Raw genomic sequence first — 55,594 nt, 5'->3', positions numbered from 1 at the left:
GCCTTGGGACTCCCTTTGCTGGCAGATTGCGCTGTGATTCAGGCAGGTCAGATGTCATGATTCATGGACAAGTTGATTGTTGAGGCAAGCAGGTGTTTGCCTGTTGATGATTGGAGGCCTGAGTCTCGGCAGAAGTCTTGGTTTTCGAAAAGCAGTTTGATGTTGTGGTTTGGCTGAGCCTGTCGTAATGCTCATGCACTGGGACTGCATTCCGCCGCAATGACTCGCGTGATGATTGGCATCTTTCGGATGTTTTAATTCCATCGAATTTCGGTCTTTTTTGGAGAGTTTTCAGACAATTCGTATGAGCGAATTGGTCATTGTACTGGAGGTGAAATGTGGTTTCAGATTTATGACCTAGGTCTATGTCTTTGTAATATCAAGGGATCTCGCAAGCCCATCTGCTTGTTTTTTATGATTTTGCAGATAGGCCAGGAAAATGGCTTTGTATTGCTTATGTTAGCCGTCGGCATTCGCTAATGCTTGGATAATTTGCTGTGAATCAAGGGACCTTTGTGATCCGTTAATAGTATGACCTATTGCTTAGATTTCCTATGGTGTTGAAAATGATGCCTCGCTAGAATGGAAGCATCATTCTGCAGCTTTATGGTGTGGATTGAATTGCGATTCAACTCAAATTTCTGAAGTCAATTGACGAAGAGAAATTATTGTCATGGATCCATCGCTGCATGGTTTAATTGGCATATTTATGCCGTAAATCGATTCCACTGAAATGCTTCTAGTATCTGAATTTGTTCTGCGTTGATTCCCTTGCTGCTGATGCATGTTTCGATTAATTCAGCTGTGATGGCGGCGAGCAGCACTCCATTACGGTGATGTCCAGTTGCCAGCCAGAGGCCATCAACGGATGAGCGGCCAAGTAGTGGTCCTCCGTCAGGTGTGCAAGGTCGGAACCCCCACCAGCGCTCCATCGGTGGCCATTGGTTTGCCTGCGGTAGCAGTGAAGCAATGCCTGCTTGCAGTTGTCGTTGGCCAAAAGGGGTGAGGCCTTCTGTAAAGCCGGCATCTGGTTCGCTGGTGGCTCCCACCACGAGTAGCCCATCTTCACGAGGTACGAGGTAAGTGCCTGGGCCAAACACAATTCGTGTTAAGGCATTTCGTGGCCCTTGGAGCGAAAGCATTTGGCCTTTTACCGGGTAAATAGATAGCTCTGGGAGCAGTTGGGCGCTCCAGGCACCGCAGCAGAGCACAGCTTCTTTACTAGTAAGTGTGTGTAGCTCTCCTTCAGCGTTGCGTACGCGCACTCCCTTAAAGGTATTGCCATCTTGAAGGAGTTCTTGCACGTTCACCCCTTCCTGGAAGCGAACTCCAAGGCTCACGCAGGCTGTCTCCAGGGCCCGCATTAATTGCCTTCGGTTGTCAATTTGGCCATCTTGGCTGAAGAGCAAGCCGGCCTGCCAGTTAGGTCCAATGCCTGGTACTTCTCGCTCCAGGCCTGAACGATCGAGGGTCTCACCTAAGTAGGCGGTGGGATAGAGATCTCGCTGCGTAGCTGTGGCGAAGGGCACCACAATCCCGCATTGGCGCAGACCGCAACAGAGGCCGCTGTCGGTTTCGATTTGGTTCACCCAGGCTGGGATGAGATCCAGGCTTAATTGGCCTAGCCGTAGTTGCTCTCCGCTGAGGCCTTCAGCATGGGGTGCAAGCATGCCGGCCGCAACGAAGCCAGCGGCCTCATTGCGGCGTCTGCTGAGGACTTCTACTGCGCTGCCGCGCCGTGCCAATTTGTGGGCTAAAGCTAGGCCCATCAAGCCGCCTCCCAGGATCAGTACTGATTCAGTACGCATTGCTGCCATCGTCAATGCAAAGAACAGTCCAGATCAGTTCAGTGTTTCAGCCTGTTGACCCAACTGCGGCCATGTGAGGGAACCTTTCCATAGGATCAAGAACATATTTAGTGATTGGAGATCGGCAATGACATTGGCCACCAGCTCGGCTAACGGCGCATGGGAAGCCGTGATCGGTCTGGAGACCCACGTGCAGCTAGGCACCAATAGCAAAATCTTCACATGCGCTTCCACGACCTTTGGCGACGATCCCAACACCCACATCGACCCTGTTGTGTGTGGCCTGCCTGGCACGTTGCCGGTGCTGAATCAGATGGTGTTGGAGTACGCGGTCAAGGCGGCGATGGCACTCAACCTCAACATTGCTGAGCACAGCAAGTTTGATCGCAAACAGTATTTCTATCCCGATCTACCGAAGAACTATCAGATCTCTCAATTTGATGAGCCGATTGCAGAAGAAGGTTGGATTGAGGTGGAAGTTGCGGAGAAGGGGAAGGACACTTATCTCAAGCGTATTGGCATCGAGCGTCTCCATATGGAGGAGGATGCCGGCAAGCTCGTTCATGCTGGTAGCGATCGGCTCGCTGGCTCCACCCACTCCCTGGTGGATTACAACCGGGCTGGCGTTGCGTTAGCCGAAATTGTTAGCAAGCCTGATCTGCGCACTGGGCGTGAGGCGGCGGAATATGCCTCGGAGATTCGCAGGATCATGCGTTATCTAGGGGTATCTGATGGAAACATGCAGGAAGGTTCTTTGCGTTGTGATGTCAATATCTCCGTGCGCCAAGGAGCCGATGCTCCCTTTGGCACCAAGGTTGAGATCAAAAACATGAACTCGTTTTCGGCAATCCAGAAAGCTTGTGAGTACGAGATTCAGCGCCAGATCAAGGTCTATGAGGCCGGTGAAGCAGTGGTGCAGGAAACCCGCCTTTGGGATGAGGGCAAGCAACTCACCAAGAGCATGCGTTCGAAGGAAGGCAGCAGCGATTACCGCTATTTTCCGGACCCTGATCTAGGTCCGATTGAGGTGATGGCATCGGTACGTGAGGGTTGGCGAGATGAACTACCCGAGTTACCGGCAGCGAAGCGTCATCGCTATGCCGAAGAGTTTGGTTTGTCGGTGTATGACGCCAGGGTGCTTACTGATGAGTATCCGATGGCGGAATACTTCGAGGCGGCAGTGGCGGCAGGTGCCGAGGCGAAGGGAGTGGCGAATTGGATCCAAGGCGATCTTGCTGCTTACGTGAATGCCAATCGTATTTCTTATTCCACGTTGCCCTTTCGACCGGAGCAGTTGGCAGAGATGGTGCAACTGATCGACGGCGGCAAAATCAGCGGCAAGATCGCCAAGGAAATCTTGCCTGAGTTGCTGGAGAAGGGCGGCTCACCCGAGGCGATTGTTGATCAGCGTGGGCTTGGGATGATCAGTGATCCGGCGGCTATCACAACGATTGTGGAGGAATTGTTGGCCGTTCATCCTCAGGAAGTAGAGGCCTTCCGCGGCGGAAAGACCAAGCTGCAGAGTTTCTTTGTTGGTCAACTGATGAAAAAGACTGGCGGTAAAGCCGATCCCAAGCTCGCCAATCAGATTCTCAGCAAGAAGTTGAAGGGTTGATTCCCTTGGCAGCTTAATCAAAAGCTAGCAATAGTTCTTTTGTTAATGCGGTAGATCGAACTCATATAACTTGTTTGACTGATGAGAAATATATGCTATATGCAAATTTATGATTTGCATATCTATTATAAGCATCCGTTGATTGGTTCCTCTCAAGACTTTCTTAAAAGAAGTTGCTCGAAATAGTAAGAGGTCTCCTGATGGTATTGCTGGACGCCTAAAAACTTAAAGCAGTTTGACAAATCCCGAAGCTATCCAGTTGTTGAGCGATCTTGTATTCTTGCTGGCTTTGCTCAATGGATTGAATCTTTCACTCTAGAGTGCCTAAGAGTGATGAATTGCAAGCCTTTGCTTTAACGCTGCAAAGCTAAGAACAAGTACTGCAGTGAAATGATGATTAGCTGATTTAATGCTTTTAGGGAAATGGATTAGGGGGCGTCGTGAGATTGCGTACACCCCCCCCAAAAAAAAAATAAGGATAATAAGAGATTGGTAAATCTAATCAGTACCTCCATTCTGAGCAAAGATATCATCACAAACTTGCCCATTATTGGTCACGTTTTTATTGATACTCGCCTTGCAATCTTTCATTATGCGTTCGTTTACTATCTTTGCAGAATTGGTCGGATGTTTTTTCAGATACATATTCGTGATGTAGTGAGGGCTAACGTAATGCAGAGTATCACTATTATCATTGCGTGTATCATAGAAATCCCAGAGAATTGTTGATACTGTTGATTCGCTACCATTAAGACCTGACACATACGCACGTTGCGCTGCTGTCAATCCGAGATCATCTGCCCATTTACCTGAGTGCGACCCTGAGACACCTGTACAGTCTCTTCCATCAGTATCAAAGTTTATTGAATCAATCCAAGTATTTGCAATGTCTGGCCTGAAAGTATTCCTATATTTAGAAGAACCTCTGCTTCCCAGAGCTCGGGCCATTTCATAATTTGCCCACCCTTCTCTAATAATCATGCCCCTACCTTGCTTCCATCCTGTGGTCGTTAGATTTGGAGGGTAACAACCATAGAAACTATGAGAGCCTCCTAGACCAGCTGGACGCGGGATTCCTGCATCTAGGGTGTATTTGTTATCAACTTGATGAGCCAGTTCATGGCTCATGACGCCATGCCTAGTTGCATGCTCCGGGGCAATCCGAATTGGGCCACTAGAGCCGGCACAACTCCATGCTGGCCCAGGTTTGCATTCATCCGCCTCTGATGGAAATTTAACTCTGATTCGGTTGTTCCCGGTTCTAGCAGGATCTATGCCAGCATCCGTCATGCTGGTTTGGAAGGCCATTGCTTCATACCAAATATCAAAGACACCATCGTGTCTTACTGGTTGTTCCGTGACCCTTGCATTAGGGATGGTGTTGCGGGCTGCACTTTCCCAAATGTATAACTCACTATCCAATTGTCGGCCAATCTTGAGAAATGAGTTCTTTGGGAAGTAGCAAATTTTGTAGGATCTATTTGTATTTATCCTAAACTCAAAATTGCCATTACCATCTGCAGTAGTACTTGCAAGTGGAGGATTATGGGTGCAAGATTGATTAGCTTTAACGGCTTTGACCCCAACACCAACGGCCGGTAAATAAATATCGCTGTCATCATTTGTTCGAAAGACAAAGCGACCCTTATAGATTGCGTTTGCGGCTACTGCTTTAGGGGTAAATATTGTCAGGATTTGATCCAGTGCTTTTCCTAAATAGACCTGTGGATTCCCTATATTGGGTATCCAATTGATCAAACGTTGATTGTTCAAGGTTTCACTTGTTGGTCTATTTAAGGGGCTTCCTGGCCTCAGTCCTGGTGATTGACCTGGAGAGCTAGGCCGGCTAGAAGATCGACCACCTCCTTTGATGGCGTTACTGGCTTTACCAAAGGTGCGCCCTCCTTTAAGGAATCGCTTATAGCCCCTTACTCCTTTTTGGATGCGTGTATTGCTTGGCACTGCAATGGCGGCGGAACCTGGATCACCGAGGCCAAAGTCACCAGCCTTTACAGGCCTAAATTGACCATTCTTAACTTCAATGTTGACTAGCCCAGTCGAAACACCACCCATAGAGCTTGAATAAACAACACCTACGGCTGAAAACCCATTTCTCGCCTGAATCGACCCATTAATGGTAATGGATTTTTTTGTACCAGCTGTAAGCCTTATTTTCTGTGGTAAGGGTGTATTTGTAAGACGAATCGCTCTGGCTAAGGTGAGTGTAACGTCATACTTGGTATTGTTGTCAAATGTGATTCTACCTTCAAATCTCTTCTGAGAACCTGATTTTGGCAGACGAATCGAGATTAGTGGAGCTTCACTGTCTAGGTGGCTTACATGCTGTATTTCAGGATGCGTGGCTTTCTGATGTGCATTTGCTGGCTCTATTGGTAAGACTAATCCTGTGGTAGTTCCTATGGATGCTATTCCTATCGCTAAGAGCCTATGAAACCCTTTGCGTGAGAAGTTTGGCAATGTTTTTGGTGTGTACATGGGAGTTGAAAATTGGATGTTAAAGGATGTATTATCCTTCAATAATATTGTCAACTTGGATTGGCTACGTCTTGTTGGCTTTGCTCACACTGGTCTGTGAAGTTAATCACAAAAAACCTATTGATGAACCACGAACAGTTTTCCCTCGCAGGAAGTCTTGTGCTGAATTAGATAGTCCGTGGCCTCTCAGGCCTTGTTTGCCAAAACACTCAACCCTGCTTGCAACAAACGAATCAAAGCTTGTTGAGCTAACGGCGACTTGTTCTCCCATCTCTAGTATGTATAGAATTTAATGTATTTCTCAATGAGACGGATTGAGGGTACGTTGACTTCAAATAGCCATAGAAATTGTTTTCTATTATGAGATCAAGTTATTTTGTACTACCTTCTATTAAATCGGCAAAACCCTGACCAAGAAGATTTACAAGGTGAGCGCCAAGGGCGTCGCCTAGCTCTTTGACGGAACTAGATTCTGACTCGTCAGCATACTCTTGCTCTTCTTCCCAATTATGATTTCCAGTATTGTCATCAACATACTGATCTTCATGCCAGTTATCTTCTGCCAACTCACTTGCTAGTTCGTCCTGAGGACTTGTCTCGTTATCGAATGGGTCTTCACTGTTGACATCGAGGCTTCCTTCATGATTGATGTCGTCGCCATGAGCAGCTGGTAAACAGCTAATTTTGGAGTTAGTTAGATCTATGGCACTACGTGCCACGAGTTCATTGGACTCACGATCAAAGCAATCCCATGCAATTGATAATGCTTCGGCACTGAGCACATCACCAAGAGCAATCATGGAGGAGCTCAGTGTAAGAATGGTAATCAAAGGAAGGGTATTCGTCATGATTTTAGTGATGAATAGATTGTTGATATCGGCTTGTATCCAACTTCCTAGAATTCTTGCCAGTTCCTTGTGACCATGATGCAAGTTTGGCAGTGAGCTTGATCACACTGATATGCCAAGTAAAACTTTGTTTTTTGATAGGTGGTTTGGTTAGCAGATGGATGAGATCTGATCTCGCCATGCTCTAGGTGCCCCACTGTTATCGATCACTAAATCCGCTAAAGGCCGTTTCTGCTCCAGGGGCCATTGAGTGCTGATCCGTTGCTCTGCTTGTTTCAGCGTTAGGCCATCGCGAGCGATCAGCCTTTGGCATTGCTGGGCTGGGCTGCAGTCCACCAACCACACATCACTGCAAAGACCGCTGAGCTTCGCTTCAAATAACAGCGGAATCATTAGCACCACCACCGGCTCTGCTGACAGATCAGCCAAGGCCACATCAAAGCGCTTTGCAACGATGGGATGAATGAGCTGCTCTAACCACCGGCGCTCTTGCGCATCACTAAAAATAATGCTGGCCAGGGCTATGCGATCAATGCTTATCGGATTGAGTTGACCTGCTTCAGCTACAGCGTTTCCATATCGTTGCAGTACGGCCATTGTGGCAGCACTACCAGCGACTAGAGCGTCTCGGGCGTAGATATCGGCATCTAGCAGAGGAAGGGCATGTTGCTCTGAAAGGTAGAGCCCAACACTGCTTTTACCACTAGCGATGCCGCCGGTAACACCGATGCGTCGTTGCGGCCCATGCCAGCGTGCCTGTGGCACCGTAGTTGGGGGCTCGGTGGTCATGGCGTTGGTGGAGGATGTGTTTAGTTTGTCTCCTAAGGCCGTGAGCTCTGCGCTTGCTTCCCTTTGGCGCCCCATCCAAGGTGGTGTATCGGCACCTTTGGGTTTTCAGGCTGCAGGGATAACGGCTGGATTGAAGGACTCTGGTAAGCCGGATCTGGCGTTGCTGCTAGCTCCAGAAGGTGCTGTTTGTGCAGGGATGTTCACCACGTCATTGGTGCGTGCAGCTTGTGTTGATCTTTGTGTGGATCATTTGCAGGCTTGTGGTGGTAAGGCACGGGCTGTGTTGATTAATTCTGGCCAGGCGAATGCTTGCACCGGTGAACGCGGTTGGCTCGATAGTCTTCGAGCAAGCCAGGCATTAGCCGGTCGACTTGAGCTACCAGTTGAGCAGGTTTTGATTTGTTCAACCGGTGTGATTGGTGTACCTATCCCCATGGATACCTTGCTTGCAGGGTTGGATCCCCTTGTGGAAGCACTCAGCGATGAGGGTGGTGCTGAGGCGGCCGGCGCAATTCTGACGACCGATTTAGTCGAGAAGCAGTTTGCGCTCGAAGCTGAATTAGGTGGTCGTTCTGTTCGCATCGGCGGCATGGCCAAGGGATCTGGGATGATCCATCCTGATATGGCAACGATGCTGGGCTATTTAAGTTGTGATGTCGGTGTTGAAGTAGACGCATGGCAAGCGATGCTGAAGCGGGTTGTTGATTGCTCCTTTAATGCGATGACTGTGGATGGTGATACCAGCACCAATGACTCTTGTCTGGCTTTTGCTGCTGGGGAACTTCTAGAGCAAGAACATCTGCAGGCTTTAGAGGCTGGCCTTTTAGTGGCTGCCCAGCAGCTCGCCAAGGCCATCGCTCGTGATGGTGAAGGTGCAACCTGTTTACTTGAGGTTCAGGTAGAGGGTGTTGTTGGCGATGTTGAGGCTCGCCGTATTGCACGTACTGTTTGCGGCTCCTCTTTAGTGAAAACGGCCGTCCATGGTCGTGATCCCAACTGGGGGCGAATCGTTGCAGCTGCAGGGTGTGCTGGTGTGCCTTTTGATCCTGCAGCAGTAGCCCTTTGGTTGGGCCCTCATCAGTTAATGGAATTCGGCGAACCCTTGCCTTTTGATCGGCTAGCTGCATCTCGCTATATGCAAGAGCGGGTTGATGGGAGTTATTTATGTGATGACACAGTTCAGATTCGTTTGGTTGTGGGTGATGGATCGGGCGATGGCATGGCTTGGGGCTGCGACCTCTCAGATCAATACGTGCGCATCAATGCCGATTACACTACGTAGTATAAAAAGCTAGTGCTAGCAGTAGATTGCAGCGATCACTTTCTTCTGTTAGCGCAATGTTAGCACTTGTAAAAGACGTAGTGCTCATTGGTTCCTTTGCTCTGGTGGGCACGACTCAACGCACCTTGTTTGCTCTAACAGATCACGTCTCAAAGAAATAGCCGTGCGTTGCAGAGGGACTATGGGGACAATGAGGCCCGTTTCCGATCGTTAAATGGCGTGAAAGATTTGTGTGATTTTTCTCTCTGTCTCCTGCTGACTGCTAAATATAAAAAATAAACCTAAAATTAAATGTCAGAAGAACAACTCAAAGCATTCATTGCCAAGGTTCAAGCCGACAGCTCACTGCAGGAACAACTCAAAGCAGAAGGAGCTGATGTTGTTGCTATTGCAAAGGCTGCAGGGTTTTCGATCACCACAGAAGATTGGGACCAGAGACCCGTAAGAACCTTGTCAGACGAGGAGCTGGAGGGCGCAGCCGGAGGGTGCTGCATCACCGGGGAGTCACCAGGAAGTGCACCAACTAACGACTACAAGTGCACCAAAGGCCGGGGACCAGGAGGCTGCTACTGACTACTGAAGTAGTTGCCGAGCCTACACACCCGCGAAAGCCCCTGCATTGACAGGGGTTTTTTATTGCTTCAATGGTCTGACTGACCCCATAAATCAGCATTCAATACCTGGCACCATCACCAACTAAACACTCAAGACTTTCACCCGCCAAGTCGCCTAATTAATCCATAAAAAATGCAAGGCAGAACAAATAAAGCCTCAGCATTCTGTTGTCCTACTTCTACCCTTATTCCCTCAACCAAGCTGCCAAAACCTTCGCTCCCTATCACCATCACGGATGCCATTCGCCCGTCTAAATCTCACCGCAACCTGATGCCACTCCTCTGGGATTTGATTGAGCCGAACATCAAACGCAAATGGGAGTTGCTGCTGTCCTGGCGAGACCCGTTTCTTCTTGCTTCTGTTGCTCCTGCTGCGAGGTAGTGCTGGGAAATCCTTGGCGATGGAAGTGGTGGCTATGGGCGTGGCTGGAGCAACAACCTTCTTCGCCCAAGTCTGACAAGGCTGCTTGGAGGAGGGACAATGAAATGAACAAAGCCCTTTCTCTCTGATGTCAGAAGAACAACTCAAAGCATTCATCGCCAAGGTTCAGGCCGATCCTTCACTGCAGGAACAGCTCAAGGCTGAGGGTGCTGACACTGTTGCTATTGCCAAAGCTGCAGGCTTCTCGATCACCACAGAAGACTTAAAAGAGCATCGCCAAACCCTGTCTGATGATGAGCTGGAGAGTGTAGCCGGGGGCGGGAATGATACTGTTATTACGAAAGAATACAGTTGTTATGTAACCTCGGACAAGGGCTGTTGTTAAACTTTTCTACCACGCTTGCACAGGCATTAGCAGGGGCTTTGATTTCTTCAACGACTTCACTATTCGCTTAAAACGGCATCCGACAATTGCCAACCTATACTTACAAATAACAATCAATTTCTAAACCAAATGTCAGAAGAGCAACTCAAGGCATTCCTTGAAAAAGTCAAAGCTGACACCAGCCTTAAGGAGAAACTAAAAGCAGCAAAGTCACCTGAAGATGTTGTAGGCATTGCTAAAGAACATGGTCATGAATTCACTGCTGATAAGATTAGCCAGCTCAGTGAAGAGGAGCTGGAAGGAGTGGCGGGCGGCATGCAAGCTGGCAGCTGTAACTGGATATGCTTTGTGAATGGAGTATATATTAATGATGGGCGAATGGCTAACAAAGCAATATAAGACAGAAAGATTAGAGAAACGAATCTGCCTGATAAGGCTACATACTCAACCCCTTGCAATGGCAGGGATGTTTATTTCTTTAACCACCTCAATATTGGCTTAAAACGGCATCCGATACCTGGCACTTTAAACTTACAAACAACAACCAATCTCTAAACTAATGAGCGAAGAACAACTCAAGGCATTCCTTGCCAAGGTTCAGGCAGACGCCTCTTTGCAGGAACAGCTCAAAGCAGAAGGTGCTGATGTTGTTGCTATTGCAAAGGCTGCTGGGTTCTCGATTACAACAGAAGACCTAAACTCTCATCGCCAAATTGAAATGACTGATGATGAGCTGGAAGGTGTGGCTGGTGGGGGGTGTGGGCTGGGTGCGAGAAGAGAGACGGCTCAGTGTTGGTTGAGCCATTAGCCAGGTGCCATACTACTGCTAAAAGCCTACACACTCAAAGCCCTCAGGGGGCTTTTTATTTCTTCAACGACTTCCATATTCACTTAAAACGGCATCCGATACCTGGCACCATTGACTATTAGACACTAAGTTGATATCAAACTGTATCTCGAACCATTTAATATCGCCTTGCCTCTTCACATCTCTAAGTTATATTGATAACAATAGTCGCTAACAAAGGGCGATGATATAATCATAAAAGCCACTAAAAACAAGTGTCAGAAGAACAGCTCAAGGCATTCATTGCCAAAGTTCAAGGCGATACTTCACTGCAGGAACAGCTCAAAGCAGAAGGAGCTGATGTTGTTGCTATTGCAAAGGCTGCTGGGTTCGCAATTACAGAGGCCGAGGTCAAGGCTTATCAAACTAGGAATCTAAGTGATGAAGAGCTTGACGAGGTGGCTGGTGGTGCGCCATGCCGGCCATTCACTGATCCTATATACTGTTGGAGAAAAGGTGAACAAACTATAATTGGTCGTGGTCGTTCGTGCCTATACCCTGAATAGTAGTAAAGCCTTGAACCCTAAAAAAAAAGCCTACACACTCAAAGCCCTCAAGGGGCTTTTTATTTCTTCAATGACTTCTATATTCGCTTAAAACGGCATCCGATACTGGCACAAACTTGATCAATTGAAACTAACCAATCCTTACATTATTCAACCAGTCCAACATCTCCTGCTTTTGCTTTTTAAGTTCAGCTGAAGAAGACTTATCAGGTTTAGATGCTGGTTTAGCTGTAGGCTTTGCTGTTGGTTTCTTGTAAGGTGCTTCTAAGCGGTTAGGCTTGGGTGAAGCTTTAACAGCTTTCTTAATGTTCTGCCTTGGTATCTGATCAATTGGTTTATTGATGCTTAGCTTCTGTACGGCTTGAAGCTCCTTTTGCTGTAGCTGTTCTATTTCAGGTATGAGTAGTTGTTGAACTTTGAGTTGTTGTCTTGCGTTGGGTTGGGCTTGCTTGGGGCGTAATGATTGAGTAGGCATGTATTGATCAGTTTAAGCAGTTAAGGAAGTTGTATTAAAGATGGAGGTTCACTCGCTCGCTTTGCTCGCTCGTTCACCGCACGATCAGCAATAGGGAGCTAAAGAGCGGTTGTTTCTTGCGTAAATAGTGTGTGGTCCTTATGAGCAGAGCAACCTCTCAAGCCTGTTCATTAGATGAGTGTGATGTAGGTAGAGGTGCTTGATTGTCTCTGTGTCTTTCTCTTCTTGTGCTTCTAACAGCATCTTCTCGTAGATGCCGACTTTGCTGAGCATGGAGCGGCAAAGCTTTTCTTTGGCTGTCGTGAGTGTGGTCATGGTGTTGGTATGTCTATGTTTTCTTTCCTCTTAGAGTAGGGGGGTAGGTGTCTTTTTCTAGTGCTTGCAAGGGTTTTCAGTCAAGAGCATCAAAGAAGCGCCTGATGATTAGCTCTTCTGGTGTGAGGCTCTCTCGAGGTTGTTGAGGAATCAGCTGTACGGGAGTAGTCGTTGGTTGATTTGCTTTGTCTTGAGTCTCTTCTCTAATCCCCTTGAGCCATTCATCGAGCATCTCATCTGTCATTTCAGGTTCTAAGGCTTCTGCTTGTTTTCGTTGTTGCTCTTGTTGCCAGATCTCAGTTGCGAGCTGCTCATCCCAAATCTGGTAAGAGATCATGATTCGGAAGATCTCCTCTTCTTTTTGATCTAGAGCTTCTGTGTCTTTGAAGTCATTGATGATCTGATCGATGAGTTCGTCTGCTTCTCGCTGCAGCATGGCGTCGATGGTTGTGAGCTGTGCTTGATTGCCAAGCTGCTGCATCATCAAACCTCGTTGCTCATAGAGCTGCTTGTCTTTTTCTTGGCCCAATGCTTCTGCTTTTTGGTAAGCAGCCTTGGCTGATGCTTTGAGCTTTGTGAGCTTGGATGGCTCGCCTTTGTGGGTTTGGCTCCATTGCTTAGCCAATGAATCTTGAGAGAGTTTGGGAGTGTCTTGCAGCTTGGTGATGGTTTCATCTTTGATGGCTTTAGCTAGCCAGATGATTGCAAGCCTGAGGATTTCTTTGTCTGTGAGTTCGAGTTGATCGGCCAAGCAGATTGCATGATGCTTTTCTGCTTTAGGAAGACTCACCCAGAGAGGCCTAGAGCGACCTGTATGGCCCTTGTTTGTTGTTGATGCTCTAGCGTATCTAGAGGCGCTTTGCAGGGCCCTAAAGCCGCTTCTGGAAGCCTCATGCAAGGCGATGCGAATGGCTTCCCTTTGATTGCATTGAAGAGAATTAGTAAGACCTTCTAGCATTTGCTCTTCTTGCGCAGATAGCATCGTTGTCATGCGTGCTGCACACTTTTGAGTGGATTGAATGATTGGATGCTTTGAAGAATCAAAGCGATGCTGCTTGATGGGAAAGAAGGACTTGGACTTTGATGTTGTATTGAACTTATTTTGCTTGCTTTGACCCATGAGTTCGTGTTGGTGATACGTGTTTTATTGTTTGATCTAACCAATCCAATGGAGGTGATTTTCTGCAGCTTTAATTGTCTTTCTGCCTTTGCTAAGTAGATCTGTTGCTTCATCGGCTCGGTAGTGGAAGTAATGGTCTTCTATGTATTTCATGCTGGTGTCGGTGTTAGCTGCAATCACAGGAACTGGTACACCGGCTTTAAGACGCATGCTGATGTGAGTGTGTCGAAAGCTGTACCAGGTGAGGTTCTTGCCGGAGTGGATGTTGATGCGCCTTTGGTTGTTGCTGTCATCATCGGCCCAATCGGCGAGTCGTGCCTCTACTAATGCCTCAGCGAAAGCGTCTTTCCAGATGCGTTCACTAAAGGCTTGCCCTGTCCGTTGATTGACAAAAAGCAAGTCGTCGGGCTTTTTGAATCTGGTGATATCTCTGAGGGCCTCAAGGTGACGAGCGATGGGAGCAGAGATGCGGTAATAGCGCGCTGTTTTGGTGTTCTCTGGCGGTACCTCAACAATGATCCATGTCTTCCTTTCTGCTTTGGGGATAGCAGTGTTCTCTGAGATGTGCTTCCACTTGATCTTGCGTAGGGAGCCAGGACGGATGCCGCTATCCATTGAGATGCGCATCGCGAAGTAGATGAGTTGCCGATGGATGAGCTGTGCTGCAGAGCGGGGCGAAAGGCCATCAACGCTGACGGTTGTGATGTACTTGCCGCTGGAATCTTTGAGTAGCTGACCTTGTTCATCGAAAGTGCGTTGCAAGCCTTTGCTCCACCAGAGCCGGCTGCTTTTTTCAAGCTCTAACCACTCTTTGTCTGAGAAGTCATCACGGCGGTGCTTTTGGTCTTTCGGCAGCTTGATGCGTGGGATCTCAGGAAGGCTCTCTCGCGTGACAAAACCATGGGCGACGCCGACTTCCTCAAAGGCACGTTTAAGGGTAGACATCTCTTGGAGGATGGTGGTTTGCACTGGGATCTTTTTGCCGATTTGTATGGCTCGTTCTTTGCGCCATGTCTCGTAGTTCAAAAAGGCCGAGCGCCGAAACTTGTGAATGGGCTTTTTGTCATCTCCGACGTAGTCCCTGAGCCAGCGCATCTGATTGGCAAGTAGCCTGTAGCGAGCAGCTGTAATCCCTTGGAGTGGGACAGAGCTGATCTTCTTTTGTTCTTTGGCTAGGAACTGTTGAGCCATCTCAGCGAATGAAATCGAACGGATGGCTTCTCCGCGATCAGCTTTTGCTTTTAGATCAATGAAAGTAGCGACACCGAGCATCCAGGCATCGTCTTGACCAGAGATATCTGGTTTTGGATATGTCCCATTGCCGTCTTTTAAGACCCGTAGATGTCTACCGCCTGACTCACGCTCGTAGAAATAGAGGTACCACCGACCATCACGACTGCCATTCCTAAACACAAAAGCGTTTGGATCGGAAGGAATTGCCTTCTTATCTAGGGCCCAAGACTCCGCCATTGTTTGAGGATGAAAGGAGGCGCTTGTTAGCGCGTTGTCAGCAGTGTCATGACAAAGGCTGAGCTGCAAGGAGCTCTTTGCCTTTGTTAGCACCATGTTAGCGCAAGTTGCATCACGTATAATCCCTTGCAACAACTAGGTTGTGACTATTAGGTGCGCATCAACGCCGATTACACCACCTAACCTGAGAGCTACTGAGCAGAAAGGCACTTGAGCTGATTGGATATCACTGGTAACGCAGTGGTAACAGTTGTAAAAGACGTAGTGCTCATTGGTTCCTTTGCTCTGGTGGGCATGACTCAACGCACCTTGCTTGTCCTAACAGATCACGTCTCCAAGAAATAGCTGTGCGTTGCAGAGGGGCTATGGGGTAAATACACTCCTTCTACCTACGATAAGAACCTTCGGATATTTATTTGATTTTTTTGGTCAAAAACTCTAATAACGATTAGACTACATAGAGAGTATTTATACCTAATGGCCAAACCAAAGAAACCGGAAGACGGTGTGAAACCTGAGGAAGGGAAGGTAGAGCTCTCTAACGAAGACTTGGAGGGTGTTGATGGTGGCGTTGGTGGTGAGGAAGAACTCTTTTCTAATTTACAAAATAACGAACTCATCATCAAACCTACTTACGGATTATGACTGACCCTAAAGAGAATGAACAAGTCAACGAGGAACTCTCAACTGACGAGTTGAAAAGTGTTAGTGGTGGAATAATGGTTCCTGGCGAAGGGACTAATTTGAGAGGGGATGGTCCAGAAGGTTCTGGTTCTGGTGAGACACTCAAAGATTGGAAGAAGAGGAATAGTTTGAAAGACGTCATCATCACTAGTTATTCCTAATGACTAAACCCAACGAAGAAGTAAACGAAGAACTATCAACTGATGAGTTGAAGAGTGTTAGTGGAGGTAGTCCCTGGGATTACAGTGGGGGACTTTATCCTACAGGAAAAAACCTTTTGAAAAGGAATGGTCCAGAAGGTTCTGGTTATGGAGGGACAAGAAGAGATTGGGAGAAGAGTCAGACTTTTGTTGATGGTGGTGAAGGACACGACCTTCAGTGACTACAGTTATGAACCATTCCAACAACTCAAACACAAACTAATGACTGACCCAACTGAAAACGAACAAGTCAACGAGGAACTCTCAACTGATGAGTTGAAAGGTGTTAGTGGTGGTTTTGGTTTAGAAGAAAACCACTACTTTACTGGTTCAAAACCAGAAGGTTCAGGTTATGGAGGGACAAGAGAGGATTGGAAGAAGAGTAAGACTATTGTTAAATCGACTTTGGGTGATGGTGATGGAGAACACGAATAAGTGACTACATTTATGAAACCAACTATGTGGTAGTGGGCAAAGTGAGGATGTTCCGGCCGAAGACTAATAAAGGTTAGCTATTTGATATCTAGGAGGTTTTTCCAATATTCCAGTGCGTCTTGTTTAAGAGCAGCTAACTTGTGCTGGTCAGATTTAGTTTGTTAATTCTCCACTAAATAGCACAGTGATAACACCTACAAGTATCGCGGCTAAACTGCAGCTCCATACCACGCCACGCCTTCGTTAGTCCATTCTGCAGAAGAGTTGAGGATAGCTTGTTCTTGTGTATTAGTTGAATAAAGATGCGAACCTGTGTAATTATTAAAATACCGCACTACAGCAAGGCCATCTGGCTCGGTAGTACCTTCCTGAGGATTGTATACAGTAAATGACACCTTCATAATAGTAATTTTGCGTAGCGGGATTCCTCGTGGTTATTTCTATAACTTCAGAATCAAATGCTGTATAGAAATGCCTATCCTCCACTGTAACTGAGAATGGTTGTGCTGAAAGGATTTTGAGGGGATTTCAAATAGGAGCTTACGCAATGCTTACGCTGAATACGGACATAGGCCGATAGGCTATTTGTTGTCTACTAGTAATGACTCAACGCACCTTGCTTGTCCTAACGGATCACGTCTCATGGAAATAGACGTGCGTTGAAAAGGGGCTATGGGGACAATGAGGCCCGCTTCCGATCGTTAAATGGCGTGAAAGATTTGTTTGATTTTTCTCTCTGTCTCCTGCTGACTGCTAAATATAAAACGTAAACCTAAAACCAAATGTCAGAAGAACAACTGAAGGCATTCATCGCCAAAGTTCAAGCCGATACTTCACTGCAGGAACAGCTCAAAGCAGAAGGTGCTGATGTTGTTGCTATTGCAAAGGCTGCAGGATTTGCGATCTCCACAGAAGACTTAAACAATCATCGCCAAAACCTGTCTGATGATGAGCTGGAAGGTGTGGCTGGTGGTGGGATTTGTGTGTACGTGAACTGCGTTTTGAGCATTCGAGAGACCCCTAGTGTGATATAGCACCTTGAGCTGGTAACGGCTGGTTGAACAGCCTACACACTCAAAGCCCTCATGGGGCTTTTTGTTTCTTCAATGACTTCCATATTCGCTTAAAACGGCATCCGATACCTGGCACCTTAAACTTATAAACAAGAACTAATTTCTAATCCAATGTCAGAAGAACAACTCAAGGCATTCATCGCCAAGGTTCAAGCAGACACTTCACTGCAGGAACAGCTCAAAGCAGAAGGAGCTGATGTTGTTGCTATTGCTAAGGCTGCTGGGTTCTCGATTGCCACTGAAGACTTAAAAACTCATCGCCAAACCCTGTCTGATGATGATCTGGAAGGTGTGGCTGGGGGCGCTGGTTGTTATCCGATCTGTGACTGGACGTCGCCGACGCGGAGCTAATTAAGGGGCTTTTTATTTCTTCAATTACCTCCCTATTCGCTTAAAACGGCATCCGATACCTGGCACCTTAAACTTATAAACAACACCCAATTTCTAATCCAATGTCAGAAGAGCAACTGAAGGCATTCCTCACCAAAGTTCAAGCCGATACTTCACTACAGGAACAGTTAAAGATAGAAGGAGCTGATGTTGTAGCCATTGCCAAAGCTGCAGGCTTCTCGATTACCACAGAAGACCTAAACTCTCATCGCCAAAATCTGTCTGATGATGAGCTGGAAGGTGTGGCTGGGGGAGCGGCCTGTCATAACCATGCTCCATCTATGCCTCCATCCTATTGGGAGGGTGAGTGCTAAAAGCCTACACACTCAAAGCCCTGTGGGGGCTTTTTATTTCTTCAATGACTTCCCTATTCGCTTAAAACGGCATCCGATACCTGGCAAGTTAAACTTACAAACATCAACCATTTTCCAAGCCAATGTCAGAAGAACAACTCAAAGCATTCATCGCCAAGGTTCAGGCCGATCCTTCACTGCAGGAACAGCTCAAAGCAGAAGGAGCTGATGTTGTTGCTATTGCAAAGGCTGCTGGGTTCACGATTACCACAGAAGATCTAAAGACTGCTCGCCAAACCCTGTCTGATGATGATCTGGAAGGCGTGGCTGGTGGGTATGAGGATGGGGATTATACAAAAAGCATTTCAATCGTCGTGGCTTGCTGTCGATTTTGATTACCGCAATATTGTTGCTGATTGCGGGGGCTCAAGAGCCTAAACACAGAAAGCCCCTTTTATTGCAGGGGCTTTTTATTTCTTCAATGACTTCCATATTCGCTTAAAACGGCATCCAATACCTGGCACCTTAAACTTACAACCAACAACTAATTTCTAAACCAAATGTCAGAAGAACAACTGAAGGCATTCATCGCCAAAGTTCAGGCAGATAGCTCACTGCAGGAACAGCTCAAAGCAGAAGGTGCTGACCCTGTTTCTATTGCAAAGGCTGCTGGGTTCACGATTACCACAGAAGATCTAAACTCTCATCGCCAAAACCTGTCTGATGAGGAGCTAGAAGGGGCGGCTGGTGGGGCTGGTGGAACAATTCCTTCCCTTATGACTGGATGTGGATGGTTGACTGGGTTGTGTGTGAGGTGACTACCTTTGGAGCAAGAGGTAAATGGCATCCGATACCTGGCACCTTAAACTTATAAACAAGAACTAATTTCTAATCCAATGTCAGAAGAACAACTCAAAGCCTTCATCGCCAAGGTTCAAGCCGATACTTCACTGCAGGAACAGCTCAAAGCAGAAGGTGCTGATGTTGTTGCTATTGCCAAAGCTGCTGGGTTCGCGATTACAAAAGAAGACCTAAACTCTCATCGCCAAACCCTGTCTGAGGATGAGCTTGAAAGTGTGGCTGGCGGCGGGAGGATTGATACCTGTCCGGCTGGCGGCGGGACGAGTGAACAGACCGGTACCTGTTGCTAGTGACTTGCTAGCATCGCAGGAGCTACCCTAGCCTACACACACAAAGCCCTCAGTGGGCTTTTGATTTCATCAACGACTTCCATATTCGCTGAAAATGGCATCCAATACCTGGCACGATTTTAAAGATTAGAAGCTAGGTAATCTCAGGTAGGTTCTTCCAATATTCTAGTTCTGGTAATTCATAATAGGACCTGTGATCAAGATCACAACTAGCAATGATTGGGATCAATGACGTAGTAGAGAAATTGGAAGATGATGTGTTCATCCGAGGGATAGATCTCTCACAACCATTCAAACCAATGACAAACAACGAGCTCACAATTGAACAGCTGCAAGCCATCAACGGTGGTGGTGTATTTGCGAAGTTGGACGGCTTTGGTTCAACAACTGCACGATCAAATCAACGGAGAGTGGTTATCCATCCAGACCTCATTGTTGATCCTGGTCATAAAGTTGGATTTGATGTAGGACCTGTAGGAGCGATTCGTAATCCAAAAACTGTGGAAATTGTAGGAGTCTTAATAGGTCTGTAGGTGAGAACAGTTATCGGAGAGTTTAAGTGATCAGGTAATCTCCTGCAGGTTCTTCTAACATTCTAGTTCTGGTAATTCCTCTAATAGTTAGCTATACTAACTATTAGAGTATTTGAACCTATGACTGACCCTAAAGAAAGAACAGAAAAATATTGGGATAAGAGAAATGAATCATAGAGAGGATTGGGTAAATGAAAAACGAGACAGGATTATTGAAAGTAGTAAAGGGATGGAATTCGATGAGTGTTCAATCTCTGTTGGCGTAAGAAGTCTCATTGGTAATCTTCGTTTCTTGTTTCTTGTTCTTGATGAGTGTAGTTACATCAAAATCAAGATAAGAGATAAACTGATGACGGTAACTGTAACTATTCCTGATTACAATATTGTCATCAATCCCTATCTTGAGACGGACGAATGTTTAAACCAATCACAGGAGAAGGAAGATTGGATTACTTATGAATGGTTGAAGGAATATGGATTGGTTGAGTTGATGGATAAGGAATGTAGGAGGACTAATGAGGAGAAGGAAAAGATAGAGAAGGAGAGACAATAACTTATTCAGACAGTAGATTGGGCTAATGAACAACCCAACATCAGGAGATTGCTGTTGACAGAACCCACCTCTACATCTTTTTCCTCATCAACAAATGAAGAAGTTGAGAGATTTAGAAAATGAACTTAGGATTTATAACTTTATGAAGTGGTTCATCCTACTCTTTGTTTTATTCTTTGTTGGTTATAGTTGGGAGGAGTTAGGAATTGCTAAACTTGTCTTCTTTCTTTTTGGTTGTAGTTACAGTTGGTTCGTTCAAAAAGGCAGAGAGAAACACAAAGAAGTTTTGAGGTGGAGGTTGATGGTCAATCCAAGCGTGGGAAAGTAGGACAAACTATGGTACTGATAAATAACCACCTTATATGACTTACCATTTGTTGTATTACATAGATGATCTTCCTACGAAACTAAAAACTGAGTTGTCTTTAGAGAAGGGAGAGGAGATGTTTCACTTCTATGTTGATAACGATGACTTTAATGATGAGGTTATAGAGTTAGTTGAGGATGGAGCCAACAAAGTCATTCGTCATTATAACCCTAACTAACTTATGAGTTACTTACTCAATATCTACGATAATCCTGGACACCCTCCTACAAACCACGAGAAGATTGAAAACTTGGAGGAAGGTATCCGTGTGTTTAATAAATACGTTAACGATGACGATTATAAAGGTTTTGATATGGAGTTGATAACAGAAGAATATGATGAAGTCCGATACTATGATTCAACTGAAGGGAAGATTGAAACCTTCGATGACACGAGGCCTGAGTGATCTATGTTTACTGCTCTCTCGGGTAATACAACTGTTGCAGCTGTGATAATTGTAGGGACTATAGTTTTATGGCTCTACCTGTATAACAAAAGAAACATTGATGAAGATTGATAGGATTAATGAATCAGAACTCCCTCTAACCACTCTCATCTCCATTACCTGTTTCTTTAGATTCTTCTTCGGAGTAGGTCTAGTAGTAACGCCGATTACACCACCTAGGCTGAGATTGATTGTTCTGAAATGGATTTAAGCTGATTGTATATGGCTTGTAACGCAGTGGTGAAGAAACATGAAAAAAGCGCCAACTTCGGTCAGCGCCTATACCTCAAAATCCACTTGAGGGGTTTCGTGTCCTTATTTTAACGATAACCAATTAATCTTCTGCATTTTCAAATTGCTTTGCCAATTTGAATGCCTTTCTGATAATCAAATATGCGCCGTATAATCCAGCAATTAAGGGAAGAATAATTAATGGATTAGGACTGTAGTTGGAATAATCCTTGACGCCATCGACGTATTCAATTCCAGAACATTTTAGATAGAAGAGACTCATGAAAATGATCCCCCATCCAAGGATTGAAAGAATTCCTCCTTTTTTATCCCCTTCATAAAACCTATCTAAGCCCCATCCCCAGCCAATGCCGAGTAAGACACCCCTTGTGATTGCATTTTTTTCTTGCTTGCGAAGCATTGTTCAATTAATGGTTAATGTTCACATCAAATATAACGGATTTTTCTTTTACTGTGTAAGTATCGAAAAATCCTCTCTAGGTGCAGGGCGCAAAAGGCCCGTTTGGGTGGTATTTGAAAGTCCTGAGATTATGCAGAATTTGCCTGCATGAATGAGCATGCTGTCCTTGCTTTACAAGCCCCATTGCATTGCTAGTCCCTTTTGAAAACTGGAGTTTAGAGCAGTTACTTCCAAGTACTTGACCTAAGCCGCACGCTTGAGCTAGTACAGGTGTACTTGACGTGAAGGATCTGATGACACGGTTCTCAGGCGGGCAGCTATCACCCAGCCCTTCTTCTGACTCAGAGGAGTGGCAGTGCATGGATGAGGGCACTCTCAAGCCCTCGCGATCAGGAGCAGTGTGTATGACCTGTCATCACTTCCGCTATGTGGTGGGGAAGCAGTGCCAGACCTTGTTGTCATGTCCGATCCACCAACGCCTGATTCCTCATGGAGAGCACCTCAACAGCAAATGCCATCAATGGACCATCAGAAGAGAGCTGGAGGTTGGATGGGCACCTGAAGTTGCATAGCAAGAGGGATTGGTAGAAGATCAGATGCATTCAGCAAACAAGCAACGATGTCTCTGGTTCCTCGCTGGGAAGTCATGACTGATGAGGCAAAGGCAATCACCAAGCGGATTGCTGTTTCTGCCTTGGTGCTCTTGTTTGCCCTTTGGATTGTCAGAGCATTGATTCCGTGGGCGATCCTCGCGATCTGTGGTTACTGGGCATATCGGTGGTTGGTAAAGGGCACTTAAGAAGGTTGGGATGAGATGAGTTGTTTAGTTGTCGTCGATATAGGGATCACGGCATCCAGCCCTTGTCGAATAAAGCTTTAAGTCGCTTTCTGCCTGTTGAGAGTGCTGCTGTTGAATGTGTTGCGCCGTACTGGAAGTAGTGCTCTTGGATGTATTGGATTGAGGTATCGCAGTTGTTGCAGACTGTGGCAATGGCTACACCTCGCTCTAAGACAAGCTTGATCCAGGTTTGTGGAAAGCAATACCAAGTCAAGGTTTTGCCAGTTTGCATCACTGCTTTACGGGAGTTGTTGGAGTCTTCTGCTGACCAGCTAGCGAGACTAGATTCCACCAGCATTTCAAGTAGCTCATCACGTTAGCTCTGAGAATTGGATGCTTGGTCTGGACGTTGATTGCAGAAAAGCAGATCGCTCTTCTTTTCTGCGTTGAGTCTCTGCATCTGTTGTAATTGTGTGCTTAAGTCTAGTGAGGTTGTTATTTGGATTCATTGGCTTAGTATTACACTTGGGTATGCACGGGGCTCAGTTCAGCTAGCTCTATTTAGACAAGACCTGAGATATATGCACTATAAAATTTCTACTCGCTTTAAAAATATTTTCTCTGGGTCTACCTTGATACGCTTTCATTACCATTTATCCACTAACCATATACTGGTGGTTGGCTACCTTTGCTAATAGTTAGAATATAGGAGGTTAACAGATCAATGCTTGTGTAACAGATTTGTCTGGCACAATTTCTTTTTAGCTAATGCCACAATCCTTGCAGAGGTGACAGTTGCATTGGCTAGAGTCGCTTGTCGCTTGTCGCTTGTCGCTTGTCGCTTGTCGCTTGTCGCTTGTCGCTTGTCGCTTGTCGCTTGTCGCTTGTCGCTTGTCGCTTGTCGCTTGGTCCTAATGCAGTCACGTAAAGATAAGGAGTAGTAGATGCTTCATTGGATATTTTATTAGGTGTGGCGCGCGCTATTGTTATCTCATCAAGAGGATTATTCGTATTATTGACTCATGATCGCTCTATGATGTGGGGAAATAGTGTCTTTTCTCTTTTGTGCATCGCTGGTTGACCTTTTTCCAGTTTCAATGGGTGATGTGTCTTTGCTGCCTAGTACTTGTAGGTTAAATACTCGTCTTCATGTCTGATGCTAGATAATTTTTCTCGTCAACATCAAGGCTTCTTTTGAAGCGACCAGGCAAGTATCAATCAAAGAACAACTTTATAAGAAAATACTCCTATGACCTTAGTGTTAATCCACACAGCTTGCTTTCAACCAAGCCTGCAAGGGCTGCCAATCATCATGTTGATCGATAGCTTGCCAAAACTCCTCAATCACAGATCGAATTGGTGTTTTGACAAGATTCCAGCGCTGCAAGCGTGCATTGATGGCTTGTGCCTCATCCGGCTCAGCAGACACAGCTTCCCGTTGCTGTGTCCACCAACGATCTCTCCAATCCAGCCAGGCTTTCCTTGCAGGTTCAGCACCATCTAAAACCACTGGCAACAAAGCTTCTGGCTCTTCCGGCAACCCCTTGGTCGATATTTGAGTAGCAAGGCCTGCAAAGAAGGCGCCATAACCAACAGGCCAAGCGGCGAGGAGTGCAAGAGTTTTATGCACGGCATCATCACCACCCTCAATATTGCCATTGTGATCAAAACTGCTCGGAAGACCGAGACGACGCTGCATGCAAGCTCTATAATGAGATTGATAAATTGGAGCGAACGTCTCTAAAGACTGCTCCAATGGCTGCCGTGGCAGCAGCATTGCCAATGGCTCTTGAAGCAGTCTCAGGTTGTTATGGCAAATCCCAGGTTGCCTGCCATAGGCATAGAGGCCTGTTTGATCAAAATAAGCAGCCGTAAATCCAGGCTCCCATTGATCCAAAAAGGCGAATGGACCGTAATCGAAACTCTCTCCCAGCAGAGACATGTTGTCGGTATTGAGGACACCATGGGTAAAGCCAGCCGCCATCCACTCTGCTGCCAACCTGGCAACCCGTTCAACGAGCTCTGCGTAGAAAGCCAGCAACTGAGCTTCGATCGCGCCAGCAGCATTGCCATCTTGAACAGGATGGGCAGCTGCAATCAGCGGATAATAGACATCAACCACATGACGCAACAAACGCTCTAGACCCTGAGCATTGCGCAAGTGCAGCAGCCGCTCGCAAGTACCAAAGCGAAGATGTGTGCGCGCTATGCGCACCATCACTGAACTGCGGGTAGGAGAAGGCTCATCACTGCGCCAAAGCTTCTCACCGGTTTCTACCAAGCAAAGAGTTCGGCTCGTCGTGACGCCTAAACGGTGCAGCGCCTCACTGGCGATGATCTCTCGCACACCCCCTTTGAGGGTCAGTCGACCATCCCCTCCACGGCTCCAGGGAGTTGTACCAGATCCCTTAGTGCCAAGATCCTGAAGCTGTCCAAATCGATCACGCAGTTGACCATAAAGGAAGCCACGACCATCTCCAAGCAATGGATTGTATGTACCGAATTGATAGCCGTGATATCGCAGAGCTAATAACGGAGTACGAGCCTCAAAACAACCATAAGCCTGCTCCAGATGATGATCCTTTACGGCGCCAGGGTCAATCCCAAGCTGTCTAAGCAAGTCATTATTACGGAAACGCAATTCAGTGCGCGGAAACCGCGCGGCATCAACCACATCCCAATAATCAGAACCCAGACTTTCAATCTGCGGCTCAAAGTTCAATCCGAGTAGCAAGTTAGTCAATCCAACACAAAGCTGTCGTTACAGGTTGTTCTCAAATTCATAGACAGCCCTCATGCATTCATGGCCAATATTTTATTCCCCTGTTTAGCCACATAGCAGCGGTTGAAGGAGACCCCATCGTTGCATCGCCCATAATACTTGCCAGAGCAAGGCAGTACACCCTTGGCAATCTTGAGGCTAACTCAAGGCTTTTGTCTGATAGATTGTAGCGCATAATTCCAAAATCTAATTCACGAGCTCTGCTGATATAGAGGGCACTAAGAAAGTCTTTGTTGACAGGGTTCGCGGAAGGCTTTGTGTCAATCAATTGATCTTTGACATGATTCTAGTGCCACAGAATGGGCCAGGGATTCATCGGCTAAACCTTACAATTCCACGCCCGCCCCACCCTCAGTAATTAGGATGGCTCTAATTATTGGGTAATGTGGTTATCCTGCGATTATCTTTAATAGAGCCAGTGGCTAAAATGGTGAACAGAGTAAGGTCGCTTAGTGATCGTAGAAATCTATTCGTTAAGCGTACATCTACTCGGTAAGATAATCTTGACATTTGCTATGAGGGCCTGACCCTATAGCAAGCAGAATCAACGTGAGCGATTGCAAGAAGATCTAAGGTTAAGTTGACTGATTAAGGCATCACCTACGATTCCATTGTTCTGAATTCATTGAGATATCAGAGCAATCGCCGTATAGATAACAATCCCCATTCTTCTCCATGAGCGCTGTATTGCCTGCAGTCATGCTTTAGGAAACAGCATGTAGAGACCACCCATCAACCATGAGGCAAGGAATAGATCCGTCAAGCCGCCAGAGGTCCTGAAACAGCAACGCAGGGGAACGGCTATGTAGAAAGGGCATGCAGCTAGACCTATAATGGAATGGCGCGATACGAAATAGTGGCTTATATGGCAGAGATGCCTCATGGCAGTAGACGTATAGACAAAACTCACTCAATAAAGGCATAGCCACTAAGAGACATCCCAGTAGGCTTTTACCAGCTTATATCGTTCTCCCCTAGCTCAAGCCAGTGCGGGCGATATCGAGAACATCGGCCATCGAGCGAATCTGATCCATCATTGAGACCAGCTGAGCAGCACTGTTGAGCTCAACCCGCAAATCAATGCAGGCGGGTTTGCCATAGGACGTTTTCACCCTGGCATCGCTCACATTGATGTGGTTATCGGAAAGACGCATCAGGATGTCTTTCAGGATTCCCACCCGGTCAATCACTTCAATGCGCAACTGCACCGGGAATCGCTCGTTTTCGATGAAGGCACCTTGATTCCAGCGCACCGGCAATCGTCTTTCACTGGGGACCGAGCCAATATTGACGCAATCCTGCCGGTGAATTGTGATGCCGTGATTACCAAGAGCAACCGTGCCAAGGATCGCTTCTCCTGGCAGCGGACTACAACAGCCGCCCAGGCGGTAATCAAGGCCCTCCACGCCAAGGATCGGTACGCCATCAGAAGTAGGCAGCCTGGCTGGGCTCGACTCCACTTGAGCCACAAGCCGTTTGGCAACATTGACATTGCTAAGTGGTTGCTCAGGCTCGATAGTCTGAAGACGGATTTCTTCTCGCAAACGATTCAGCACTTGCTGCAATGTCAAGGCTCCAAAACCAAGCGCCGCCAGCAAATCCTCTGTAACCGTCAAGTTGCAGCGCTCTGCTACGCGTGTCATCGCTTCACTATTGAGTAGCGCATCAAAACCATTGCGACCAAGTTCACGCTCCAACAGGTCTTTCCCCCGTTGGATCGTTTCATTACGGTGGCTGCGCTTATACCACTGACGGATGCGATTACGGGCTGTGGGAGTAGCCACAAAGTTCAGCCAGTCGAGGCTTGGATGCGCTGTTTTGCTGGTGAGAACTTGCACGAAATCACCGTTCTGTAATGAGGTAGACAATGGACAAAGACGATCATTAATGCGCGCACCATGGCAATGGTTGCCAACCTCTGAATGAATCCGATAGGCGAAATCAACAACTGTTGAGTCTTTGCGCAAGCCCACTACATCGCCTTTAGGAGTAAATACAAACACCTCCTCATCAAACAAGTCTTCTTTGATCGAAGCCAGGTAGTCGTTGTGGTCATCATTGCCTCCTTCTTGTTGCCACTCCACCAGCTGACGAAGCCAATTAAACCGCTCCTTATTAGCGGCCGCTGGGGATCCACCTTCTTTGTACTCCCAATGAGCTGCAATGCCGAATTCAGACACACGATGCATCCCTGGAGTACGAATCTGCACCTCAATGGGCCGATGCTTGCCGATCACCGCCGTATGTAGCGATTGATAGCCATTGGGCTTTGGTAAACCGATGTAATCCTTGAAACGTCCGGGAATAGGCCGGAAGGTGTCATGCACGACAGCCAAGGCGCGGTAACACGTCTCCACACTGGGAGCGATAATCCGCAAAGCCGCTACATCGAAGATCTCATGGAAGGCTTTTTGTTGGCGCTGCATCTTGCTCCAGATGCCATAGAGATGCTTTGGTCGCCCACTCACTTCACAAGTATCAAGCCCCGCAGAGGCCAGTCGTTCGGTTAACAGTTCAACCGTGTTCGCCAGACGGTTCTCCCGTTCACTGCGCTTGGTAGCCACCTCTTGCTGAATCTCTCGGAAAGCCTCAGGTTCAAGAAGCTTGAAGGCCAAATCCTCGAGTTCCCATTTGAAGCGACCAATGCCGAGGCGATTGGCTAGAGGTGCATATATCTCGCGGGTTTCACGAGCAATGCGCTGCTGCTTATCAGCCTGCAATGAGCCAAGCGTGCGCATGTTGTGAAGCCTATCGGCCAATTTCACCAGCACCACGCGGATGTCGCTGGCCATTGCCAGAAACATTTTGCGCAAGTTCTCAGCTTGAGCCTCAGTGTGGTTCGTGAAATTAATCCCCCCCAGTTTGGTGACGCCTTCCACCAGTTCCCGTACTTCAGCGCCGAAATAATCTTCCAGTTGCTCTGGGGTTAAATCGGTGTCTTCCACCACATCGTGAAGGAAACCTGCAGCGATCACGCTGGCGCTAGCGCCGATATCCCGCAACAGATCAGCGACTGCCACGGGGTGAACGATATATGGGTCACCACTGGCTCGAAATTGCCCCTCATGTAGCTGAAAGGCCAAATCAAAAGCTGCTGCAAGCAGGGCTTCTGAATCGATTGGGCAACTCTGCCCAAGCCCAGGAGGAATGTGCTTAATACAGTCTTTCAACCATTCCGGCAAGGCAATGCCGTAGTCATCAACACTGCTGAACGGATGTGTCCTGATCTCGGGTAAACCACACACCTCTGAACCACAGCCAGCATTGGCCTGTGTTGACTTTGGGGCAGTGGTGACGTTGGGCATCCGACCCAGCGGATCAATCCATGGTATTCAGTCTCAAGACTCCGTGCTACTAACGATGCCCAGCTCTTCAGAGCAGGTACTCGAGCTCAGCCAACTGCGCATGCGCTATCCCCGCAGCGCTGATTGGACACTGGATGGACTGAACCTAAGCATCAAGTCAGGAGAGAGACTCGCCCTGGTGGGCCCTTCAGGCTGCGGCAAGAGCACCGTGGCCAAAGCCGTACTGCATCTACTTCCGCCTGGCAGCATTTGCCAGGGGGGGGTGCTACTGACCGGTCAAGATCCAAGACCATTGCAACAGAAGCGATTGCGGCAACTGCGTGGTGAAGCGGTAGGTCTGGTTTTTCAGGATCCAATGACCCGCCTTAATCCGTTGATGACGGTGGGAAAGCATTTGCTTGACACTCTCAACGCCCATCAACCAGAAGCCACCCCCAGCTGGCGAGAGCAGCGGGCCGAGGAACTCCTGGAGCGAGTGGGAATCGGGGCGAACCGGTTCCGCGCTTACCCCCATGAATTCAGTGGTGGCATGCGTCAGCGGCTGTCCATTGCTCTAGCAATCGCCCTCAATCCCCCTCTAGTGATCGCCGATGAGCCCACCACCAGCCTTGATGTCGCCGTGGCTGGTCAGGTTATGGCCGAACTCAGCAACCTCTGCGAGGAGCTCGGCAGTGCTCTGATGCTGATCAGCCATGACTTGGCGATGGCAGCTCACTGGTGCGAGCGCATGGCCATTCTCGATGGGGGGCGCATGGTGGAAGAGGGCCGGAGCGAAGAGCTGCTTTCTCATCCCCGCTCAGCCATCGGCACTCGGCTGGTGGGTGCCGCCAAGGCGCGTGAAGGCGGAAGCACTCCAACTTGCTCGCATACCGCTGCGGTTGTTCTAGAAGTCAATGCTTTGCGCTGTTGGCATGCTCTGGGAGGCTGGCCCTGGGCACCGACCTGGCTCAAAGCTGTTGATGGAGTGAGCTTCCACATCCGTGCTGGCGAGAGCCTTGGTGTGGTTGGAGCATCTGGCTGCGGCAAAAGCACCCTCTGTCGGGCTCTCATGGGTCTTACGCCGATCCGGGGTGGGCAGGTGCATCTCCAAGGCCACAACCTGCTCAGCCTGCAAGGACAGCCATTAAGGCAAGCTCGTCAGGCCTTGCAGATGGTTTTTCAAGACCCCCTCGCCTGCCTCAATCCAAAAATGACGATCGCAGAAGCCATCGCCGACCCACTGCTCATCCATGGAATGGCAAGCCGAGCTGAAGCAAGGCAAAACGGGCGAAAGTTACTTGAGCAGGTGGGCCTCAGCCCAGCAGAGGACTATCAAAACCGACTGCCTCGCCAGCTCTCTGGCGGCCAGCAACAACGCGTCGCCATTGCCCGAGCCCTGGCCTTAAAACCGAAGGTGCTGATTTGCGATGAGAGCGTCAGCATGTTGGACGCGGAAATTCAATCTGAGGTGTTGGCTCTATTGCGTCAGCTTCAGAAAGAATTGGGGCTCGCGATGCTGTTCATTACCCACGACCTCTCCGTTGCCAGTGGTTTCTGCCACAGAGTGATCGTGCTCGACCATGGGCAAATTGTTGAGGAAGGACCCGGCGATCAGCTCCTGCAGAAACCCCAAGCAGCGATTACCCGCATACTCGTAGAAGCCTGCCCGAGACTGCCAAAACAATGCATTAAAGGCATGCCAAAATAACGATAAGTCCTTAAATAACGCCTTTCGAGCTAGAGTATTATCTCCAAAATTAAAGACTGAACATACAATTTAGGCGTTCTGGCATGTGTTTGCTCTCAATTGGTTTCCGTCAACAGTATTGCCAAAAGTGCAGGAATTGATAGCATGAAAAAAGATTTTTTTTGAGTTAACACTTGAGGCAGGCAGCGACTATCTGAGTAAACAGATCAATTTACAGTGATCACAATAGAACAGCTTGAAGACGTGCTTGGCATTGGTCTAATGAAAGCAGAAAAAGCCAAAAATCAAGTGAATAGCAGCTTGTTGCCTTTGATATGAAGTCATCAAATAAAACTAAAATCTTTTGAGTCTGGAGTAGATGCAATCATTCCAGATGAAATCCTTTGCAATCATCTCGCACCATTCAAGACTTAGGTTGTGCCTGTTCGTCGACGCAACACTGTCAAAAGCTTCTCAAATAGATCTGGTAAAGGTGCCTCAAAGATCATCCGCTCACGGGTGAGTGGATGATCTAAGCCAAGCTGCACTGCGTGAAGGATCTGGCCAGGTAAATCCATCGGCAATTTGCGGCAGCGGCTGTAAATGGGATCACCAACTATTGGATGACCAATGTGAGCGCAATGAACACGAATCTGATGGGTGCGCCCCGTATCAAGCTTGAAACGCAGCAAGGAATAGTCAGCTAATCGTTCAACCAACGTCCAATGGGTGCAAGCATGACGGCCTCCGTCTTCAGTGACCACGGCATATTTTTTGCGATCCACCGGATGGCGACCAATCGCTGCCACGATCGTGCCTTGGTCGCCAGAAGGAGCGCCATGCACGACAGCCAAATAGTTGCGCGATGCAATGCGTTTCTGAATCTGTTCCTGCAGTTTCACCAATGCCTCCTGACTCTTGGCAATCACGATGCAGCCAGTGGTGTCTTTATCGAGACGATGCACAATGCCTGGTCGCAACTTGCCACTGATGCCAGGTAGGTCCGAGCAATGATGCAAAAGACCATTCACTAACGTGCCGTTGCGATTGCCTGGAGCTGGATGCACTGTGAGGCCCGCAGGTTTGTTGATCACGATCAGATGTCTATCTTCAAACAGCACATCCAGCGGCATCTCCTCCGGCTGCAGATAGGGCAGCGGTTCCGGCGGTGGCATCCACAATTCCACCTCATCGCCTTGACGCAAAGGAGTCTTAGCTCGCCCGGTGATGCCGTTCACCCGTACAAGACCAGCCTCAATAAATTTTTGGATGTGTGAACGGCTCTGCTCCGATCGCTGGCTCACAAGCCAACGATCCAGTCGCATCGGCAAGGGTTTGGGGTAGTGCAGCTTCAGCAATTCACCCTCACCTTTCCCGAACGCCAATGTCCGTTCGTCCAATGTCATGGCAACGGCAACTCCAGTGCGATCGGCCCCAACAGTGCTCGGCGAAAGTCATCTAAAAGCCTTTGGGCCATTCGCTCTGTATCACCCGAGGTGTGGCGTTCGGCAACAGTCATCAACCAAGCATGGGCATCAGCTTGATCACCGGCCAAGTTGATGCCGTAACGCTGCTTAAGGATTCCTGCAACCACCCCAGCCGCCGCCTGCTTCTCCAACACAGTCAGTGTCTCCAGCAACGCGAGGGCCACCAACTCAACGTCATAGGCGGCTTGGCCGATGTCATCGCAAAGGGCGAGATGCAAAGCCGCCTGTTGGTCATCGAGGCGGGGTGGCAAAACGCCGGGGGCATCAAGTAAGTCAAGGTCTTGACCCAAGCGCACCCAGCGCAGGGTGCGGGTCACGCCAGCGCGACGAGCACTCTCCACAACTTTCTGACGGACCAAACGATTGATCAGGGCGGACTTGCCCACATTGGGGAACCCCAAAGTGAGGGCCCTTACAGGGCGTGGTCGCATACCACGGGAGCGGCGGCGTTGATTGAGCTGATCCCCAGCTCGTATGGCTGCTTGTTGAACCTGCTTAACACCTGTGCCAGCCTTGGCATCACACCACCATGGGGTTTGGGCTTGGTCACGGAACCAACGATCCCAAGATTGTCGAGCCGCAGAGGAAATCATGTCGCGGCGGTTGATCACTAGTAAATGCTGCTTGCCCTTAATCCATCGCTGCAGCTGCGGATGAGCAGTGGCTATCGGGATGCGAGCATCCCGCACCTCAATGACAAGGTCAATTTTGTCGAGATTCTTGCTGAGTTGTTGTTCCGCTTTAGCGATGTGGCCTGGATACCACTGAATTGTTGGAGTGCTCACGGCACTACCAGCACCGGACAAGGGGCCAACTGGATCACCCGGGCTGCTGTGCTCTCGCTATCGCCATCCAAATTGACACCGCGTGTGCCCATCACGATCACATCCACATTTAATTCATCAGCCACATCGCAGATCACGAACGCAGGCTTACCTTCTCTCTCCAACACTTCACAAGCAATCCCAGCCTGCTTGACTTGCTCTCGAGCCCGTTTCAACAGAACTGCTACAGCCTCAGGATCATGCATTTCAGGCCGCTCAGCCTGGACCACAGACAGGATGATCAAACGGCTGTTATGGCTTCTAGCCAGTTCTAAAGCCTTGCTGGCTGTTTCCATCGCTTCCCGGCTCTGATCAATCGGGAAGAGAACGGTTTCAAACATGTGTTTGAACTAAATGCTTGCTTCAATCTTGTCTTAGCGCCAACCAGATCAGTGCGCCGGCCCATCAAGCCAACCAGCCAAACAAAACACGGGTTAATGTCAGCGGGTTTTTCTTACCGTACGGCACAACCCCCATGGCGAAGCGTTCACTGTCCAATCTCAGCGCAGCGGACCTACGCAGTAAGCGTGTGCTGGTTCGGGTTGATTTCAACGTGCCTCTCAACGAGAACGGCGCCATTACCGATGACACCCGCATCCGCGCCGCCCTGCCCACCATCAATGACCTGATCGACAAAGGTGCTCGGGTGATCCTCTCAGCCCACTTTGGCCGACCAAAGGGTCAAATCAACGAAGGAATGCGGCTCACACCAGTAGCAAAACGCCTCAGCGAACTGCTGGGTAAAAACGTGACAAAAACCGAAAGCTGCGTTGGTAGCGACGCCGAAGCAAAGGTTAATGCCATGGCCGATGGAGATGTCGTACTGCTCGAGAATGTGCGCTTTTTCTCAGAAGAAGAAAAAAACGACGCCAACTTCGCCCAAAAGCTCGCAGCACTTGCTGACGCTTATGTCAATGACGCCTTCGGTGCTGCACACCGCGCCCACGCCTCTACAGAAGGGGTCACCAAATTCCTCAACCCCAGTGTGGCAGGCCACCTGATGGAGAAGGAACTGCAATACCTGCAAGGTGCCATCGACGACCCGAAGCGACCCCTTGCAGCGATCGTGGGTGGGTCCAAGGTCAGCAGCAAGATCGGCGTGTTGGAAGCCTTGATCGACAAGTGCGACAAGGTGCTGATCGGCGGCGGCATGATCTTCACGTTCTACAAAGCGCGTGGCCTTTCAGTCGGCAAGAGCCTGGTGGAAGAAGACAAGTTAGAGCTGGCCAAGGAGCTAGAGGCCAAGGCGAAGGCCAAGGGGGTTCAACTGCTTCTGCCCACTGACGTTGTGCTAGCCGATGACTTCGCCCCCGCCGCCAATAGCCAGACCGTATCCATCGACGCCATTCCCGATGGTTGGATGGGACTGGACATTGGCCCCGACTCAATCAATCTCTTCCAAGACGCACTGGCTGACTGCCAAACCGTGATCTGGAACGGCCCCATGGGCGTGTTCGAGTTCGATAAGTTTGCCGCCGGCACCAACGCCATCGCCACAACCTTGGCGGACCTCAGTGGCAAGGGTTGCTGCACAATTATTGGTGGTGGTGACTCCGTAGCTGCTGTTGAGAAGGCCGGCCTCGCCGAGAAGATGTCCCACATCTCCACCGGTGGTGGCGCCAGCCTTGAGCTGCTGGAAGGCAAGGTGTTGCCAGGTGTCGCCGCTCTCGACGACGCCTAAGCAAAGACCTCGCTTGTCTTATCGGGCCATTGCTTGCATCACTGCAATGGCCCCGGCATTCATTAGCTCTGATAAGAGCTCTCGAGCAAACTTCCGGCGGAATACCGATCTATCAGCGAACTTTCATCCCAGCAATCGCAAGGCGTATTAACAGCGAAGGAGATTGCAATTGGCTAGACGATTCAGCGCCTTGCGAGCTTTGAGCTGCCCGAGTGCAAACCTGCAAATTCTTGTAGGTCAAACTCGTCGAGCATCACGAGGCAAGATCCTCAGGTTGCAGGTTTGAAGCAACTACCAATGTTGAGCTGAAGCAGTAAAAATCGAAGCAGCTCTACTGACAAACATGAGCAAAGCGCAGCTAAGCCCAAGGTCGAGCCTTGCCTTTGTTGGCCTCGGCGCATTGGGTTTACCAATGGCTGCCAATCTGCTGGCTGCGGGCTATGAGCTGAAGGTTCACAGCCGCAGTCGTGCGGCTGAACAGAATTTGGCTTTGCAAGGTAGCCGTTCCTGTAGCTCACCAGCAGAAGCTGCAGCAGACAGCCAGGCTCTACTGATCTGCGTTAGCGATGATGAAGCAGTAGAAGAGGTTCTTTTTGGTTCTCAGGGAGCAGCTTCTATGCTCAGCTCCGGCGCCGTTGTGGTGGATTTTTCGACGATCACCCCAGCAACGTCGATAAGCATGGCTGAGCGACTTGCTGATCAAGGGGTGACCTATCTGGATGCACCGGTGACCGGAGGCACTGAAGGGGCCAGAGCCGGAACTCTTACCGTTCTAGTGGGTGGCAACAAACAAGCTCTGGCAAGGGTGCAGCCACTGCTGGAAGTGATCGGTGAGCGCATTCATCACTTCGGTTCGGTGGGACGGGGCCAGCAGGTGAAGGCGCTCAACCAAGTGCTGGTGGCCGGTAGCTATGCCGCATTAGCAGAAGCAATCGCGCTAGGGCAGCAGTTGGGTCTCCCTATGCAGGAGGTGATCACAGCCTTACAGCATGGTGCCGCAGGCTCATGGGCCCTCAAGCACCGATCAACAGCGATGCTGGAAGATCACTATCCGCTCGGCTTCAAGCTGGCTTTACATCACAAGGATCTCGGCATTGCCCTTGAAACGGCAGAACGCGCGGGACTACAACTGCCAATCACAAGCCAAGTGAAATCCATGGAGGCAAACCTGATTGAACACGGCCATAGCGAGGAAGATGTCTCAGTGCTGAGGCGGTGGTTTGATCAGCAACAGGCAGAATCTCAGCCATTCTGATCGAGCCTTCGATAGGCTGAACAAGTTGTTCATTACTGCTGCAATTGAAGGTTAGTTGTTTCATTAAGATCAACGCAAGTCTATTGAATATAACGACTTTAGGCGCAAAATATTAACCTAGAAACTCACGCACTATAGTGGTGAAAATGACAGGGTTTAGAGCCAATTAAGTCATCCTCACCTTGAGCTTGATGTCGAATCCATTGTTGTATAGCTTCCGTCGCTGCCCTTATGCAATGAGAGCTCGATGGGCTCTTTTGGCTTCTGGTCTTTTGGTGAACTTGCGAGAAGTGGCCTTAAATAATAAGCCGCTAGAGCTGCTGCAGGCTTCTCAAAAAGGAACCGTGCCAGTTCTGATTGCTGCAGACGGGACAGTGATTGACGAAAGCATTGATATCATGCACTGGGCTCTTCAGCAAGCTGACCCTTTTGATGGGCTACGCAGCGGAAAAACCGGAGAACAAAAAACAATTCAGCAGCTTATTGAACAGAATGATGGCCCTTTTAAATATCATTTAGATCGTTTTAAATATGCTTGCAGGTTTAAAGGAGAAGATGCCGAAGAACATCACAATATGGCTAGAAATATTCTTGTAGAATGGAATGCGCGACTGGTACAACAAGAATCAAGTGATTTCTATGGTTGCTTAATTGGAGAATCTCAGAGCTTGGCAGACTGGGCTCTATGGCCTTTTGTGCGTCAATACCGTCTCGCTGATCCATCAAGCTTTGATTGCGATCAAGATCTTCAAGCCATCAAAAGATGGCTGCAAGATTTTCTGCAACATCCACTGTTTGGAAGGCTGATGACACCAGTCAAGCCTTGGCTGCCAGAACATCATCCGCAGACCTTCCCTGCTGATTCAAGTTTAGTCAAAACAGATCAACCATTGTTTCACTTGGCTTTGATTGAAGACTGGCAAGACGCATGCACTCAAGGCGTTTATCAATTTTCTACTCGTGGATTAAAGCTCAAAGAGATTGGATTTATTCATTTGAGTTATCAGCATCAACTTGAGTCTACTTATCATCAATTTTATCGTGATCGAGGCCAAGTGCTTAGCTTGAAATTAAATCCAGAGCAACTGTCAATGCCGCTACGAGCCGAACCCTCATCAGCAGGAGAACTTTTCCCTCATCTTTTTGGAGCGCTGCCTTTGAGCGCTGTAGAACTTGTGGAAACTTATCCATGAATGAACGCGTTGATGCCTATCAAGATCGTCTTCACTTTGCCGCGACAGAGAGGAACCGTGATGCAATTGCTGCTGTTCTGAGCAAGGCGCTGCCGAGCGATGGCAGAGTGTTGGAACTTGCAAGTGGCAGTGGCGAACATGCCGTTGCTTTTCAAAAACTGTTCCCAAAGCTCATTTGGCATACCAGCGACATTGATCCAATGCATCTTCGCAGCATCAATGCTTGGATCCATTTTGAGCAGCTTGAACAGACCATGCCCCCACCCCTCAAGATCGATGTTAAAGCGCGCCCCTGGCAACTTCCTGATGGATTAACTGATCAGCTTTGCGGGGTTATTTGCATCAATATGATTCATATTTCTCCTTGGAATTGTTGTGAATCTTTAGTCCAAGAAGCTGCTCAATTACTGGGCAACTCTGCACCACTAATTCTCTATGGGCCATACAAGCGCAATGGTCTTCACACGAGTGAAAGTAATGCCAGATTTGATGATTATCTGCGCACGCAAGATCCAAGTTGGGGAGTGCGTGAACTCGAAGATGTAGAACGTCTTGGTGTCACTGTAGGCCTCTTGTTGAATGAGGTGATTGAAATGCCTGCCAACAACCTCTCCTTGATCTTCACGCCTAGGCAATCATGACTGGATCACGCCAATCAAGACATCCCATCTCTACCGCTGACGGCAATGAAGAAGATTTACGCCAAACAAAACTCAAGGGATCAGTTCGTCTTCATGGCTTACCACCCGCACACGCTTGGTCACTGTGATCACGCCATCAGGATGCACCAACATCGCTGCCCATGTTTGGCTGCCGGGCGTGAATGGGGCCTGCACTGATTTAAAGATTCCACCACCATGCATCGGTGCCAGCTGGATATCAGGAGTGCTTTGGAGACTCACCTGTGCAGGCGTAAGAGCAATCAAGCCACCGGCAACCATCGCATGGCCCAAGGGCTGATCAAAGATCACGTCAACGTCATAACGACTACCTGTGAGCACAGCATCAGGAATCAACAGGCTGATCGGCAAAGGTTTGCTGGCGCTACGCAGGATCGATTGCTCGCTGATCACTTCTTCACCAGTGATCAGTTTGCCTTCAGTGAGGAATGCCAAGCGTTGGTTGGCCTCAAGGGCATAGCTAAGGCTTTCCGCTTCACGACGACCACGCACTTCAACTGCAAAGGTCGGCTGTCCATTCTTTAAAGGTTCGGCAGGACGAACAGACCAACGGGCATCAGGAAACTTGGCAGAGAAAATGCGAAAACGATTTTCCAGATCAGATGCATATTCGTCTGCGAGCAGACCTCTGAGGGCTTCACCTCCAGGTGTATTGAGAGCCTGTTGCAATCGGCTACTGAGAGGCACAGCATCTGCAGCCCTGCCAATCAATGGCATCAACGCTGAACACAATGCCAGCAGACTGGAGGCCAAAGCGATTGGCTTGAGATGAGGCACTGGAGGCTTGAGGGCACTGCCGATAAGTTAGGCCGCACCTTCATGCTCTGCCCATTGCCATGCCCAGGCTTCTGATTGCTGCAAGCGGCACCGGTGGCCATCTTTTTCCAGCACTGGCTGTTGCCGAAGCCTTGCCCGGCTCCTGGAGCGTGTGCTGGCTGGGAGTGCCAGATCGCCTAGAAACCCAACTGGTGCCAGAACGCTATGAGCTGACCACTGTGCGCGCCGGCGGTCTACAAGGTCGCGGCCTGCGCAAGTTGGTGCAGTTGTTGCAATTACTCGCTGCCACTGGCCGGGTCAGAAAGCTACTGCGCAAGCAAGGCATCCAGACTGTTTTCACGACTGGGGGCTATATCGCCGCACCAGCAATCTTGGCGGCTCGCTGGTGCGGAATCCCTGTGGTGCTGCACGAATCCAATGCCATCCCCGGACGAGTGACGCGCTTATTGGGCCGCTTCTGCCAGGTCGTGGCTGTAGGCCTCTCTGTTGCTGCTAAGCGCATCCCAGGCAGCAAAGCTGTGGTCACAGGAACACCGGTGCGCTCGGCATTCCTTTCGCCACAGCCCTTGCCGCGTTGGGTTCCTTGCGGTGATGGCCCATTGCTGGTGGTGATTGGTGGTAGTCAAGGGGCCGTCGGACTCAACCGCATGGTGCGAGGCGCACTGCCATCGCTGCTGGAGGCCGGTTGTCGCGTGGTGCATCTCACCGGCAACAACGATTCAGATGTAGGAGAACTCGATCACCCCAACCTGGTGGAACAGCCTTTCAGCCATGAGATGCCTGGTTTGCTGCAACATGCCGATCTCGCCATCAGCCGTGCGGGCGCCGGCAGCCTGAGTGAATTGGCCGTCTGTGGCACCCCAGCCATCTTGGTGCCCTTCCCCCAAGCGGCAGACCAGCATCAAGAGGCCAACGCAGCCTGCGCCGCTGCGCTTGGGGCTGCCGTGATCGTGCATCAACATGCAGCCGAACATCGGGCTCTTGGTCATGCTCTGGAACAACTCATGGGACCTCGCCTACGCGGCAACGCTGCTGCCAGCAACCCTTTAATTCCCATGAAGCAAGGCATGAGGAAGTTGGCAGTGCGTGAGGCAGACCAGCTGCTGGTGACATTGCTGAAGCAACTCATCGGAGCAGGGCTTTGAACGCAGCAAGGATGCGGCGATTGGCTGACCTCTGCTGCAAACCAATGCGCAACCAGCGCTCCCCAAGTTCTGCAAAGGAGCGGCAGTCACGCAACAGCACGCGCCGATGAGCCATTCTCTCTCGTAATGGCACAAGGGAGACATCGCCACGAATCAACAAGAAGTTGGCGGCAGATGGATAAGACCGGATCCCTGGTAGGCAACGCAGTTGAGTTTGCATCCAAAGACCTTCCTGAGCAACCCATCCCTGGACCCGCGCTATCCAGCGCTCGAAGGCAGGACGATCCGCCATCAATGCAATCCCTGCAGCAATCGCCAACCCATTAAGAGGCCATGGATCTCGCCATTGCTGCCAACGTTGTAAACGCTCAGGCGTGCCAATGGCATAACCCAAACGCAATCCGGCCAAGGCAAACAACTTTGTCAAACTGCGAATTACCACAAGATTGGGGTGGTTGACCACCAGCGAAACAAGAGACTGGCGCTCCCCATCGGGCACCAATGGCAAAAACGCTTCATCACAGATAACCAGCTGATAACGCGCTAGCAACGGTTCAAGCGATGCTCTGCTCCACAACTGACCAGTAGGGTTATGGGGATTGGTAATCCAAAGAACATCGCTATTCGATAGCAGCGGAAAAGGCTGAGGCATCTCACCAGACCAGGAGAGGGGCAGTGGCAAAGCTTGCTGGCAGGCTTGCCAGCACCTCAGAGCCCTGCCGTAATCAGCAAAGCCTGGACTAGGCAGGCCACTCACGCCCTCAGACGCCGCATCACGAGCGGCCCAGGTGAACAGTTCCGCTGCGCCATTTCCCGGCAATACCATCAGGGGATCAACCCCATGCCAGTTGCTGATCACGTCTCGCAAGCGCTGATGGCTGCGATCCGGATAATCCCTCAGCGTGTTGTCAGTTAGAGCCCTTCTTAAACACCCTTGTAAAGCTCGTGATGGAGGGAAAGGCACCAAAGAGGCACTGGCATCCAAAAGCTGCTCCGGACGACAACCCAGCCGTTGCGCCTCATCAATGCGATTGCCACCGTGAAGGGAGGGAGCGGAGCTCAAGTCAATGGCGACCCATAACAACAATCCATCCTGCCGAGTGGGAGGGAGTCGACGTGCTCAAAAAAGCCGATAGAAAGCAATGGCATAGCAAATTTCTAATCGCTCAAACGATGCGCCGTCGTCTGACCGCTTTCATGGTGATCCTGGTTGGCAGCACTGCAATCCTTGGCATTGCTCAACGCAGTGGAGCTGACAACAACTTCAAGCATCTCGTTCAACTACTGGAGACAGGCACCTGCATGAGCTGCAGTCTTGAGGATGCCGATCTGATGCATGCCGATCTGCGTTCTGCCAACCTTGAAAAGGCCAAGTTGCAGAGAGCCGATCTCGGTCGCGCTCAGCTTGATGGAGCCAACCTAAACGGGGCTGATCTGAGCTTTGCCACCCTTCGCCATGCCTCATTACGTGGGGCCGATCTCAGAGGCGCCACGCTCACCGGTACTGATCTGATCGGAGCCGATCTCAGTGGCGCAAAACTGGACGAAAACGGATTGTCTAGTAGTCACTGGAAGGATGCCAAAGGAGTGCAAGCAGTGGCTAGCGACTATGCCTCCCTCCATAACGCTGGTGTGGAGGAAGTTTTGCAAGGTCGCTATCCAGAAGCAGAGGACTACTTCAATAAAGCCCTAATGCGTCGACCGGATGCAGCAATCACATGGGTTGCCCGCGGCATCACTCGAGCCGAACAAGCGAAACGAGAATTGGCCTCAAGAGATTTTGCCTTCGCCGCTGAGCTCTACGAACAACAAGAACAACCTGAAATTGCCAAACAACTACGAGACGGTGCAGAACAAGTGAAACAAGATCCAGCCCAACGAGGAGGCAATGGAGTTGGTAGCTCGATACTTAACAGTGCAACTGGTTTGTTTCAACAGTTGCTACCCATAGCAGTCAAGTTTTTATCACCCCTCGCCTTTTAAAAGCACAAAATGAAAGACGATTAATTGTGTTGAACTACTGGGAATAAATTAAATTGCGTGTTGCTTTGGTGGAAGGTTGATAACCATAGCCGTAAGTCCCCCCCCGCTCGTCATTAATAATACGAGGCGTCACCATGATCACCAGCTCATTCTTCTTTCTCGATCCAGACGACGACCTGAAGAACTGCCCAATTAAAGGTATATCTCCCAAAATTGGCCATTTTGTGACCACCTCCGTATCCGAATCACTAATCACACCAGTAAGAATCAATGTTTGACCATCACGAACGCGAACGGCACCCGTTTCCAAGCGCCTTGAGTTAACAGTTCGAACGTCCCCACATTTGCCTCCAGTGCTGATTGGCTGGCCCACAACAGCTGAAAGATCAGGCTCAAGTGTAAATGTAACGAAGCCATTGTCATCAATCTTGCTAACCATGGCACCCAAAGTTAAACCGGCATTATCAAAACCAGCCTCACAATAAGCATTGCCATTGGCGTCTTGGACTATTTTGTATGATGTAATAATTTTATCGCCAATTGATACCTGGGCTTCATTCGCTTTTGAGCGTCCAATCTCTCCAGAAATAGATTCGGGGCTCTCCGAGAGTATCAAAGTTGGCGAGGCCATAACCTTGGTATTTGACGATATAATTTGTGCTCTCAGGAAATCATAAAAGGCTTGATCTGGGTAATTTAAAGCTGGGTTTGGTGTCCTTGTTGCGGCAGCGGAAGTTGTTGAAGACTCGGCCGTAGTAACGTCATAAACAATTGGCCCTCTTCCGCCATTTGTAGCGACTGAACCGTCAGGGTTGTATTGCATCCCCTCTGCCTTTACAGTTTTTCCTTCATCATCAGTCTCAATGATTCCTGTAGAAAAACCTTTCTCATCCACAAAATACATTAAACCATAGTCAATAACCTGAGTCGTAGTAGTGCTAACTCCACTCTCAGTTTCTACTGGTGCAGAGCTAAAAGTCTCTTCATTGGCAGGCATATTACTGCCGAATGCTGCTAGTAATTCGCCATTATCATTAACAATTAAATTATCTCCAAACCGCACCGAAAAGCTATTATCCATTTCGCTGTTATTGTTTAAATTAACATCTAAAATCTTCACTGATAACGCCACCTGCCTAGAGCGCAGATCGATCTGCTTGAGATAGCTCTCCGCCACAGAAACCAATTGAGAATCCCCTACCAATGTGATTGTTTGCAAGCGAGAATCAGTTGTACCTGTAAGACCCCTCAGAGGGCCAACTGATGCTCCGTAGGTTTCAATACTCGTCGTCTTAGAAGACGTTTGTGAAACCTCATTGCTGAGCTGAGATGTCCCTGCGGATGATGCCTCGCCAGATGTAATGCTGACGATATTCACCTTACTGATCGCAGCTCCGAGGCTGGCCAAGTAGTCAGCCGCAGAAGCAGCACTTGCTTGATTCAACCGATATACCTTCGAAACCTGAGGCCCAAATGTTTTACTCGCAACGGCACTGCCAACAAGCAACGTGCGGCCATCAAGCTTTCCCTGTAACCCTGATGCCAACAGCACCCCATTGAGGGCACGGGCATAGCTCTCATTTTGAAACGCCATCGACACCTTCTTATTCCCACCATTGACTGGAGCATCTGCTGATGTGCCCACTCCAGTCGTGTTTCCACTTTCTGAATCATCCCCTACAAAAATGAATCCATAGCCTCCCAATCGAGCAAGAGACATCAAGGCATCTTTCGCAGGAGCATTGTTCAAGGTCAGAGTCACTGAAGGACCACTCACCTGCACAAAACTGCGGTTACTCAGCACCATGGTGCCCACGGCCATATCTCCTAGTGGAGGCGCTACAGCACGTTGTTGCAAAGGCGGTACATAAGACGCCTGAGGCACCCGCCCTGGTGTGCGTAGATCCAATCGTCCAGTTTGCTTAGCCTGAGCCGTCAACCCAGGAAAGCTAAGGATCAAATTGCGGCCGTCGGCACTAACCAATGGTTCCATTAACGGCCTGCCGGCCACCCCTTCAACATTTAATTGATAGCTCTCGCCTGATCCTGCAAGGCTCACAGATTGCAGCCCCAGTTGCGGCATCGATACTTGCTGTGGACCGCGTCGCAGACCAGGTTTGCCCTGGGTAGTCAATCGACCTTCCCAGTCCTGACCAGTCTGTCGCTGCCGCACAACGGGCTGTGGGCCCACACCTTCAATGATGACTTCAACGCTGTCCTGCGAGCGTCGCAACTTCAGCTCCATCGTCCCCTGCTTCTGTGCCTTTACTGCAGCCGGCAGCATCAAGCCACCGCTTATCGACGCGCCATACAAACCAAGAGCTGCAAGCAAAGGAACCAGTCGCTGGGAACGAGACATACGGCGACCCAGGGTTGATCTGGCACACAATCTTCACGGATGGTATCGATCGATTTCCTTGCCAGCCAGGGGCGCTTCAGGCTTCAGGAGGGAATCCTTCCTCAGAATCAAGAATCCTGCGCTTCCCTTGCTTGGCAGGAACGGATGTTTTGTCATAGAAGGTTAGTTTCAGCTTGAGCTGCGTGAGTGCTGCTCCTGTTACGACGTCATCTTCTGGCCCCTGCTGAGGGTCGAGTGCTGTTAGCTCAAGATCACTGGGTTGGACCACGAGCTGCAAAGCTTCTATTCCTCTAAGAAAGCCCTGCAGGGCGATAAAAGGTCCACGGGCCTGAAGGAGCACGGCTGTTTTCTCGTAACCACGGCCTGCCAGTGGGTTTTCAGGGCTGATCTCCTCGCCATCTGGATTCGACTTCGTTCCCGGAGGCTCTTGGCTGGTAGCTGCCGATGGTGACGGGGCGACTAACACAGGTTCATAGAGCTCCAGAACCACCCCTGCCGTCATGGCTTCGCGGCTCAATTGAGCCAAAAAGGTTTGGATTTTGTTCTTACCTGCCACCAGATTCAGCAACACTTCTTGCTGCTGTTGAACCTTTGCTAGCTGTTCAGTGGCTGTCTTCAACTGGCCAGGCAGCAAGGGTAATGAGGCCTCTTGGTTGAGCAGTTGTTCCAGACGTTTCTGCTGGTCTCCCAATCGAACCAAGCTAGGCGATACAACCGTGAAGACCAATGAGCAAGCCACCATGCCGCCTACCACGAGCGGCACTCCCACTAAGACACGGTCACGTGTGAGTTTGCGTTGCCAGCTCGGTCGCTCTTGGCTGAGATTGGTCATGGTGCTACCCCCTGCTCCTCAAGCAGCCGATAGCGCTCTACCAAACCGCTCGCACCCAACTCAGTCAACTCCTGCAGAGAAGGCTTCGCCTTGGGATCCAAAGTCACATCGACGCTGAATTGCACGAATTCCCCATCCTCACCAGCCCCCTCCCTCACCACTTTCAAGACCTTCACCCCATCAGGTTTCACCATCGGCAGTGCCGAAAGTTGCAGAACCAATGCATTGATGCGTTCAAAGGGCCCCGGAGAACCACCGCCCAAGGATTGACCGACAATGTTGATCTGCTGAGTTCTTACCGCAACCTCCTTTAGCTGTATGCCTTGAGGCGTCAGCCGGCGCAATTGTTCCATCAGTGCAGAGCTGGCTCGAACCGCGACCAACTGTTCAGCGATTTGGGTGTTTCCCTTACGTATGACTGCTGTACGTGTCTTTAGCTGCTGCAGTTGCGTCTGATCCAGCCGCAATTGTTGCTCTAGTGGCTGCAAGCGATCAAGCTCAACCTGTTGCTGACTTTCTTGCCAGGCCAACCAAGCGGCCACTGCCACTACAGCGAGCACCAGCAGACCACCGAGTCCCAGGCCCTTGGCAAGCAAGGAACGCACCTGAGGAATCAGAGCAGGCTGAGCCGTCAGACCCAACTCTTGGCGACGCTCTTGCAACAGATTCAACTCAGCCTTAGTTAATGAAGCCATCAGCGCTGCTCCCAAGCGCCCGCTAGGGCTAAACAAGCCAAAGTTGCGCAGTCACCCTGCCAAAATTCAGGATCTGGCCCTTCAAGGGTGGGTTGCTCTTCACCAACCACCCAAAGCTTTTGCTTGCTTAGGCACTCACCTTGACCTAGAGACTCCAACGCTAAACAAAGTTGCTGCTGATCAACAGCAGCGGCTGTAATCCACCATGCCAAAGGGGGTGACGCCCCGCCGCTGTGCAAACGCCAAGCTTGCAAAACCTCATTAAGCTCCTGCAAAAAATCCTGCGACAGATCGTCACCATCAAACGAAGCCGAAAGAGCATGGTCGAGCTCAGGTAAACCGCCGCGTAATAGCACCAAACGCCAGTGTCCATGATGCTTCAACAACCAAGCTAGATCTCCTTCAAAGTGTTGGCTGGCCGCACGTACAGCTCGCCAGGCAGCTGTCAGCATCCACTCAAGGTTGAGGAGCGGCAGATCCGCCGCCTCGACGACATCAATCCAGGCATGCACCATCAACCGATCAGTCACAACTGCTAAAGACAGCGGCGTTGGAGTCGACAAAGATCCAGCAAGCTGCACTGATGAAACAGCGCAATAAGACTCCGATAAGGACAATGGCCAATTCAGCTCAGGGTTGAGTTCTCGCAGGGCCTTTACCTGATCCACCTCTGGTTCACCATCGGGCCAGCAGAGCAAGCGCCATTGACAGGTCTCCATCGGCAACAACATCTCCAGCTGGCCTCCGAGAAGACCGATATCCAGAAGTAGGTCCCCTAACAACTCACCCAAAGCTTGACGCTGGGTCGGCATGCCTGCACGACAAAGGTCCTGAGGTAGGGGTACATGTCGCAGAGTCAATCTCTCCCCCTGTTCCCAGAGCATCACGAGAGCAGACTCATCAACAACAAGCAGCACCCGTTGTTGCAAAAGCCACCGCTCCGCCATGGCCTGCAACTGTTCCAGCTGCGGAAAACGTTCGCGTAGACCAGCCAACACCAAGGAAAGGCAACCCCGCTCTGGATGAAGGGTATCGGCTACTGCCAGGGCACGCCGCTCCCGACAGCCTCCGACACATGCCGGAAGCCATGGCGGTCAAGCTGGCCGATCAGCCCATCCAAAATATTTGGTACCAAATCTGGACCCTTAAAGATCCAACCGGTGTAAAGCTGCACAAGTGAAGCTCCGGCACTGATTCGCTCCCATGCAGCCTCTGGCGAGTCGATGCCTCCCACGCCGATCAAGGGCAACGCTGGACCTGCCGTGGCCCGCAGCCGACGCAGCACCTCCAAGGCCCGTTGACGCAGAGGCGCTCCACTGAGCCCACCAGCCTCCTCCGCGAGGGTGCGGCCCGTTTTGGGAAGGACCCGCCCGTCGAGGCCGAATCTGTCGAGGCTTGTATTCACAGCAATGACACCTGCCAAACCCTCCTCATAAGCCAAGCGAGCCAGGCCATCAATGGCATCATCCTCGAGATCCGGAGCGATCTTCACCAGTAGTGGCGGGCATCCTGGCAATCGGCGCAATCGTTCCACCAGACGCCTTAACTGGCTGGCATCCTGGAGATCACGCAAGCCTGGTGTATTAGGAGAGCTGACATTGATCACGGCGTAATCCGCCAATGGTGCTAGCAACTCAAGCGATAAGGCGTAGTCGTCTGGGGCCTGCTCCAATGGCGTGATCCTGGATTTGCCCAAGTTGAGACCCAGCACAGCTGGACGCTGGCCAGGTGAAGGCAAAGCCTGTTTCTCCAAAGTGCGACGCATTACCTCAGCACCGTTGTTGTTGAAACCCATCCGGTTCAAAGCGGCCTGCTCAGCAGCAAGGCGAAAGAGTCGGGGCCGAGGGTTACCGGTCTGCCCATGCCAAGTCACAGTGCCGAGTTCGGCGAATCCAAATCCAAAGCGATCCCAGATACTGGCCGCCACTCCGTTTTTGTCAAAGCCAGCCGCCAGTCCAACAGGATTAAGAAATCGGCAGCCGAACAACACTTGCTCAAGCCGCAGATCATGGCGTTGCAAATCCAACGCTATAGCTGCCAGGACAGCTGATACGCCTGGCCAATCTCTACGTAGGGACGTCTGGCTAAGGGCACTCAATGCTGCTTGAGTCAACTGTTCCGGATCTAAGCCCTGATCATTCGCGAGTATTGCTCCCAGCCAACGGCGATACAACCCACCGGTGGAGTACACCTTTGCAGGTGATGGCTCAGCCATCCTGGGCCTCCTCAGATCTGATCCGATCCTGCCGCGCAGCGGTGCAATCGCCAGCGGTTTTCCCCCACAGGCTCCAATAGCCAATCGCGCCAACGCCAGGGGGCAGTCTTATTCGCAAGCTGCTCGATTGGTTGCTCCACCAATTGGGCCACCTCAATCAGGCTGAGGCCATAGCCACGCACAGCGAAACGATCAGCAAGCTCCAGTCTTGTTAGCAGCCGCTGTAAATCAGAAGGGGCAAAATCTTCGCCATCTCCAGCTTCTTTGATCGGCTCAACAAGACCGAGTGCAATAGAGGCTGACCCCTGTCCAGACATCAACGCTGGAGTACCACCTCCTTTGGAAAAGCTCACTGCGATTTGGTCAACCCTTTCATTGTCTGGGTCACCGCTATGACCTTTCACATAAGCCAGGGGCACATGATCCAAGCGAGCACGGTCTAGAGCTCGCCAGAGATCTTGATTCAGCACAGGCTTGCCAGCCGCCGTACGCCAACCCTTACGTTTCCATCCCGCCATCCATTTGCTCAAACCATCAATTAAATATTTGCTGTCGGTACGGATCTTTAAATCGGGGTGACAAGGAAGCTCTTTGAGCTGCTCCAGCACATGAAGGGCCGCCTGAAGTTCCATGCGGTTGTTGGTCGTGGCCGGCGCATAGCCTCCGAACTCCTCCACGCTCCCATCCTCAAAGCGCAGCAGTGCCCCCCAGCCCCCAGGGCCAGGATTTCCACTACAAGCCCCATCAGTGGCAGCAGCCACAACCCGTCCACGACCATCAGCCATTTGAGAAGTCTGTTGTTGTTTGGTACAACACGGTTCGCTTGGTTCTTAGTCATTAGACGCTATGTCGCGAACCTACCCCGAGCTGCTCATGGCATTGAGAAAGCCAGGCAACAGGCTGTTGGTTTTAGGTCTTGGTTTCTTCACTTTGCTGACGACCTTGCCAGCAATCTCCAAAACGATTTTCAACAGTCAGCCTCTCAACCAAGAACGTTTGGTCGTATTGGCTCAGGCAGTGGGAGGAAATCGCTGGAAACTGCTCGTACTCGAACAAATCAAGCCTCTGCCACTGTGCTGGGAAACCCGTCCAGACGGATTGGTTAACCCAACCCTTAATAACTTCAACTTTGCAGGAATCTGCAATCGTTACTTAGACAGCAACGGCTATTCCTTGCGAAGTAGCGGCGAAGACGTGGCTCACAGCTTTCGGCTGCGCATCAAACAAAGCCGAGATCGTCTGGAACTAAAAGCCCTCGATCCTGCGCGGTCGGTTCCAATTACCGTTGCCAGCGCAATACTTCCTCAACGCAATCGTGATGCGTTTGTGAAATTAAACTTGGAACCCGGCTGGAAGCTGGAGCGTCGCATATACCAAGGACGCAAACTCAGCCACGTCTACTTTGCTCATCCAGATCCTGTGAACCTGTTAATTGCCAAAGCATCAGCTCATCAAGGACCTTCCGCCTTCAAGCAACTAGGCGCTCCCAAGGCACCACTCCCTCCCCCAATTTCAATAGCCAAAAACAGCGTCATCCATGGTAAAGGCCCGATTCGACTCCTTGTGATTCCTTATCGTCCCTGACGTAGGCCCACTGCAGAGAGGACAGTTGAAGTAGCGCCCCATAATACTAGTAACTCTAAAAATTGCCTCATATCATTAACATCGTGAGGGGTGCGAATCAACAGTTCAGGGTCGAAACAAGGCAAGACTCCTGATTCTGTCCCACCTAAAAATCCCTGCCTTTGGCGGGGATTTTTTTTGCATATTTGCCACGCAAAAAAACACCGGCCCCGAAGGACCGGTGAAGAGTTAAAAAAACGGATGCATAGCAACCAAGCTGAAGGCCGCTATCCGCTGGCAAATCACTTGAGGCTGACCTTACCGCCAACCTCTTCGATGGCCTTCTTGAGAGCCTCAGCATCATTCTTAGCAATGCCTTCCTTGATGGTCTTAGGAGCTGCTTCGACCATGGCTTTAGCGTCGCCCAGGCCGAGGCCGGTGGCTTCACGAACGGCCTTAAGGACCTTGATCTTGGCTGAAGCGTCGAAACTCTCAAGCACAACATCAAATTCGGTTTGCTCTTCGGCAGCTTCAGCAGCAGCACCACCACCAGCAGCACCACCAGCAGCCACCACAACGCCTGCAGAAGCAGCGGCAGAGACGCCAAAAGCATCCTCAATCTGCTTAACCAGCTCAGACGCCTCAAGCAAAGAAAGGGTTTTTAGCGAGTCAAGAATGTCGTCGGTTTTTTTAGACATGGTTTGGATTAAGCAACAGATCAGGGAGAAATAGTCGAATCGAAGACGTTCAGCTCTCGCCACTCTCGGCGTGCTGATGAAGTGCCCGGGCAAGGCCGGAAGGAACCTCGTTGATACCCACAGCAACCTTGGTAGCCAAGGCATTGAGGGAACCTGCGATCTGCGCCATCAGAACCTCCTTGGTCGGAAGATCACCAATAGCCTTGATCTCACCCTGTGAGAGGAGCTTGCCTTCGAAAAGACCACCCTTCGTCTCGGATTTTTTAGTGTCCTTCTGAAAAGCCTGTACGGCCTTAACAGCACCGCCAACATCGCCCTTGATCAGAACGAAGGCGTTGGTACCAGTCAGTAAGGATTCGAGATTTGACCAGGCACCATTCCCATTAATGGCGTGGCGCATCAAGGTGTTTTTGGTCACCTTGCACACCCCGTTGCTGGCCTGCAAACGCGTGCGCAGATCAGACATTTCCTTAATGGAGAGACCCTGATAATCCAGGACCAGTGCCATTTCGGCCTCGCCGAGAAGCCCCTTGAGCTCTTCGACAATCTGTTGCTTGCTCTCCAGAGTGCGGCCCATAGGAATTGGATCGGATCGGGTGAACAAGCTAGACACGCACTCGCCAAGTGCTCAAAAAAGAGCAGAGGCCGCGTGTCGATCCAATCCCAACAGGGAAAAACCTTCGCATCTACCTCGACAGGACTTAAACAACCTCAAAGGATGCATGAAGCATCACTGAAAGATGGCAACCTGTTGTCTTGGGTCGGGCGCGTGCCCGTTGGCTTTCGCCAAGGGGCAACCCTACAGCAACAAGGTCAAGCGTCTTCTTCGAGGTCCTGAAGAGCAGTTACGTCCACTTCCACTGAAGGACCCATGGTGGAGGTGATGTACAGACTCTTCCAATAGCGACCCTTGGCACCACTTGGCTTATTGCGATCGATGGTCTCCTGCAAGGTCTTCAGATTCTCGAGCAGGGCGTCTGCGGAAAAACTTGCCTTGCCGAAACGCACATGCACGATGCCAGCACGATCAGCCCTGAATTCCAGCTTGCCGGCCTTGAACTCCTTGATCGCAGCCGCTAAATCCGTGGTTACTGTTCCAGCCTTAGGGTTTGGCATCAGGCCACGGGGACCTAGGACTCTGCCCAGCTTGGCCACCTTGGGCATCATGTCAGGGGTAGCGATCAAAAGATCGAAATCCATCTGGCCTTTGCCGATGCTTTCCACCAAATCATCATCCCCAGCCAACTCAGCCCCAGCTGTCTTTGCCTCAGCTAATTTCTCACCCCTGCTGATTACAGCGATGCGCACGCTCTGACCCGTACCTTGAGGCAGAGCAACAGTGGTTCGCAACTGTTGATCGGTGTATTTGGGATCAATCCCAAGGCGCACGTGGGCTTCGATGGTTTCGTCGAACTTTGCTGTGGCGTTCTCTTTGACGAGCTGAATGGCCTCAAGAGGCTGATACACACGGTCTTCAACTTTGGCGAGAAGGCCAGTAATACGTTTAGACAGTTTTGGCATGGCAGATGTGGGGTGCAGGCGACACAACGTGTCTCCCCCGAAAATGGTGAATAGATGAATCTTGAAGATGGACGCTACATCAGTGTCAGTCGCTGATGGAAACGCCCATGTTGCGAGCAGTACCTTCAATGATGCGCATGGCTGATTCAATACTGGTGCAATTGAGATCAGGCAGCTTGGTCTTGGCGATCTCTTCAAGCTGAGAACGGCTTAAGGAGCCGACCTTGCCATGGGCGGACTCACCAGAACCTTTTTCGATCCCGGCAGCCTTCGTGATCAGCACTGATGCTGGGGGAGTTTTGGTAATGAATGTGAAACTACGGTCTTCAAAAACCGAGATCTCTACCGGAATCACTAATCCGGCCTTGTCCTGCGTGCGAGCGTTGTACTCCTTGCAAAACGCCATGATGTTGACTCCATGCTGGCCAAGGGCAGGACCCACAGGCGGAGCAGGATTAGCTTTGCCAGCCTGAAGGGCCAGCTTGATCACAGATACAACTTTCTTGGCCATGGACGAGCGGGATTGAACGATTGCGGATGACCTGGCCCTTGGGACAAGTGCGGCAAGATGGTGGCCCACCTCTTTGGCCGCCCTCCGCAGGGAGACGGCCGCCGTTAGCTCAATTCTGTTTATTGATTTGAGAAAACTCGAGTTCCACAGGTGTTTCTCTGCCAAAGATTGAAAGAAGAGCTTTCAACTTGCTGCGCTCTCCAGAGACTTCGATCACCTCCCCCTGGAAGTCCTTGAAAGGACCCGAGGTCACAAGGATCTGATCGCCCTCCGCGAGATCGACCTTGACGAGTGTCTTTTTCTCAGCAGCACGCTTGAAGATGCGATCCACCTCCTGACGACTGAGCGGTCGGGGTTTGATGTGACCACGAGCTTTCCCTGTGGCGCGGCGGTCCTCAGCCCCTACGAAGTTGATCACGTTGGGGGTGCTGCGCACCGCCATCATTGTGTCTTCATCAAGAACCATTCGTACCAAGACGTACCCCGGAAAGACTTTCTCCTCAGTGGACTGACGACTGCCATCCTTTTTCAATTTCACCGCTGGGGTCTGGGGAATTTCGATCTCCAGAATCCTGTTGCTCACACCAAGGGTGACGGCCCGCTGCTCAAGAGTTGCCTTCACCTTCTTCTCACAGCTCGAGGCCACCTGAATGGCATACCAGCGGGCTACGGTTGTTCTGGCTGCAGGAGTTGGGGCCTTGGTACCCTCCTCTCCATCATTAGGAGCCGGCAGTTCCAGAACCTCAGATGGTTCTTGTGGTGTGAGCTCGAGTTCTGACACTTGCGCTGATAAGAAGCTAATGGTTTGGGAAAGACGGTTGAGGCAAGACAGCAAAACCGCCCTACAAAATCAAACGAAAATCTGGGACGACGCCCAGCTATAAAACCGACTCACGGCAGCGATGAATGCAGCCGAGAGACTGACCATCAGGATCACGGCGATGGATTCGCTGAACAGCTGCTGGCGACTGGGCCATACCACCAAGCTCAACTCCTCATATGTTGCTGCAAGAAACCCACTCTGACGGGTCGGTTCTGCCTCAGGAGAATCGCTGGAGTCTGTGGTGTCCTCGGCAGGAGATTCGCTGGAGTCTGTGGTGTCCTCGGAAATAGGGCTGGTCACGGAGCTTAGGCCGGTGGCTATCGCCGGTGCTGAAGCACACGCCGGCAAACGAACACTTTACCGGATACCTGTTTCAATCCTCAGAAAGGAACTGAAATGGTTCGGAGGCCTGAGCACCGGGTATCACGCGCACGGCGCGGGCACCGCTGAAACGCTCTTCCAGTAATTCCGTGGCCAACGGGTTCTCAACCCGACGACGCAGTACGCGCCGTAAAGGGCGAGCGCCATATTCCGGTTCATAACCTTGCAAAGCCAAAGCCTCAACCGCGTCTGCCTCCACACGCAATTCAAGACCTTGCTCAGCAAGCAGGCTGGAGAGATCGGCCAATTGCAGCTGCACAATGCGCTGAAGGTCAGCAGCCTTGAGCGGCCGAAAACGGATCACTTCATCGATGCGATTCAAAAATTCAGGCCGAAATTGCTTATTGAGGGCCTGATCCACCTTTTGAGTCAGGCTCTGATCAAGACAATCCCCATCTGTCCCCTCCTGCTGCGCCAAGCGAGACGCATCAAGGATGGCGCGACTAGCCAAGTTGCTAGTCATCACAACCACGGTGTGACGGAAGTCCACGGTGCGGCCCTGCGAGTCAGTGAGACGGCCATCGTCCAAAACCTGCAGGAGCACATTGAACACATCAGGATGAGCCTTCTCAATTTCATCCAGAAGCAACACTGCATAAGGACGGCGACACACCGCTTCGGTGAGCTGTCCACCCTCCTCATAGCCGACATAGCCGGGAGGAGCCCCCAAAAGGCGCGCCACGGCATTGCGTTCCATGAATTCACTCATATCGAGTCGCACCAGCGCCTCTTCCTCATCGAACAAGGAGGCCGCAAGCGCTTTTGCCAGTTCTGTCTTGCCCACGCCAGTGGGTCCTAGAAACAAAAACGAACCAACAGGACGGCGCGGATCCTTCATGCCCGCTCGAGCTCGACGAATCGCTGCCGCCACCGCCTGAACCGCTTCGGGCTGACCAATCACCCGCTCGCCTAAATGGGCTTCAAGATCTAGCAACTTTTGCCGTTCAGCCGCCAGCAACCGCTGAACAGGAATCCCAGTCCAGCGTGCAACGACATCGGCAATGTCTTCAGCCTCCACTTGCTCTCGCAGGAGCGCCGAACCAGATGCCTGGGCAACAGCCAATGTTTCTTCAAGGTCGGCCCGCCGTTGCTGAACCCTATGCAATTGGTCGTATTGAAGACGTGCAGCCGCCTCTAGATCACCGAGTCGCTCTGCTTCAGCAATGGCATTGCGGAGATCCTCGTCTTGTTGCAACAAATCCCGCAGCTCGGCCAGATGATCCCGTTCGATCTGCCAGCGCTCTTGTAATTCTGTGAGCTGAGATGCCGCAGCAATCCGAGCAGCCTGCAACTGCACCCGTTCAACCTCTGGAGCCTGCTCAGCCGCCAGCAAAGCAAGCTCGACACGACGCAGCTCCGCCTCCGCCTCTTCAACCACCTGAGGCTTCGAGGTGACATCCATCTTGAGCTGGGCTGCAGCCTCATCGATGAGATCGATGGCCTTATCAGGTAAGCAGCGGTCACTGATGTAGCGATCAGCCAAGCGATTTGCAGCAGTCACCGCACCATCGGTGATCGTGACGCCGTGGTGAAGTTCGTAGCGCTCTTTCAGGCCTCGCAAGATTTCAACGCTCAATTCAAGACTCGGCTCCTTGATTAAAACCTGCTGAAAACGCCGATTGAGTGCCTGATCCTTCTCCACTGTGCGGCGATAGTTCTCAGGGGTCGTGGCCCCAATGCAGCGGAGGTCTCCCCTTGCTAAAGCCGGCTTGAGCAAACTTCCAGCATCCGCACTGGAACGATCGCTGCTCACCACCGTGTGCAGTTCATCGATGAACAACACCACACCTGCATCTGGATCGCTCACCTCTTTCAACACAGACCGAAGTCGTTCCTCAAATTGACCACGAAACTTGGCACCAGCGATCAGTGCACCAAGATCAAGGGAGACCAAGCGCAAACCCTTCAGGGAATCGGGAACCTCCCCAGCCACAATGCGTTGAGCCAACAGCTCGGCGATGGCCGTTTTACCAACGCCAGGAGCTCCAATTAACACCGGATTGTTCTTGCTGCGACGCGATAAAACCTTGATCAAACGGCGAATCTCTGGATCTCTACCGATCACAGGATCTAGCTGTCCTGCCTGAGCTGCAGCGGTAAGGTCACGACCATAGGCCTCAAGAGCCTGAGGTTCTTGCTGGAGTTGTAATGGAGTTGGCTCCTCAGTAGCGACGGCAGGTTCTTGGATAATCGGCGGGGTAGGAGAGGAGACAGGTCTCGTTTGTGAGGCCACCGATGCAGGTGCAGGTGGCGCAGAATCGGGCGCAGGAGGAGAAGTCGGCGTTGATGTACGCAACTGGCGCCTGCCTTTGGGCAAGCGTCTCAACTCCGCTTCCAAGCGTTCACTGGGCATTCCTAGCTCTTCAAATAGCTCGGCTCCAATGCGCGGATCGCGCCCCAACGCAATCAGTAAATGAGACACGTCAATCAGCCGAGATCCCCAGCGAACTCTGGAACGGTCGGCTTCTTCAAGGAGGTCTTCAAGGTCATCGCCGATGAACAACTCATCACCTCGAGCCATAGGCTGCTCGGCCAAAAAACCTTCCAAGCGATCCAGCAGCGCAGTTGAATCAATGGGCAGAGCCAACACCCAATCGCTGTAACGCCGATCACTGAAAAGCACCTGGATCAAGTGCTCCACATCCAGCTGACCATGTCGCCAACGGCGGGCGACATCCTGACCGACAAGCAACAAATCCCAAGCGTCATCAC

General features: G+C 50.3%; 61 protein-coding genes (1 of these 61 running past the window's edge). 30 read left to right on the top strand and 31 right to left on the bottom strand.

Going from position 1 to position 55,594, the window contains the following annotated elements; all coding sequences use genetic code 11:
• Positions 1–707: 707 nt before the first annotated feature.
• Positions 708–1,817 (bottom strand): FAD-dependent oxidoreductase, encoded by a 1,110-nt coding sequence (locus AKG35_RS11400; protein ID WP_041384764.1) that lies wholly within the window; start codon positions 1,815–1,817, stop codon positions 708–710.
• Between the two features lie 118 nt (positions 1,818–1,935).
• On the opposite strand from AKG35_RS11400, the gene gatB reads away from it, so the two are divergent.
• A complete protein-coding gene (gene gatB, locus AKG35_RS11395) occupies positions 1,936–3,423 on the top strand; it encodes an Asp-tRNA(Asn)/Glu-tRNA(Gln) amidotransferase subunit GatB (RefSeq protein WP_011131503.1) in 1,488 nt (495 codons plus the stop codon).
• A 498-nt stretch (positions 3,424–3,921) separates the two neighbouring features.
• Here gatB and AKG35_RS11390 read toward each other — a convergent pair whose 3' ends face one another.
• The 3 genes from AKG35_RS11390 to coaE all read right to left on the bottom strand — a co-directional run bounded on the left by AKG35_RS11390 (position 3,922) and on the right by coaE (position 7,556).
• Positions 3,922–5,919: a hypothetical protein gene (locus tag AKG35_RS11390; RefSeq protein WP_011131502.1), complete on the bottom strand. Its 1,998-nt coding sequence runs from the start codon at positions 5,917–5,919 to the stop codon at positions 3,922–3,924.
• Between the two features lie 371 nt (positions 5,920–6,290).
• Positions 6,291–6,851 carry a hypothetical protein gene (locus tag AKG35_RS11385; RefSeq protein ID WP_041384762.1) on the bottom strand — a complete coding sequence of 187 codons (561 nt, stop codon included), beginning with the start codon at positions 6,849–6,851 and terminating at the stop codon, positions 6,291–6,293.
• Positions 6,852–6,917: 66 nt separating this feature from the next.
• Positions 6,918–7,556 carry a dephospho-CoA kinase gene (gene coaE / locus AKG35_RS11380; RefSeq protein WP_052646201.1) on the bottom strand — a complete coding sequence of 213 codons (639 nt, stop codon included), beginning with the start codon at positions 7,554–7,556 and terminating at the stop codon, positions 6,918–6,920.
• Here coaE and argJ point away from each other — a divergent pair.
• The 7 genes from argJ (at position 7,555) to AKG35_RS11345 (ending at position 11,572) form a co-directional block, all read left to right on the top strand.
• A complete protein-coding gene (gene argJ / locus AKG35_RS11375) occupies positions 7,555–8,838 on the top strand; it encodes a bifunctional glutamate N-acetyltransferase/amino-acid acetyltransferase ArgJ (protein ID WP_011131499.1) in 1,284 nt (427 codons plus the stop codon). The genes coaE and argJ overlap by 2 nt on opposite strands.
• Before the next feature lie 291 nt (positions 8,839–9,129).
• Entirely contained in the window at positions 9,130–9,411 is a 282-nt protein-coding gene (locus AKG35_RS11370; RefSeq protein WP_011131498.1) for a Nif11-like leader peptide family natural product precursor, read from the top strand.
• Between the two features lie 334 nt (positions 9,412–9,745).
• Entirely contained in the window at positions 9,746–9,910 is a 165-nt protein-coding gene (locus tag AKG35_RS13115) for a hypothetical protein (protein WP_157859902.1), read from the top strand.
• A gap of 51 nt (positions 9,911–9,961) precedes the next feature.
• Complete coding sequence (locus AKG35_RS11360; RefSeq protein ID WP_011131496.1) at positions 9,962–10,219, top strand: Nif11-like leader peptide family natural product precursor; 258 nt, start codon at positions 9,962–9,964, stop codon at positions 10,217–10,219.
• Positions 10,220–10,348: 129 nt separating this feature from the next.
• The gene (locus tag AKG35_RS11355) at positions 10,349–10,618 is read left to right on the top strand and encodes a Nif11-like leader peptide family natural product precursor (protein WP_011131495.1); all 270 of its coding nucleotides are present in this window, start codon (positions 10,349–10,351) and stop codon (positions 10,616–10,618) included.
• Between the two features lie 160 nt (positions 10,619–10,778).
• Positions 10,779–11,027: a Nif11-like leader peptide family natural product precursor gene (locus AKG35_RS11350; protein ID WP_011131494.1), complete on the top strand. Its 249-nt coding sequence runs from the start codon at positions 10,779–10,781 to the stop codon at positions 11,025–11,027.
• A 254-nt stretch (positions 11,028–11,281) separates the two neighbouring features.
• Positions 11,282–11,572: a Nif11-like leader peptide family natural product precursor gene (locus tag AKG35_RS11345; RefSeq protein ID WP_011131493.1), complete on the top strand. Its 291-nt coding sequence runs from the start codon at positions 11,282–11,284 to the stop codon at positions 11,570–11,572.
• A 130-nt stretch (positions 11,573–11,702) separates the two neighbouring features.
• Here the strand turns inward: AKG35_RS11345 and AKG35_RS11340 are convergent, their stop codons facing one another.
• From AKG35_RS11340 to AKG35_RS11330, 4 genes are all read right to left on the bottom strand, one after another.
• A complete protein-coding gene (locus AKG35_RS11340) occupies positions 11,703–12,047 on the bottom strand; it encodes a hypothetical protein (protein ID WP_011131492.1) in 345 nt (114 codons plus the stop codon).
• A gap of 138 nt (positions 12,048–12,185) precedes the next feature.
• Positions 12,186–12,362, bottom strand: coding sequence for a hypothetical protein (locus AKG35_RS13110; RefSeq protein WP_157859772.1), 177 nt, complete (start codon positions 12,360–12,362; stop codon positions 12,186–12,188).
• 76 nt (positions 12,363–12,438) lie between these two features.
• The gene (locus AKG35_RS11335) at positions 12,439–13,353 is read right to left on the bottom strand and encodes a hypothetical protein (RefSeq protein ID WP_157859901.1); all 915 of its coding nucleotides are present in this window, start codon (positions 13,351–13,353) and stop codon (positions 12,439–12,441) included.
• Positions 13,354–13,518: 165 nt separating this feature from the next.
• Positions 13,519–15,048, bottom strand: a complete 1,530-nt coding sequence (locus tag AKG35_RS11330; RefSeq protein ID WP_011131490.1) for a site-specific integrase — start codon at positions 15,046–15,048, stop codon at positions 13,519–13,521.
• 381 nt (positions 15,049–15,429) lie between these two features.
• Between AKG35_RS11330 and AKG35_RS13105 the strand changes: the two genes are divergently transcribed.
• Genes AKG35_RS13105 through AKG35_RS13095 form a run of 4 tightly spaced genes read left to right on the top strand, consistent with a single transcriptional unit; the run spans position 15,430 to position 16,271 of the window.
• On the top strand, positions 15,430–15,597 hold the full coding sequence (locus AKG35_RS13105; protein ID WP_157859900.1) for a hypothetical protein: 168 nt from the start codon (positions 15,430–15,432) through the stop codon (positions 15,595–15,597).
• On the top strand, positions 15,594–15,797 hold the full coding sequence (locus AKG35_RS11325; RefSeq protein ID WP_041384758.1) for a bacteriocin: 204 nt from the start codon (positions 15,594–15,596) through the stop codon (positions 15,795–15,797). The genes AKG35_RS13105 and AKG35_RS11325 overlap by 4 nt, the downstream gene beginning before the upstream one ends.
• Positions 15,797–16,018: a bacteriocin gene (locus AKG35_RS13100; RefSeq protein WP_157859899.1), complete on the top strand. Its 222-nt coding sequence runs from the start codon at positions 15,797–15,799 to the stop codon at positions 16,016–16,018. The genes AKG35_RS11325 and AKG35_RS13100 overlap by 1 nt, the downstream gene beginning before the upstream one ends.
• The gene (locus tag AKG35_RS13095) at positions 15,996–16,271 is read left to right on the top strand and encodes a hypothetical protein (protein WP_162009619.1); all 276 of its coding nucleotides are present in this window, start codon (positions 15,996–15,998) and stop codon (positions 16,269–16,271) included. Before AKG35_RS13100 ends, AKG35_RS13095 begins: the two co-directional genes overlap by 23 nt.
• A gap of 209 nt (positions 16,272–16,480) precedes the next feature.
• On the opposite strand, the gene AKG35_RS13800 is transcribed toward AKG35_RS13095, so the two are convergent.
• Complete coding sequence (locus AKG35_RS13800) at positions 16,481–16,672, bottom strand: hypothetical protein (RefSeq protein ID WP_419177145.1); 192 nt, start codon at positions 16,670–16,672, stop codon at positions 16,481–16,483.
• Positions 16,673–17,053: 381 nt separating this feature from the next.
• Between AKG35_RS13800 and AKG35_RS11315 the strand changes: the two genes are divergently transcribed.
• From AKG35_RS11315 to AKG35_RS11280, 8 genes are all read left to right on the top strand, one after another.
• On the top strand, positions 17,054–17,305 hold the full coding sequence (locus AKG35_RS11315; RefSeq protein WP_011131488.1) for a Nif11-like leader peptide family natural product precursor: 252 nt from the start codon (positions 17,054–17,056) through the stop codon (positions 17,303–17,305).
• Between the two features lie 150 nt (positions 17,306–17,455).
• Positions 17,456–17,695 (top strand): Nif11-like leader peptide family natural product precursor, encoded by a 240-nt coding sequence (locus tag AKG35_RS11310; protein WP_011131487.1) that lies wholly within the window; start codon positions 17,456–17,458, stop codon positions 17,693–17,695.
• Between the two features lie 101 nt (positions 17,696–17,796).
• Positions 17,797–18,048, top strand: a complete 252-nt coding sequence (locus AKG35_RS11305) for a Nif11-like leader peptide family natural product precursor (RefSeq protein ID WP_011131486.1) — start codon at positions 17,797–17,799, stop codon at positions 18,046–18,048.
• Positions 18,049–18,170: 122 nt separating this feature from the next.
• Positions 18,171–18,422, top strand: coding sequence for a Nif11-like leader peptide family natural product precursor (locus AKG35_RS11300; protein WP_011131485.1), 252 nt, complete (start codon positions 18,171–18,173; stop codon positions 18,420–18,422).
• Between the two features lie 165 nt (positions 18,423–18,587).
• Positions 18,588–18,845, top strand: a complete 258-nt coding sequence (locus tag AKG35_RS11295) for a lanthipeptide (protein WP_011131484.1) — start codon at positions 18,588–18,590, stop codon at positions 18,843–18,845.
• A 78-nt stretch (positions 18,846–18,923) separates the two neighbouring features.
• A complete protein-coding gene (locus AKG35_RS11290; RefSeq protein WP_011131483.1) occupies positions 18,924–19,178 on the top strand; it encodes a Nif11-like leader peptide family natural product precursor in 255 nt (84 codons plus the stop codon).
• 299 nt (positions 19,179–19,477) lie between these two features.
• The gene (locus tag AKG35_RS11285; protein WP_157859897.1) at positions 19,478–19,711 is read left to right on the top strand and encodes a CCRG-2 family RiPP; all 234 of its coding nucleotides are present in this window, start codon (positions 19,478–19,480) and stop codon (positions 19,709–19,711) included.
• Positions 19,712–19,877: 166 nt separating this feature from the next.
• Positions 19,878–20,264, top strand: a complete 387-nt coding sequence (locus AKG35_RS11280; RefSeq protein ID WP_011131481.1) for a hypothetical protein — start codon at positions 19,878–19,880, stop codon at positions 20,262–20,264.
• A gap of 1,146 nt (positions 20,265–21,410) precedes the next feature.
• Here AKG35_RS11280 and AKG35_RS11260 read toward each other — a convergent pair.
• Positions 21,411–21,728 carry a hypothetical protein gene (locus AKG35_RS11260; protein ID WP_011131480.1) on the bottom strand — a complete coding sequence of 106 codons (318 nt, stop codon included), beginning with the start codon at positions 21,726–21,728 and terminating at the stop codon, positions 21,411–21,413.
• 293 nt (positions 21,729–22,021) lie between these two features.
• On the opposite strand from AKG35_RS11260, the gene AKG35_RS11255 reads away from it, so the two are divergent.
• Positions 22,022–22,300 carry a hypothetical protein gene (locus tag AKG35_RS11255; RefSeq protein ID WP_041385264.1) on the top strand — a complete coding sequence of 93 codons (279 nt, stop codon included), beginning with the start codon at positions 22,022–22,024 and terminating at the stop codon, positions 22,298–22,300.
• A gap of 47 nt (positions 22,301–22,347) precedes the next feature.
• On the top strand, positions 22,348–22,527 hold the full coding sequence (locus AKG35_RS11250) for a hypothetical protein (protein WP_041384751.1): 180 nt from the start codon (positions 22,348–22,350) through the stop codon (positions 22,525–22,527).
• A 46-nt stretch (positions 22,528–22,573) separates the two neighbouring features.
• Here the strand turns inward: AKG35_RS11250 and AKG35_RS11245 are convergent, their stop codons facing one another.
• From AKG35_RS11245 to AKG35_RS11235, 3 genes are all read right to left on the bottom strand, one after another.
• Positions 22,574–22,858, bottom strand: coding sequence for a hypothetical protein (locus AKG35_RS11245; protein WP_157859896.1), 285 nt, complete (start codon positions 22,856–22,858; stop codon positions 22,574–22,576).
• A gap of 909 nt (positions 22,859–23,767) precedes the next feature.
• The gene (locus AKG35_RS11240; RefSeq protein ID WP_011131477.1) at positions 23,768–25,249 is read right to left on the bottom strand and encodes a protein adenylyltransferase SelO; all 1,482 of its coding nucleotides are present in this window, start codon (positions 25,247–25,249) and stop codon (positions 23,768–23,770) included.
• Positions 25,250–26,262: 1,013 nt separating this feature from the next.
• Positions 26,263–28,593 (bottom strand): RelA/SpoT family protein, encoded by a 2,331-nt coding sequence (locus tag AKG35_RS11235; RefSeq protein WP_011131475.1) that lies wholly within the window; start codon positions 28,591–28,593, stop codon positions 26,263–26,265.
• Between the two features lie 55 nt (positions 28,594–28,648).
• Here AKG35_RS11235 and AKG35_RS11230 point away from each other — a divergent pair, with 55 nt between their 5' ends.
• Positions 28,649–30,280 (top strand): ABC transporter ATP-binding protein, encoded by a 1,632-nt coding sequence (locus tag AKG35_RS11230; RefSeq protein WP_041384749.1) that lies wholly within the window; start codon positions 28,649–28,651, stop codon positions 30,278–30,280.
• Between the two features lie 410 nt (positions 30,281–30,690).
• Here the strand turns inward: AKG35_RS11230 and AKG35_RS11225 are convergent, their stop codons facing one another.
• Genes AKG35_RS11225 through AKG35_RS11215 form a run of 3 tightly spaced genes read right to left on the bottom strand, consistent with a single transcriptional unit; the run spans position 30,691 to position 32,911 of the window.
• Complete coding sequence (locus AKG35_RS11225) at positions 30,691–31,665, bottom strand: RluA family pseudouridine synthase (RefSeq protein WP_011131473.1); 975 nt, start codon at positions 31,663–31,665, stop codon at positions 30,691–30,693.
• Complete coding sequence (gene ylqF / locus AKG35_RS11220) at positions 31,662–32,531, bottom strand: ribosome biogenesis GTPase YlqF (protein WP_041384747.1); 870 nt, start codon at positions 32,529–32,531, stop codon at positions 31,662–31,664. Before ylqF ends, AKG35_RS11225 begins: the two co-directional genes overlap by 4 nt.
• Entirely contained in the window at positions 32,528–32,911 is a 384-nt protein-coding gene (locus AKG35_RS11215) for a universal stress protein (protein WP_011131471.1), read from the bottom strand. Before AKG35_RS11215 ends, ylqF begins: the two co-directional genes overlap by 4 nt.
• Before the next feature lie 134 nt (positions 32,912–33,045).
• On the opposite strand from AKG35_RS11215, the gene AKG35_RS11210 reads away from it, so the two are divergent.
• The 4 genes from AKG35_RS11210 (at position 33,046) to AKG35_RS11195 (ending at position 37,340) form a co-directional block, all read left to right on the top strand.
• Positions 33,046–34,251 carry a phosphoglycerate kinase gene (locus AKG35_RS11210; RefSeq protein ID WP_011131470.1) on the top strand — a complete coding sequence of 402 codons (1,206 nt, stop codon included), beginning with the start codon at positions 33,046–33,048 and terminating at the stop codon, positions 34,249–34,251.
• 343 nt (positions 34,252–34,594) lie between these two features.
• Positions 34,595–35,506 carry an NAD(P)-dependent oxidoreductase gene (locus AKG35_RS11205; protein ID WP_041384746.1) on the top strand — a complete coding sequence of 304 codons (912 nt, stop codon included), beginning with the start codon at positions 34,595–34,597 and terminating at the stop codon, positions 35,504–35,506.
• 191 nt (positions 35,507–35,697) lie between these two features.
• The gene (locus AKG35_RS11200; RefSeq protein WP_041384744.1) at positions 35,698–36,699 is read left to right on the top strand and encodes a DUF952 domain-containing protein; all 1,002 of its coding nucleotides are present in this window, start codon (positions 35,698–35,700) and stop codon (positions 36,697–36,699) included.
• Entirely contained in the window at positions 36,696–37,340 is a 645-nt protein-coding gene (locus AKG35_RS11195) for a DUF938 domain-containing protein (RefSeq protein ID WP_011131467.1), read from the top strand. The genes AKG35_RS11200 and AKG35_RS11195 overlap by 4 nt, the downstream gene beginning before the upstream one ends.
• Positions 37,341–37,412: 72 nt before the next feature.
• On the opposite strand, the gene AKG35_RS11190 is transcribed toward AKG35_RS11195, so the two are convergent.
• Positions 37,413–38,096, bottom strand: a complete 684-nt coding sequence (locus tag AKG35_RS11190; RefSeq protein WP_052646243.1) for a hypothetical protein — start codon at positions 38,094–38,096, stop codon at positions 37,413–37,415.
• Positions 38,097–38,215: 119 nt separating this feature from the next.
• Here AKG35_RS11190 and murG point away from each other — a divergent pair, with 119 nt between their 5' ends.
• Positions 38,216–39,301 (top strand): undecaprenyldiphospho-muramoylpentapeptide beta-N-acetylglucosaminyltransferase, encoded by a 1,086-nt coding sequence (gene murG / locus AKG35_RS11185; protein WP_011131465.1) that lies wholly within the window; start codon positions 38,216–38,218, stop codon positions 39,299–39,301.
• Here the strand turns inward: murG and AKG35_RS11180 are convergent.
• Positions 39,282–40,364: a pyridoxal phosphate-dependent aminotransferase gene (locus AKG35_RS11180; RefSeq protein WP_011131464.1), complete on the bottom strand. Its 1,083-nt coding sequence runs from the start codon at positions 40,362–40,364 to the stop codon at positions 39,282–39,284. The genes murG and AKG35_RS11180 overlap by 20 nt on opposite strands.
• Before the next feature lie 110 nt (positions 40,365–40,474).
• On the opposite strand from AKG35_RS11180, the gene AKG35_RS11175 reads away from it, so the two are divergent.
• Positions 40,475–41,284, top strand: a complete 810-nt coding sequence (locus tag AKG35_RS11175) for a pentapeptide repeat-containing protein (RefSeq protein WP_011131463.1) — start codon at positions 40,475–40,477, stop codon at positions 41,282–41,284.
• 34 nt (positions 41,285–41,318) lie between these two features.
• Here the strand turns inward: AKG35_RS11175 and AKG35_RS11170 are convergent, their stop codons facing one another.
• From AKG35_RS11170 to rnhA, 6 genes are all read right to left on the bottom strand, one after another.
• Entirely contained in the window at positions 41,319–43,643 is a 2,325-nt protein-coding gene (locus tag AKG35_RS11170; RefSeq protein WP_011131462.1) for a type II and III secretion system protein, read from the bottom strand.
• A 76-nt stretch (positions 43,644–43,719) separates the two neighbouring features.
• Positions 43,720–44,475 (bottom strand): hypothetical protein, encoded by a 756-nt coding sequence (locus AKG35_RS11165; RefSeq protein WP_011131461.1) that lies wholly within the window; start codon positions 44,473–44,475, stop codon positions 43,720–43,722.
• Positions 44,472–45,170 (bottom strand): PilN domain-containing protein, encoded by a 699-nt coding sequence (locus tag AKG35_RS11160; protein WP_011131460.1) that lies wholly within the window; start codon positions 45,168–45,170, stop codon positions 44,472–44,474. The genes AKG35_RS11165 and AKG35_RS11160 overlap by 4 nt, the downstream gene beginning before the upstream one ends.
• On the bottom strand, positions 45,170–46,168 hold the full coding sequence (locus AKG35_RS11155; protein WP_157859977.1) for a hypothetical protein: 999 nt from the start codon (positions 46,166–46,168) through the stop codon (positions 45,170–45,172). The genes AKG35_RS11160 and AKG35_RS11155 overlap by 1 nt, the downstream gene beginning before the upstream one ends.
• Positions 46,169–46,206: 38 nt before the next feature.
• A complete protein-coding gene (locus AKG35_RS11150) occupies positions 46,207–47,385 on the bottom strand; it encodes a quinone-dependent dihydroorotate dehydrogenase (RefSeq protein WP_011131458.1) in 1,179 nt (392 codons plus the stop codon).
• Between the two features lie 11 nt (positions 47,386–47,396).
• Positions 47,397–48,170, bottom strand: coding sequence for a ribonuclease HI (gene rnhA / locus AKG35_RS11145; RefSeq protein ID WP_011131457.1), 774 nt, complete (start codon positions 48,168–48,170; stop codon positions 47,397–47,399).
• Positions 48,171–48,231: 61 nt separating this feature from the next.
• Here rnhA and AKG35_RS11140 point away from each other — a divergent pair, with 61 nt between their 5' ends.
• Positions 48,232–48,969 (top strand): DUF3747 domain-containing protein, encoded by a 738-nt coding sequence (locus tag AKG35_RS11140; RefSeq protein WP_011131456.1) that lies wholly within the window; start codon positions 48,232–48,234, stop codon positions 48,967–48,969.
• A 281-nt stretch (positions 48,970–49,250) separates the two neighbouring features.
• On the opposite strand, the gene rplL is transcribed toward AKG35_RS11140, so the two are convergent.
• The 7 genes from rplL to AKG35_RS11105 all read right to left on the bottom strand — a co-directional run.
• The gene (gene rplL / locus AKG35_RS11135) at positions 49,251–49,646 is read right to left on the bottom strand and encodes a 50S ribosomal protein L7/L12 (protein ID WP_011131455.1); all 396 of its coding nucleotides are present in this window, start codon (positions 49,644–49,646) and stop codon (positions 49,251–49,253) included.
• A gap of 49 nt (positions 49,647–49,695) precedes the next feature.
• Complete coding sequence (rplJ, locus tag AKG35_RS11130) at positions 49,696–50,223, bottom strand: 50S ribosomal protein L10 (protein WP_011131454.1); 528 nt, start codon at positions 50,221–50,223, stop codon at positions 49,696–49,698.
• Between the two features lie 236 nt (positions 50,224–50,459).
• Positions 50,460–51,167 (bottom strand): 50S ribosomal protein L1, encoded by a 708-nt coding sequence (gene rplA / locus AKG35_RS11125; RefSeq protein WP_011131453.1) that lies wholly within the window; start codon positions 51,165–51,167, stop codon positions 50,460–50,462.
• An 85-nt stretch (positions 51,168–51,252) separates the two neighbouring features.
• On the bottom strand, positions 51,253–51,678 hold the full coding sequence (gene rplK, locus AKG35_RS11120) for a 50S ribosomal protein L11 (protein WP_011131452.1): 426 nt from the start codon (positions 51,676–51,678) through the stop codon (positions 51,253–51,255).
• Between the two features lie 109 nt (positions 51,679–51,787).
• A complete protein-coding gene (gene nusG, locus AKG35_RS11115; protein ID WP_011131451.1) occupies positions 51,788–52,459 on the bottom strand; it encodes a transcription termination/antitermination protein NusG in 672 nt (223 codons plus the stop codon).
• A gap of 69 nt (positions 52,460–52,528) precedes the next feature.
• Positions 52,529–52,801 (bottom strand): preprotein translocase subunit SecE, encoded by a 273-nt coding sequence (gene secE / locus AKG35_RS11110; protein WP_011131450.1) that lies wholly within the window; start codon positions 52,799–52,801, stop codon positions 52,529–52,531.
• 73 nt (positions 52,802–52,874) lie between these two features.
• A protein-coding gene (locus AKG35_RS11105; RefSeq protein ID WP_011131449.1) for an ATP-dependent Clp protease ATP-binding subunit crosses the window boundary here: on the bottom strand, positions 52,875–55,594 show its 3' portion. It continues 67 nt past the right edge of the window; the window shows 2,720 of its 2,787 coding nt (coding positions 68–2,787); its start codon lies off the right edge, out of view; its stop codon occupies positions 52,875–52,877.

Origin of the sequence: Prochlorococcus marinus str. MIT 9313 (assembly GCF_000011485.1) — a bacterium.
GTDB lineage: Bacteria > Cyanobacteriota > Cyanobacteriia > PCC-6307 > Cyanobiaceae > Prochlorococcus > Prochlorococcus marinus_D.
This window is presented reverse-complemented; position numbering and strand designations above follow the sequence as displayed.

Bases quoted from the DNA above. Each gene is read 5' to 3' on its own strand.
- AKG35_RS13800 (WP_419177145.1), bottom strand. From the start codon at position 16,672: ATGAAGGTGTCATTTACTGTATACAATCCTCAGGAAGGTACTACCGAG.
- AKG35_RS11200 (WP_041384744.1), top strand. From the start codon at position 35,698: ATGTCGAATCCATTGTTGTATAGCTTCCGTCGCTGCCCTTATGCAATG.
- AKG35_RS11150 (WP_011131458.1), bottom strand. From the start codon at position 47,385: ATGGCTGAGCCATCACCTGCAAAGGTGTACTCCACCGGTGGGTTGTAT.
- argJ (WP_011131499.1), top strand. From the start codon at position 7,555: ATGGCGTTGGTGGAGGATGTGTTTAGTTTGTCTCCTAAGGCCGTGAGC.
- AKG35_RS11215 (WP_011131471.1), bottom strand. From the start codon at position 32,911: ATGTTTGAAACCGTTCTCTTCCCGATTGATCAGAGCCGGGAAGCGATG.
- AKG35_RS13110 (WP_157859772.1), bottom strand. From the start codon at position 12,362: ATGACCACACTCACGACAGCCAAAGAAAAGCTTTGCCGCTCCATGCTC.
- AKG35_RS11335 (WP_157859901.1), bottom strand. From the start codon at position 13,353: ATGACAACGATGCTATCTGCGCAAGAAGAGCAAATGCTAGAAGGTCTT.
- AKG35_RS11165 (WP_011131461.1), bottom strand. From the start codon at position 44,475: ATGACCAATCTCAGCCAAGAGCGACCGAGCTGGCAACGCAAACTCACA.
- AKG35_RS11360 (WP_011131496.1), top strand. From the start codon at position 9,962: ATGTCAGAAGAACAACTCAAAGCATTCATCGCCAAGGTTCAGGCCGAT.
- rplJ (WP_011131454.1), bottom strand. From the start codon at position 50,223: ATGGGCCGCACTCTGGAGAGCAAGCAACAGATTGTCGAAGAGCTCAAG.
- AKG35_RS11210 (WP_011131470.1), top strand. From the start codon at position 33,046: ATGGCGAAGCGTTCACTGTCCAATCTCAGCGCAGCGGACCTACGCAGT.
- AKG35_RS11225 (WP_011131473.1), bottom strand. From the start codon at position 31,665: ATGACATTGGACGAACGGACATTGGCGTTCGGGAAAGGTGAGGGTGAA.
- AKG35_RS13100 (WP_157859899.1), top strand. From the start codon at position 15,797: ATGACTAAACCCAACGAAGAAGTAAACGAAGAACTATCAACTGATGAG.
- AKG35_RS11355 (WP_011131495.1), top strand. From the start codon at position 10,349: ATGTCAGAAGAGCAACTCAAGGCATTCCTTGAAAAAGTCAAAGCTGAC.
- AKG35_RS11350 (WP_011131494.1), top strand. From the start codon at position 10,779: ATGAGCGAAGAACAACTCAAGGCATTCCTTGCCAAGGTTCAGGCAGAC.
- AKG35_RS11140 (WP_011131456.1), top strand. From the start codon at position 48,232: ATGTCGCGAACCTACCCCGAGCTGCTCATGGCATTGAGAAAGCCAGGC.
- AKG35_RS11340 (WP_011131492.1), bottom strand. From the start codon at position 12,047: ATGCCTACTCAATCATTACGCCCCAAGCAAGCCCAACCCAACGCAAGA.
- rplL (WP_011131455.1), bottom strand. From the start codon at position 49,646: ATGTCTAAAAAAACCGACGACATTCTTGACTCGCTAAAAACCCTTTCT.
- AKG35_RS13105 (WP_157859900.1), top strand. From the start codon at position 15,430: ATGGCCAAACCAAAGAAACCGGAAGACGGTGTGAAACCTGAGGAAGGG.
- AKG35_RS11390 (WP_011131502.1), bottom strand. From the start codon at position 5,919: ATGTACACACCAAAAACATTGCCAAACTTCTCACGCAAAGGGTTTCAT.
- AKG35_RS11310 (WP_011131487.1), top strand. From the start codon at position 17,456: ATGTCAGAAGAACAACTCAAGGCATTCATCGCCAAGGTTCAAGCAGAC.
- AKG35_RS11285 (WP_157859897.1), top strand. From the start codon at position 19,478: ATGACAAACAACGAGCTCACAATTGAACAGCTGCAAGCCATCAACGGT.
- AKG35_RS11260 (WP_011131480.1), bottom strand. From the start codon at position 21,728: ATGCTTCGCAAGCAAGAAAAAAATGCAATCACAAGGGGTGTCTTACTC.
- rplK (WP_011131452.1), bottom strand. From the start codon at position 51,678: ATGGCCAAGAAAGTTGTATCTGTGATCAAGCTGGCCCTTCAGGCTGGC.
- AKG35_RS11255 (WP_041385264.1), top strand. From the start codon at position 22,022: ATGACACGGTTCTCAGGCGGGCAGCTATCACCCAGCCCTTCTTCTGAC.
- AKG35_RS11195 (WP_011131467.1), top strand. From the start codon at position 36,696: ATGAATGAACGCGTTGATGCCTATCAAGATCGTCTTCACTTTGCCGCG.
- murG (WP_011131465.1), top strand. From the start codon at position 38,216: ATGCCCAGGCTTCTGATTGCTGCAAGCGGCACCGGTGGCCATCTTTTT.
- AKG35_RS11230 (WP_041384749.1), top strand. From the start codon at position 28,649: ATGCCCAGCTCTTCAGAGCAGGTACTCGAGCTCAGCCAACTGCGCATG.
- AKG35_RS11300 (WP_011131485.1), top strand. From the start codon at position 18,171: ATGTCAGAAGAACAACTCAAAGCATTCATCGCCAAGGTTCAGGCCGAT.
- AKG35_RS11280 (WP_011131481.1), top strand. From the start codon at position 19,878: ATGAATCATAGAGAGGATTGGGTAAATGAAAAACGAGACAGGATTATT.
- AKG35_RS11330 (WP_011131490.1), bottom strand. From the start codon at position 15,048: ATGGTGCTAACAAAGGCAAAGAGCTCCTTGCAGCTCAGCCTTTGTCAT.
- AKG35_RS11250 (WP_041384751.1), top strand. From the start codon at position 22,348: ATGTCTCTGGTTCCTCGCTGGGAAGTCATGACTGATGAGGCAAAGGCA.
- AKG35_RS11295 (WP_011131484.1), top strand. From the start codon at position 18,588: ATGTCAGAAGAACAACTGAAGGCATTCATCGCCAAAGTTCAGGCAGAT.
- gatB (WP_011131503.1), top strand. From the start codon at position 1,936: ATGACATTGGCCACCAGCTCGGCTAACGGCGCATGGGAAGCCGTGATC.
- AKG35_RS11290 (WP_011131483.1), top strand. From the start codon at position 18,924: ATGTCAGAAGAACAACTCAAAGCCTTCATCGCCAAGGTTCAAGCCGAT.
- AKG35_RS11170 (WP_011131462.1), bottom strand. From the start codon at position 43,643: ATGTCTCGTTCCCAGCGACTGGTTCCTTTGCTTGCAGCTCTTGGTTTG.
- rnhA (WP_011131457.1), bottom strand. From the start codon at position 48,170: ATGGCTGATGGTCGTGGACGGGTTGTGGCTGCTGCCACTGATGGGGCT.
- coaE (WP_052646201.1), bottom strand. From the start codon at position 7,556: ATGACCACCGAGCCCCCAACTACGGTGCCACAGGCACGCTGGCATGGG.
- AKG35_RS11160 (WP_011131460.1), bottom strand. From the start codon at position 45,170: ATGGCTTCATTAACTAAGGCTGAGTTGAATCTGTTGCAAGAGCGTCGC.
- AKG35_RS11205 (WP_041384746.1), top strand. From the start codon at position 34,595: ATGAGCAAAGCGCAGCTAAGCCCAAGGTCGAGCCTTGCCTTTGTTGGC.
- AKG35_RS11305 (WP_011131486.1), top strand. From the start codon at position 17,797: ATGTCAGAAGAGCAACTGAAGGCATTCCTCACCAAAGTTCAAGCCGAT.
- AKG35_RS11190 (WP_052646243.1), bottom strand. From the start codon at position 38,096: ATGCCATTGATTGGCAGGGCTGCAGATGCTGTGCCTCTCAGTAGCCGA.
- AKG35_RS11400 (WP_041384764.1), bottom strand. From the start codon at position 1,817: ATGGCAGCAATGCGTACTGAATCAGTACTGATCCTGGGAGGCGGCTTG.
- AKG35_RS11325 (WP_041384758.1), top strand. From the start codon at position 15,594: ATGACTGACCCTAAAGAGAATGAACAAGTCAACGAGGAACTCTCAACT.
- rplA (WP_011131453.1), bottom strand. From the start codon at position 51,167: ATGCCAAAACTGTCTAAACGTATTACTGGCCTTCTCGCCAAAGTTGAA.
- AKG35_RS11315 (WP_011131488.1), top strand. From the start codon at position 17,054: ATGTCAGAAGAACAACTGAAGGCATTCATCGCCAAAGTTCAAGCCGAT.
- AKG35_RS11235 (WP_011131475.1), bottom strand. From the start codon at position 28,593: ATGCCCAACGTCACCACTGCCCCAAAGTCAACACAGGCCAATGCTGGC.
- AKG35_RS11370 (WP_011131498.1), top strand. From the start codon at position 9,130: ATGTCAGAAGAACAACTCAAAGCATTCATTGCCAAGGTTCAAGCCGAC.
- AKG35_RS11175 (WP_011131463.1), top strand. From the start codon at position 40,475: ATGCGCCGTCGTCTGACCGCTTTCATGGTGATCCTGGTTGGCAGCACT.